This is a genomic window from Pseudomonas fragariae (ex Marin et al. 2024), from assembly GCF_059621105.1.
Genome location: NZ_CM184369.1, coordinates 3,328,259 through 3,384,887 on the forward strand (window position 1 = coordinate 3,328,259; position 56,629 = coordinate 3,384,887).

Genomic DNA, 56,629 nt, shown 5'->3' on the forward strand with positions numbered 1-56,629 from the left:
CCACGACTGTTTATTGGGCTATTGCGCCTGCTCTCTAATGGCTAGGACTGGTGAAGCCTCAAAAGGGTTCTCAGGTATCTGACAAAAATCGAATTATATTCATTTGAGGGGTCACGCACTCCCGAAACGCTTACTCAAACGGCAGGTTTTCCATTCTTTTCTCGAATGAGAGCCGCCAATTCAAGCGTGTTGTCGCGCAACGCCACCTGCAAAGGGTCAAAGATCGCCCGCGTACCCTGCCCGTCTGCATAACCCAGCAGCCCCGCCGGACAGTGTCGGCCGTCATCCCAGCCCGGATAATCGAGAACGGGATACCAGCAGATACCTTGCACAGGTACGCCGGCCCTCAACGCCTTGCCGACCTCGGCACAAACGTAATTGAACCAGGGCAGACGCTGAACGCCTTCCGCACCGGTTTCAGAAATCAATATCGGTCTGCCGTATCGCCCGTGCAACTCGCTCAACATGCCCTGAAAAGGCCTGTACTGCGGATCGTCGTGCTTAAGTTTATGGCCATTGAGCTGCCATTGATTATGCGGATAAAAGTTGACGCCCAGGATATCCAGATACTCGGGGCGGCCGCCCAGCCCAGGCCATTGCCGTCCGGATAAAAGATCCCAGGCTTCGAACTGCGCCAGCCGATAGCGCTCTGCTGCCGCAGCATCTCCGCTGCCACGTGTCGCCGGTACTACATGAATCAATGGCTCGGCCTGAATAAAACGCGCGTTGGGCTCTATCATGCGTATCGCGTCTATTGCCGCAATACTGGCCCGGACCAGTTGATGCTTGAGTTCCATGCCGCGCTGCTCACTACCGGGGTTGAAATAAGCCATGTCGCCCCCGGCCCAACTCCAGAACGAAATCTCATTGATCGGCGAATAGAAAGGTGCGGTCTCCCCTTCGTCCTTGACACGCTGAGCCACCGCAGCGGCAAAACGCGCAAAGTGCTCGACAAACTGCGGCCGCCAGACATCCAGATGATCAGGGTAACCGTAATGGCACAAGTCCCAGATGACCTGGGTGCCCTGATGCCGCGCGGCTCGCAACATGGGCAGAAAACTGCTCCAGTCGTAACAACCTGGGCGGGCTTCAATCAGATGCCAGCGCAGACCGTCACGTACAGTACGCATTCCGCACTCGGCCACTGCGGCAAAATCTTCCTGCGTCCAGCGGTCGTGCCCGGTGGTGTGAAGCAGGTCGAGTCGCACACCGTCACCTCGTCGATGGCTGGCGCACTCGAATCCGCCGATGAAAAAACTGTCGAACAGACCGCCCATGCTCAACCTCGCGCAGGCTGTTCAATCGGTTCGGGAGGTTGCTCAGGGAAGTCATGGGCGAGCCGCTGGTACAACGCCAACGCCTGGCCCACGACCTGGTCCATGTTGTAATACTTGTAGGTGCCCAGCCGCCCAAGGAAAGTGACTTCATCCGACTGATCGGCCAATGCTTTGTAACGCTTGTACAACTCGGCATTTTCGGGTCGGGGAATGGGGTAATAAGGGTCGCCCTCGGCACTTGGAAACTCATAACTGAGACTGGTTCTGGCGTGCAGTTGACCGGTAAGGTGCTTGTATTCGGTGATGCGCGTATGACGGACTGCCTCATCCGGGTAGTTGATCACCGCCACCGATTGAAACTGCGCCTGATCAACGGTCTTGTGCTCGAAACGCAACGATCGATACGGAAGACGGCCGTAGCAATAACCGAAGTATTCATCGATCGGCCCGCAATAGATCAAATGCGAATACTTCACCGCCTTGCGCACATCGGCAAAATCGACCCCCAGTACGGTATCGATAAGCGGGTGGTTGAGTATCTGTTCAAACATGTGCGTGTAGCCATGCAGCGGCATTTTCTGAAAAGTGTCCGTGAAGTAACGACTGTCCGAGTTGGTACGGGTAGGTACTCGGGCGGTGACCGACCGGTCCAGTTGCGAGGGGTCCAGCCCCCATTGTTTGCGGGTATAGCCACGGAAAAACTTCTTGTACAGCTCCCGACCAATCTGACTGATCACAACATCTTCGGAGGTTCTTATCGTCTCGACAGGCTCGGCGCGGCTGGCAAGAAACGCTTCGGCTTCTTGTTCATTCATCTGCAAGCCGTACAGGCTGTTGAGCGTATCGAGGTTGATCGGAACAGGCAGCAGTTGGTTGTCTACGCTGGCGAGCACACGGTGTTCGTAATCGCGCCATTCGGTAAATCGTGAAAGGTATTCCACAATCCGCTCAGCGTTGGTGTGGAATATATGTGGCCCGTATTGATGAACCAACACCCCGGCACTGTCCAGGTGATCGTAAGCGTTACCCGCGATATGTGGACGTCGGTCGATCAACAAAACGCGCTTGCTCGATCCCGCCGCCAGCCTTTCCGCCAACACACTGCCTGCAAAACCTGCACCGACGATCAGAAAGTCATAGGGCGTCTTTTCACGCGCGGCTGATTCAAGATTTATCCGAGGCATTCGATGTGCTCCCCGATGGCCACCAGGGCGATTTGCGCCTTCATGGCCGCGCACGTGTTGTCCCAGGACTCGCCAACCAGCAATGCGTCAACTTTGCGAAGAAAATCGATAGTACCTTTGTGCGCCAAGGCCTCTTGAGTCGCGCGCACAAACCCGTCGGCGTCATCGGCAATGGCCACAACACCCGACTCACCATACGCTCTGACAACATCGGCAATCCGGGTTGATACCACCGGGCAGCCGCCAGCCAGGTATTCCGGCGTCTTGGTCGGGCTGATAAAGCGTGTGGAGTCGTTCAGCGCAAATGGCATCAACGCAACGTCCCAGCCCGACAGATAGGCTGGCAAGTCGTCATAGGACTTGCTGCCTAGATAATGGACGTTGGCCAAATGCGGCAGGCTTGCCGGGTCGATTTTCACCACGGGGCCGATCAAGACGATTTGCCAGTGCGGCTGCAACTCGGCCAGTTGCTGAATCAGCCCGATATCAAAACGTTCGTCAATGACGCCGAAAAAGCCAAGCCTTGGATAGGGGATATACTGTTGATCCTCAGGGTCAGACTGCCCGCTACGAGCGGCTGCAAAATGCCCGACATCGACGCTGCTGGGCATGGCGTGCACATTTGCATGCTGCAGACGCTTGGTCTCCCATAGGCTGAAGCCGCCAGTAAACACAACATCTGCGCGCTTCATCAAAGCTTTTTCCTGTTCGACAAGCTCTGGCGGCGCACCTTTGAACGCAGACAATTCGTCCATGCAATCGAAGATCGTCACGTGCGCGCTGAGGTGGTCGGTAAACGCCAGGCTCATCGGGGTGAAATACCACAACAGCAACTCACCGAAGTGTTGTGCATCGATAAAACGATTCAGTAATGCGCGCTGTGCAGTGATCACCTCATCAGGCTGCATTTTCCGGGGCAGGTGCGGCACCAGTACCGTGACACCGCACGCTTGCGGCAGTTGTTCAAGCCGGATATCAGGGGAGTCCGACAGAACAGGCTCCTCAAGAAACACCACCTGATAATCCTGCGCCATTCGCGACATGATGTGCTGAGGACGCTGATAGACAAACCCCCATCGCAGATGGGACAGGCACAGCAGTAAAGGCCTGATGGCAGCCTCGACTCTGGTTAAGGCCGACGTCTCGGATTGAATCGTTTGAACACCGTTCATAGCGTTTTCCCTTCTGTTAAAAAGTCCTGGATGAAACTGAAGGGCTCTGAAAAGGGCTGAACTTCGACGGCATTCATGATGAGGATAGGCAGTGGCGGCTGTTGCGTACATGGAACAATCACATGCATGGAGCAACCATAGACCGGCTCATGGGTTTCGAACACGCGCCCAGGCCGCTGTTCGTTGATTCCGATAAAGGGTAGGCGCCGTTGAGAATGAACCGTTGAACTCGGCGGAACAAATACGCCCCTAGTCTTGAGCGAATGTTTTTCTGGCACCTGCAGTACGTTTTCCCCACGCGGTGGTCTGGTCCTGATTTTCGCAAGCGAGGCTCCTCTGTCGTCCTGTTGAGAAAGGTCACGACGACGGGCCGTCAGCTCGCTTCTTGCCGAGGCGGCGAAAATCCAGGGAGGACAATCATGATTCTGGTTACCGGTGGTGCGGGATACATTGGCGCTCACATCGCGCTCGAGTTGCTTGAAGATGGCCGCGATGTCGTCGTGCTTGATAACTTGTGCAACAGTTCGCGAGAGCCGTTAAGACGGATAGAGGAACTCTGCGGGCGACAGGTTGCGTTCATCCACGGCGACGTGCGCAGCAAAGCGACGTTGCACCGGCTGTTCGCTCAGTACCCTGTCAAGGCAGTGGTGCATTGCGCCGGACTCAAGGCGGTGGGCGAAAGCGTTCGAGAGCCGCTGCGCTATTTCGAGACCAACGTGAGCGGCAGCGTCAACTTGTGTCAGGCAATGGCAGAAGCAGGCGTGTTCGACCTGTTATTCAGCTCATCCGCGACGGTTTACGGCGGGTGTGAGCAAATGCCGCTGGATGAGAACTGCCCACTGGGTTTACCGACCAATCCTTACGGGCACTCCAAACTGATGGCCGAGCATGTGATGCAAAGCGTCGCCCGCTCGGATCCACGCTGGTCCATCGGTCTGCTGCGCTACTTCAACCCCATTGGTGCGCATCCGTCCGGCCTGCTGGGCGAGTCACCCTGCAACACGCCGAACAACCTGTTGCCCTTCCTGCTGCAGGTTGCCAATCGACTACGCCCTGCCCTGCACATATTCGGCAGTGACTACCCCACGCTGGACGGAACAGGTGTGCGTGATTACCTTCATGTGATGGATCTGGCCGAGGGACACCTGAAGGCGCTGGACAAAATTCATGACGAACGTGGCGTATCCGTCTGGAATCTGGGCACAGGACAGGGTTATTCGGTGCTTGAGGTGGTGCACGCCTTCGAACGTATCTCCGGCAAAGCTGTGCCGTTGATCTTTGAACCACGCCGGCCCGGAGACATTGCAGCATGCTGGTCCGATCCGGGAAAAGCAGCGCGCGAGCTGGATTGGCGAGCCAGGTTCAACCTTGATTCGATGCTCACCGACGCCTGGCGCTGGCAGTGCATGAACCCGCAGGGTTACAGGCCGACAGCGCTGGTCAGTTGAATTTTATCCAGACGTATTGCCAGACGTGCTGAACGATCATCACGTTATCGTGACGCCTGCCAGCAAGCGCATGCTAGAAGTTGGCCGGTGTGTTGGCGCTGATGATCTCGGCTTCGTCCTGGCCAATATTGCGGAAGCGATGCGGCAAGGTGGTCGGGAAGTAATAGCCGTCCCCCGGACCGAGAATGTTGACTTGCCCATCGATGGTCAGCTCCACGGTGCCGCGCGTCACCAGACCGCACTCCTCGCCTTCGCTGTGAACGATCGGCTCATCGCCCGAGTCGGCACCCGGCGCGTATTGCTCACGCAGAAAACGCATCTGCCGGCTTGGCAGGGTCGCGCCCACCAGCAGCAAACGGGCACCGTTGCGCCCCAGATCGGGTTGATCACCGGCTCGAAACACGTACTGATCCTGTCCCGGAGGCTGATCGAATGTGAAAAAATCCGCCAGCGTCATGGGAATCCCCTCAAGCAGCTTTTTCAGCGAGCTGATGGAAGGACTGACACGATTTTGTTCGATAAGGGAAATCGTGGCATTGGTCACACCACTGCGTCGGGCGAGCTCACGCTGTGACAGCTTGTAGCTTTCACGCACCAGTTTGAGTCGTGCTCCCGTATCCATAGTGGCCTTATGTGAAAGATATCCGGTGAATGAGGCAGCGCCCCGGCGCAATGGATCGTCCATTACCCGAAGCCGTCAAGCCGGATATTAAATCACGTTTGCCCGCAACACTCAGCAGCTCATCGCTCTAGCGGTGGTTGCGCGCATAGCTCTGGCAGGCCTCGCGGAAGGCCTTGAACAGGTTGAGCGACACGGGGTTGTCCATGAACTCCCATTCCGGATGCCACTGCACACCCAGCACAAAGCCTGGCGCGCCGGGCATGGACACCGCTTCGACCAGACCGTCGGGGGCCAATGCTTCTGCGCGCAGGTCCGACGCCAGACGATCGACACCCTGACTGTGCAGGCTGTTGACCTCGAAGCCCGGGCCCAGCCCGAGCGAGTCGAGCAAACCGCCAGGCTGCACCTGCACGGCATGCTTTGGCGTGTACTGCACCGCCAGCACCTCGCTTTGCGGCTCACGATGATCCAGATAGCCGGGCAACTCCTGAACCCGCTGATGCAGGCTGCCGCCCAAAGCGACATTCAGCTCCTGAAAACCGCGGCAAATGCACAACACCGGCACGCCCTGAGCGATGGCAGCCCTGAGCAGCGGCAGTGTGGTGCGGTCCCGGAATACATCATGAGCGGTGCCCTCCACGCTCGCCGGTCCATTGTAGTGACGCGGCTCGACGTTGGACGGCGAGCCGGTAAACAGCAGGCCATCCAGCGACGCGAGCAGTTGCGCAGGCTCGGTGGGCACCTCGAGTGCAGGCAGAATCACCGGCATGCCGGCGAAGGCTGCAGCCTCGACGTACTTGTCGCCTGCGGTGTGAGAAGAATACTTGCCCAACTGCTGACGGCAGGCGGTGACACCGATCAAGGGAGGTCGCGACATAGCTTGAATCCTGTGTGAAATCTGAATGGTCAGCGCCATTTGGACGCTATCCAGCGGGAATGAAACCAGTCTAGGATAGTCATCTGCGCAACAAACATAGGCATTCCGGCAAAGGAACAATGCACCGATGCAATATGAAATCACCCACGCCGACCTTTCATTGGTGCTCGCCCTGGTTCGCGGCCGCACGCTGGCACGCGCCGCCGATCTGTTGCAGGTTGATGTATCGACCGTATTCCGCTCGATCCGTCGCCTGGAAGCAGCCCTCGGTGCAGCGCTGTTTGAAAAGAATCGGCGCGGGTACATACCGACCGATACCGCGCAGGCCATGGCCGAGCAGGCCGAGCGCGCCGAACAGGCGCTTGCTGCTGCGCGCATCGCCCTGCAACAGGGCGAACAGGTCGTCAGCGGCACGGTACGCCTGACCTGTACCGATGCAGTACTGCATAGCCTTCTATTACCGGCGCTGGCGGACTTCATGTCGCAGTACCCTGCCCTTACGCTGGAGCTGGCCACCTCCAATGCCTTTGCCAACCTCAGCCGTCGCGATGCCGACATCGCCCTGCGCCTGACCAATACGCCACCCGAGCACCTGATCGGACGCTGCCTGGGCAGTGCCGACTACTTTGTCTGTGGCCGCGCCGAATACCGCGAGGCCTTGACGCAGAACCCTGCCTCGATCCCGTGGATCAGCCCGGACGACTCGATGCCCGACCACACCTCGGTAATCTGGCGTAAACAGGCCTTTCCGGGGGTATTACCGAGCTACCGCTGCAGCAACATGTCGGCTGTCTCGCAGTTGGTCGCTGCCGGCCTGGGCGTCGCGGCGCTGACCGGTTTCACGGTCGAGGGCCTTGGAGCGGTCGAACGCCTGAGTGGCCCGCTGGAAGGATGCCGCACCGACCTGTGGCTGCTGACCCGCCCCGACTGTCGCGCATTGCGTTCCGTGCAGACCCTGCTGGAAGCCCTCGCGCCGCGCCTGCGCGCAGCGTTGCAGGTATCCAGCCCCGGCTGATCGGCCTCTGTGGATCCATTAAATAATAGTTAACTAAATTAATCATTGGATTAATCGCGATCCTGTGGCATTAATAATCGCGAGGAAACAACTTGATTCATTCTGTGGATCCATAAGACCAATAATCGAACCGTGGAGAACCATCATGCACCCGAAAAATGCGTGGTACGTCGCTTGCACAGCGGATGAAGTCGCCGACAAGCCTCTGGGCCGGCAGATCTGCAACGAAAAGATGGTGTTCTATCGCGACCAGAACCAGCAGGTCGTGGCCGTCGAAGACTTCTGCCCGCATCGCGGCGCCCCGCTCTCGCTGGGCTATGTCGAGAACGGCCAGCTGGTGTGTGGTTACCACGGGCTGGTCATGGGCGGCGACGGCAAGACTGTTTCAATGCCCGGCCAGCGTGTTCGCGGCTTCCCTTGTAACAAGACCTTCGCCGCGGTCGAGCGCTACGGCTTCATCTGGGTCTGGCCCGGTGACCGGGAAAAAGCCGACCCGGCGCTCATTCATCATCTGGAGTGGGCAGTCAGCGACGAATGGGCCTACGGCGGCGGGCTGTTTCATATCCAGTGCGACTACCGCCTGATGATCGACAACCTGATGGACCTCACTCACGAAACCTACGTGCATGCGTCAAGCATCGGCCAGAAGGAAATCGACGAGGCAGCGCCCGTCACAACGGTCGAAGGCGAGGAAGTGGTCACCGCCCGGCACATGGAAAACATCATGCCGCCGCCGTTCTGGCAGATGGCATTGCGTGGCAACAATCTGGCCGATGACGTGCCGGTCGATCGCTGGCAGATCTGCCGCTTCACGCCGCCCAGTCATGTGCTGATCGAAGTCGGCGTCGCCCATGCGGGCAAAGGCGGCTATGACGCGCCTAAGGAGTTCAAGGCGTCGAGCATCGTCGTCGACTTCATCACCCCCGAGACCGACACGTCCATCTGGTACTTCTGGGGCATGGCGCGCAACTTCAATCCGGCCGACGAAGCGCTGACTGCCAGCATCCGTGAAGGCCAGGGCAAGATCTTCACCGAAGACCTGGAAATGCTTGAGCGCCAGCAACAGAACCTGCTTCAGCATCCGCATCGCAACCTGCTCAAGCTCAATATCGACGCCGGTGGCGTGCAGTCACGCAAGATCCTGGAGCGATTGATCGCTGCCGAGCAGGCCGGTCCCGGCGAGCAGATTCCCGTGATGGCGACGAAATGACCGGCCATTGCCCGTCGAAATACGAAGAAAACAATCAGAAGTGACCCTTGCCGCGGTCACCCGAGGACCTGACATGATCGACGTGACAGTGTTATCACGTAACGATGAAGCGCTGGATATCTGCAGCTTTGAACTGGTGCGGGCAGACGGAGCGCTGTTGCCGCCGTTCAGCGCAGGCGCGCACATTGACGTGCACCTGCCTGACGGGCTGATCCGCCAGTACTCGCTGTGCAATGCCCCGAGCGAGCGTCACCGCTATCTGATCGGCGTCCTCAACGACCCGGCCTCGCGTGGTGGCTCACGCAGCCTGCATCAGCAGATTCAGCCTGGCGCGCAGTTGCGTATCAGCGAACCGCGCAACCTGTTCCCGCTGGCTGAAAACAGCCGACGCACGCTGCTGTTCGCCGGCGGTATCGGCATCACCCCGATCCTGTGCATGGCCGAACAGCTTGCGCTGGAGGCTGCCGATTTCGAGCTGCACTATTGCGTGCGTTCCGCCGAGCGCGGCGCCTTTATCGAGCGCCTGAAGCATTCGGCATTTGCCGAGCGCATCACGCTGCACTTCGATGAACAGCCGGACACCGCACTGGAGGCTGGTAAAGTGCTCGCCAACCCCCAGCCCGATACCCATCTGTACGTGTGCGGGCCAGGCGGTTTCATGCAATACATCCTCGACAGCGCGCGTGCCGCTGGCTGGTCCGAGGACACTCTGCACCGCGAGTACTTCTCCGCAGAGCCGGTAGACACCAGCAACGACGGCAGTTTTTCGATAGAGATCGCCAGTACTGGCCAGGTCATTGCCATTCCGGCCAACAAGACGGTCGCTCAGGTGCTCGAAAGCCACGGCATCGATATTCCACTGTCGTGTGAGCAAGGTGTCTGTGGCACCTGCCTGACGCGGGTGTTGAAAGGCATTCCGGATCATCGCGATCTGTTTCTGACCGAAGATGAGCAGGCGCTCAACGATCAGTTCACGCCGTGCTGTTCACGTTCGAAGACGCCCGTGCTGGTGCTCGACCTCTGATCAGTCCGGGCGCTGAATGACCTTCATGCGCTCGTTCTGCCCGGCGCCGAAGATTTCCGCGTAACGCAAGGTGGCATTGGCATGCTCGCGCATGATGGCCTCGGCGCGAGCGCCCTGCCCGTTGACCAGCGCATCCACCACGGCGTGATGCTGCATGTGGGCGAAATTGAACCGCCGGTATTCGCGAATCAGGTTGTCGCGATCCACGGCCAGCGCGGTCACCGAGGCAAAAGGCAGATGGTCGTTGCGCGACAGTGCATCGGCAATGGCGCGATTACCGCTGCCCTCGACGATCACGCGATGCAGACGCATGTTCATGTCGTGATAGACCTCAAGGTCATCTTCAGTGACATGGCCTTTCTCGAACAGCGCGTCACCCTGCACCAGACAGGCCTCCAGTTCGTCGCGCGCCTCCTGGGTCACGCCGCGCTCGGCCATTTGCCGCGCAGCAAGCCCCTCCAGGACACCGCGGACATCCACCGCACCGGCGATTTCCATCGGGCTGATCGAACGCACCTGAAATCCACGCCCGCCAAAGGGCACCAGCAGCCCTTCCTGCTCCAGCGTGCGGAACGCCATGCGCACCGGCATGCGCGACACGCCGAACAGCTCGGCGGTCGGCACCTCCATCAGGCGCTCGCCGGCAGCCAGCTCGCCTGATGCGATCATCTTGCGCAGCGCAACAAGGACGGTCTGCCTGGGTTTGCTCATCAAAGGCTTCCGTGGGGATCAAAAAAGGCATCTTACCCCACGCGCGCCCGAGTGAATCGCCCACATGCAATCGATCAGAGGGGGCACGAAGCGGCGTAACCGAAGGTGCGCTCTTCATCGGGTATTTCAATCCATGCCAGCGTCTCTGCAAAACTGATCGGCGGGCTGTAGAAGTAACCCTGCACCATCGTACAACCCAGGGTGGTCAATGCATTCAACTCATCCTGTGTTTCGACGCCTTCGATCACGCAACCCAGCGACATGTCCAGACTCAAGGCAACCAGCGATTTGACGATCTTGTAACTGGCCGGGTTGTTATGCACCCCGGTGACAAAGCTGCGGTCGATCTTCAGCTTGGTCAGCGCCAGCGCGTGCAGTTGACTGAGGCTGGAGAAGCCGGTGCCGAAGTCGTCCAGCGAGATGCCGCAACCCAGCTTGCGGAACTGGGTAATGGCCTGCTGCACCTGGGCGATATCCTGCATGACCGCCGTTTCGGTGATTTCCAGATCGAGCCGCGACGCATCGAAGCCGCTGTGTTCGATGATCTCGACAATTCTGTTGACACTTTCCCAGGTCGCACAGTCGTGCGCGGACAGATTGAACGACAGCCTGACAGGCGCAGGCCACGATAGGGCCATGCTTAGCGCCTGGGTCAACAAGGGCACAGTGAGCTTGTTGATCATGCCGATGCGCTCGGCGATCGGAATGAAATGCGCCGGCGAAACAGCCCCCAGTTCCGGGCTGTTCCAGCGCGCCAGCGCCTCGAACGCCACCGTTTCGCGCGTGCAGCTTTCAATGATCGGCTGAAACAATACGTGGAACTCGGTTTCCAGATTGGCGCGCCGCAAGGCCTGTTCGGTAACGCCGTCGGCATGCAACTGCTCACGGTGGCTAGCGGAGAACAGGCAGGTGGTTCCGGGGTTATGGTTTTTGCCCTGATACAGCGCGTAATCGGCAAATTCGAACAGCTGGGTCGCGTTATCTGCGGTAGCCGGGTACGTCGCCAGGCCCAGTGTCGCGCCAATCTGGATCGGCATGTCCGACAGTTCGAAGCTTTCGTGCATGAGGTCACACAGGTGTTTGCCAAACGCCTGCAATGCCTCGCTGTCGATGTCTCCCTTGATCACCAGCGCGAACTCGTCACCGCCCAGTCGCGATACATGCACCTTGTCGCTTGAGGCGCTGGTCAGGCGTTCAGCCACCAGCATCAGCAGACGGTCGCCGATTCGATGACCATAAAGGTCATTGACCGGCTTGAACCCGTCCAGGTCCAACACGCCCACTGCCAGCCCGCTGCGCTGCGCCATTGCCTCGGTCATCGCGGTATCCAAAGTCTGAAAGAACTGCCGACGATTGGGCAGGCCCGTCAGGCTGTCCTGATTGGCCAGCAGCAGGTTCTCGTTGCTCAGTTGCTCGGTCTTTACCTGCACATTCACCAGACTGGTGAAATCGCGGTACTGGTAATGAAGAATGATCAGCATGCCGATCGACACCAGCACGATATTCACCGCCGTGGCGATAAAGGTAATGTTGTAAGTCGAGGCGAAGAAAATCACGAAGGCGGTGTTGACGACCAGCGCGGTGGTCAGCGCTGCGGGCCGCAAGTGCATCATGCAGAAGATGCAGACAATCACCGTAATGCCCATAAAAAACGCGACATGCGCCTGGGAATAGGCATCGCCATAGGGGTAAAGCGACAGGGACCAGGCGGCAAACCCGGCCGCTATCACGCCCGCCAGACCATGCGTACCGCGCAGCGTGGCCAGAATGATCGCCGGAGCGGGTGGCGGCCGGTTTACAGTGCGCAACCATTTGCTTGCACGGACGCCACAGATAACCGTGAGCAGCGCAGGGACCAGCAGCGTCAGCCACACCGGAGCGGTTCGCCAATGAGTGAACGCCAACGCCCAGGTATTGACCAGCAGCACGAAGTACATCAACGGCAGTTGTCGGGACAACGCAACGTACTGGGCCTGCAACAACCTGGGGTTATCAGCAGGCACAGACATCAGGGCACGCAAGGCACCCGGTAGTTTTTTCAGCATCGCAAGGCTTCTCTGTTACCACAGTCAAAGCACACGTGGCTTGCTGCTCATCATGCGAACCGGACAGCTAATTGTCGGCTCGCTTGTCAGGCTCTCGGCAGAAGTGATTAATTCTTTACGGTAAAACCGAGCCGTGCATCGGTTTAATTGAAATAACCCGCCGGTCACTTTCCCCTGCGCGCGCCTGGATTAATGACGCTTGTACACCTTTCAAGCGTCCCCTACGGGGCAAGGAGCATTAACGTGCCGATCTTCGATTTGCAGGCGACCATGCTGATGGCAGGCGGTATTGAAGCAGCGAAAGTCGATGAGCAGTTTCTATCGGTCAACAGCCTCACAGGCCTGACGCAGTCACTACAATCAGTTCGCCGCCACTTGCGCCCGGTCGGCCTGCATGACCAGGGCTTTGAGCGAGGCGTCGAACTGCTTCAAGGCATTCACTTGCAGATCACGCTGCTGATCGATCTGTGCGGCGATCTCCGGAGCGGCCTTGCCTTGCACCCAGACCGAGGTCATTTCCCGAACCACCTCACCTTCAGCCTTGCCGATGTATTGCAGGTCGTTGTCATAGAAGCGTGCCATGAACCGCGCTTCGACCTGACTGTTGCGCTTGCTCACCAGACGATTGTAAGTGTCGAGCATGACCACCACATCCGGCCGCGCCTGCATCAGCGCATCGAGCGTGTCGTAGACGGTCACCGAGGCGAACTCTTTCTTTAATGAGCCCACCAGCCAGTCGGTCGCCAGTGCCGGGTCCGAACTGTTGACGAATGCATTGCGGATACGCGAATCGAGCGCGCCACTGCGGCCACTCCTCAGCGCCACCGAGTGATAGTTGTTCAAATACTGAAGGTTGCTGAGGGTGTTTTCGCTGTACAGCACGCCCACCGACTGAGTGTGTTGCAGGCCCGCAGCGCTGTCGACCACGGGCATGAAATGGCAGGACTGTTCGGAGACCGGGGAGACGGCAGCATTGACGGGGGCAGTGAACACAATGCTGGTGCTGAACACGGCAGCAAACGTCAACAGATTGAACATTCTCATCGCGTCGTCTCCCTTTGGAGCAGGTGGCTATGGCGCCATCCTCCTCCTTTGCCGGAAAAACAGAACTTGCCTTGCTTGATGATGACTATCGACTGAATGAATGATAGTTGATGCCACTACGTTGCAAGGTTTTTCGCTTCAATTTTCATCTGCCCTGACGGCCGCCCGAATGGCTTGCAGCAGCATCCGGCACGCCGGATTGTCATTGTCGGTACGCCAGACCAGGTGCAACTCGCTCTGCACGCCTTCGCCCAGGTCAATGTCACGAAACACGACATCCTTGAACACCACATTGGTTGCACAACGCGGCACCAAAGCCAGGCCCATTCCGGCGTTGACCAACGCCAGAATAGTCAGTGACGATCCAAGCCATTGGACATACTCCGGTGCAACTCGTGCGGAGCGAAACATACCGGTCAGCAGTTCGTTGAACGGTGGATACGCCGAATGCGAATACATCAGGAACGGTGCGCCATCCAGATCGGCCACCGCCACCGAATCGGCATGCGCCAGGCGATGATTGCTCGGCACGGCCAGCACGAACGGCTCGCGTACCAGGCATTCGCTCTCGTAACCCGGCTGAAACAACGGTGCCCGCACGATGCCCAGGTCAATGCGCCGCGCCCTGAGTGCTTCGTGCTGCTGATAGGTATTCATTTCCGTCAGGGAAATCTTCACCTGCGGCTGTTTGAGGCGCGCCTCGGCGATCACCCTGGGCAGAAACTCGTACACCGCGCTGCCGACAAAACTGATAGTCACCGAGCCGATGTCACCTTCGGCAAAGCGCCGCGCGGAAATGGCCGCCTGCTGCGCGCGCTCCAGCAAGGTCTGCGCCTCAATGAAAAAGGCCCTGCCCGCGGCAGTCAGTGCCACACTGCGAGTGCTGCGGGTGAACAGTTCTACGCCTAGGTTGTGCTCCAGTATCTGAATCTGCCGACTCAACGGCGGCTGCGTCATGTTAAGCCGTTCGGCGGCACGGCGAAAATTCAGCTCTGTGGCCACCGTGGTGAAGCAACGCAGTTGGGAAAGCTCGAACATTGATCCACTCCCGGTATCAATCAAGTCACTGACACAGAGTACAGTAACTGCTCGAGCAACCCAGTGCGCCGTTTGACAAAGCAAAGGGAAAGACGCCCATAGCTGACACGTCTTTGAACCTTTGATTATTCAAACGTATTATTCAAACGTACAGAGTGTTGGGTCAGCGGCTTTACATTCTTTGTCTTTCCAACTGCTCCCGACAGTCTTGGGCTCCGACGGAGTTTTAAGTATTAATCTAAACCCCGCATCCTTCGATCCTTTATCACTCGCTCCCTCATAATCACACGCGACAAAAAAACCCTTATCGTTATTGCGGATACCGGCCAGTGTAAAGTGAACACTTTCAAGGTCTGCTTCCGTAGCCAAAGGGTTTTCGCCACTCCAGTGCTGCCCAGAAGGGTCAGCAGCTTTGTAGGAGTAGCCCCAATCCTCGGAGGTTTGAGTTATGTTTTTGACTGCCGGGCATGCGCTGGTCGCTGCGTAGGTATTGCCCATCAAAGCAGTCATCATCACAAGGCATGCTGACGCGTTCTTGAATTTCATATTCATGTCTAACGCTCCGTTTTCAACGAAATAAGCTGGATAACTAATTATCAGCAAAGCGCACGACGCCGACAGAGATGACCGGAGGCCATTATTGCAAGACTAGCTTATGTACATACCTGGGCAAGACGGCCGCTTACAGGGGTCGTTATATCCGACAGGTGGAGTGACTAACGGAAGATACAGGGACTTGGCAATGAAACTTACACTCGGCTAGAAACTGTAAGCGCCGATTGACAGGCAGCGATTCAATCAAGCACTCCGGCACTGGATTCTGTGCTCTGAAAATGCACCCACTCTGCACGGGTTCCATAAATCATACCGAAGGTGCCCAGCACCGCACAGAAGCACAGCGATCAATACAATATGGGTATCAATCAAGTCAAAAGCTGGATTGGACAGGAATAATACACGCCTCCATGATCGACTCATCCCCAAAAAAACAATGAATGGGAGTCGCCTCTTGAATACCGTCCCTGGTACTACGGACGCCACGGTGCTTGCCCGTGCGGCCGCCAAGGTGAAACGCCACGTGCTGCCGCTGTTCGTGGTGATGTTCATCGTCAATTACATCGACCGGGTCAATATCGGTTTTGTACGCAGCCATCTGGAAACCGATCTGGGTATCGGCGCAGCAGCTTACGGGCTGGGTGCCGGATTGTTCTTCGTCGGTTACGCACTGTTCGAAGTCCCCTCCAACATGCTGTTGCAGCGCTACGGCGCCCGCGCCTGGCTGACCCGCATCATGTTTACCTGGGGCGCGGCCGCGATGGCCATGGCGTTCGTCCAGGGGGAAACCAGTTTCTACGTGCTGCGCTTCATTCTGGGCGCTGCCGAAGCCGGTTTCTTCCCCGGCATCATCTATTACTTCACCCAGTGGCTACCCTCCAGTGATCGCGGCAAGGCCATGGCGCTGTTTCTCAGCGGCTCGGCGATAGCCTCGGTTATTTCCGGACCGGTGTCCGGCGCCCTGCTCGGCATCGAGGGCCTGAACCTGCATGGCTGGCAATGGATGTTCCTGATCGAAGGCTTCGCGTCGATCGTGCTCTGCGGTTTCGTCTGGTTCTGGCTGCAATCACATCCTCATGAAGCCCGCTGGCTCAGTGACGAAGAAAAAACCGCGCTCAGCACCGCCATCGCCGAAGAGCAAAGGCTGCGCGAAGCAGCACAAACCGTCAGACCCTCGGTATTCCGACTGTTGGCGGACCGGCAGATCCTGCTGTTCTGCTTCATCTATTTTTCCGTGGCCCTGACCATCTACGGCGCCACCTTCTGGCTGCCGAGCATGATCCGCAAGATGGGCAGTTTCAGCGATTTCGAGGTCGGGCTGTTCAATTCGATCCCGTGGATCATCTCTATCGTGGCCATGTACGGCTTCGCAGCTCTGGCCGCACGCTTCAAGCACCAGCAGGCCTGGGTAGCGGTGACCCTGGTCATCGCCGCCGCCGGCATGTTCATGTCCACCGTGGGCGGTCCGGTGTTCGCCTTTGTCGCCATCTGCTTCGCGGCAATCGGTTTCAAGGCCGCGTCTGCGCTGTTCTGGCCAATCCCTCAAGGCTATCTGGATGCACGCATTGCTGCTGCGGTCATTGCGCTGATCAACTCCATCGGCAACCTGGGCGGTTTCGTCGCACCGACCACGTTCGGCTTTCTGGAACAGACCACCGGTTCGATTCAGGGCGGTCTGTATGGCCTGGCAGCGACATCGCTGCTCGCTGCCGTGGTGATCTTCTTCGCCCGCACTACGCCACGAGGTGACCGCGGCCGCCCGTCCAGGGCTGAGCGGCCCGCAGCGCTCAGCCCTGCCGTCAATGGCACCCCTTCCAGCCTCAAACCCTGACCTCCGGGAGACCGCCCTTTGAAAATCATACGTGTGACCGTAACCCCTATCGCCTTTCGCGACCCGCCGTTGCTCAACGCCAGTGGTATTCACGAACCCTTTGCCCTGCGCTCGATCATCGAGGTGGAAAGCGACAACGGCTACATCGGCCTCGGTGAAAGCTATGGTGATGCCCCGGCACTGGCGATTCAGCAACAGGTGCAGACCCAGCTGATCGGGCTCGACCCGTTCAACCTCAATCAGCTGCGCAGCATCGTTCAGGCGACCGTGGCGGCGCATAAGCCAGCCAGCCTGGCCGGTGCCGAACTGGCGCCGGGCTCACACGCCAGCAAGGCGGTAAGCAATGCTTATTCTGCGTTCGAAGTGGCATTTCTGGACCTGCAGGCGCGTTCCATGAACCTGCCACTGGTGGACCTGCTCGGCGGCGCCATTCGTGACCAGATACCCTTCAGCGCCTACCTGTTCTTCAAATATGCGCAGCATGCCGATGCACCCTACGCGCCCGACAGCTGGGGAGAAGCGCTCAGCGAAGAGCAGATCGTCGCTCAGGCCCGGCGCATGATCGACGCCTATGGCTTCAAAAGCATCAAGCTCAAGGCCGGTGCGCTGCAGCCGGAACACGAGGTGTCGTGCATCAAGGCGCTGAAAAAAGCGTTTCCCGGTTACCCGCTGCGCATCGACCCCAACGGCAACTGGTCACTGGAGACCTCGATTCGGATGGCCGAACTGCTGGGCGATGATCTGCAATATTACGAAGACCCGACGCCCGGCCTCGACGGCATGTCCGAATTGCACAAACGCACCGGACTGCCGCTGGCGACCAACATGGTGGTGACCGATTTCGACGAGTTCCGCCGCAGCGTGGCACTGGACAGCGTGCAGATCGTGCTCGCCGACCACCATTACTGGGGCGGCCTGCGCGACACTCAGGCGCTGGCGAAGATGTGCGACACCTTTGGCCTGGGCGTGTCGATGCACTCCAACTCGCATCTGGGCATCAGCCTCATGGCCATGGCCCACGTCGCAGCGTCGGTGCCCAATCTGGACTACGCCTGCGACACGCACTACCCGTGGCAGGAACCGGACGAGGAAGTCATCAAGGGCGGCAAACTGCCGATTGTCGACGGCTGTGTCAGCATCACCCGCGCACCCGGTCTGGGGCTGGAACTGGACTACGACCAGCTCGGCAAACTCAATGATCAGTACCACAGCTGTGGCATCCGGCAGCGCGATGATGTGAAGCAGATGCAGAAGTACAATCCGGACTGGAAGGCGGTCAAACCGAGGTATTGAAGCCGCCCGGCTCGGCTTAATCGGCCTGCTGAACAGGCGCGGGCCTCTGGTAGACACCCGGTGGATCCTGCCGGGTGCGGCCACGGATCAAGGCTTCGGGGTTGCGGCTCAGGTAATCGGTGAGGACCCGTACCGAGCGGGCCATGCGCTGAACCTCATCCATTGTCCGGTCGATCTGTTGACGCACAGGCGAGTCCTCGTCGAGCGCTGCGCCGGCGACGTCCATCGTGCTTCGGGATTGCTCCAGAACGCCGTGCAGCTCAGGCATCACCTGCGCGTTGAAAAGCCTGAACGTTTTCTGCACCTCGTCAAGGCTGCCATTCAGGTTGCCGGCGATCTCCTGCACCGGCACTTTGCCGACCTTGTCGATGATCTGCTGTACCTGCTCCTGCATCTTTTCAAGCTCCCCCGGCACGGTCGGGATTATCAGCGGCTGCGCACTGACATCGAACGGTACCGGCGCAGCGTCAGCGATAAAACCCAGGGAAATATACAGCTGTCCGGTCAGCAGACTCTCGCTGCGAGGCTGCGCACGCAGGCCTCGCTTGACGAAGTCGGCTATCAACTGTGCCGTACGTGCATCGTCGGTAACGCCCAATGTCTTTACGATTTTTTCATTGGCCATACCCAGGCGATCCGGGTAAATCACCGCCCCGACAATACTGGTGAACGACTGGCTGGCCGCGTCGTAGTCCAGGTCTACCGAGACGACTCGCCCCAGTGTTATACCCATGAACTCGACCGGTGAATTGACCTCAAGACCACGCAGCGACTGACTGAAGATCATGCGGATGTAACCCGGCTCGCCGTCGGGCGGCGACAGCGCCTTCTGCTGATCGTCGAACAGCGTAAAGCGTGCATGCTCTGCAGCCCTGGGTGCCTTCGTGCTGTAATCCGGCTCGACGAAGGCCACCCCTCCCGCCAGTATCGTCGAAACTGATTCAGTCTTTATCTTCAGACCATCGGCGTCCACCGTCATGTCGATGCCGCTGGCATTCCAGAAGCGTGTATCAGTAGTCACAAACCTGTCGTTGGGCGCATTGATGAAAATTTCCGCATCCACCCCCTTGCCGTCATCGGATAAATGAAAGGCCGCTATCTGTCCGACTTGAATACGTCGGTAGTACACAGGAGACCCCACCTCCAGTGAGCCCAGGTCCCCGGCGTGCAGGGTAAAACGTGTGCCTTTTATGCCGTAGGTAATGGGTGGCGGAGTTTCCTGACCGACAAAGTGTTTTTTCGTACGCCCGGACGTGCCGCTGTCCGCCGCGATAAATGGCCCGGAAAGCAAGGTATCCACGCCCGACACACCGGTGGCGCCTATACGCGGGCGCACCACCCAGAACAGGGAATCCTCGGCAGTGAACGCACGGGCGTCGGCATCGAGATCCACCGTCGCCACCACGCCTGTGCGGTCTTTGTTCAAGACCACAGCCGATACCTCGCCGATCACGACATTCCTGACCTTGACCCTCGTCTTTTGAGCTTCAAGCCCCTCGGCGCTCTGGAAGGTGATGAAGATTCTCGGGCCTTTGGAGAGTGTGCTGCCGATCAGCAGCGACAGGCCTATCAAGGCAGCAAGCAGCGGAACCAGCCAAACCGGGGATACGCCGAAACGTCTGTTTCTGGAGAGTGAAGCGCCGACTGCCGATGCAGAAACCGAACCTGAGCGATCAGACATTTTGTCCTCTGAGACGCCCACAAGGGGTCATGCCGACGATTGATACTGTCGGTAGAACTCTGAACCTCGGCTGTTAATAAACCATCAAGGAAATATCAAGATCTGATCAAGACGCGATGATGCCGTTGCGGCGGGAATCCATCGTGTGGTCTTGCATGAAGCCGACCTTTTGGTCGGCTTCATGCCGTTGATCAGGGCAACGGGTCGAACTTCAATTCGCTGAGGCTTTGTACCTTGTCTTCGCGAACCATCTTGTATTCGGTGTTCGGGCCGATCCAGTGCGCCCAGATTGCGTCGATTTCGCCTGCGGCTTCCATTTCGCGCAGTGATTCGTTGACCTTCGCCAGAAAGGCCGGTTCGCCCTGGCGCATGCCGGCACCAATGGGCTCAAGCGCCATCGGTTCCTTGGCAATTGCCAATTCCACGCCGCCGGCCTTGGCCTGCCCGACCAGCTTGATCGCGGTCATGGTGTTGGTCACCAGGCCCACCACCTTGTTCTGTTGCAGCGCCATATAGGCAGAGCCGGTGTCCTGAAAGGTCACTGGCGTTGCGTCAGCCATGCGGATCGACTGCTCGGACGTAGAACCTTTGGTCGAGCTGATGCGTTTGCCCTTGAAGAACGATTTCGGCTGATCGGCATTCGCCGCACGGACTACCAGCGTCTCCTTGGCGATGTAGTAAGGGTCGCTGAACTGGATCTGCTCGGCACGGCTCTTGGTGTAGGCCAGGTTGGCGAAAATCACGTCCACACGGCCCATCTTGACTTCCGGGATACGTGCTTCGACCGACAGCGGCTTGAGTTCCAGCTCCACGCCCATGTGTTTGGCCAGGGCTTTGCACAGGTCGACGTCCATGCCCACCAGTTCGCGGGTTTCAGGGTCCGGTGCCGAGAACGGCGGAACGTCGGCATACACGCCACAGCTCAGGCTTTTCTTGCTCATCACATCGCTGAGCTGATCGGCATGGACCACCGAAACAGCCAACGGCGACAACGCCAGTGCAGCCAGTACAGACTTGATACGCATGGTGAGACTCCTGGAAATGAATTGGGTGATTCGCTGAAATCAGTGCCTGCGCTCAATGGCTGCGCAGGTCGGCAATGAAGCGCTGGGCACGCGGATGGCTCGGTTGCTGAAAGAACACCTCAGGGCTGGATTTTTCGAGGATCTGCCCCGCGTCCATGAACCAGATGGTGTCGGCCACTTCCCGGGCAAAATTCATCTCGTGGGTGACGCACATCATGGTCATGCCCTCCTTGGCCAGACCTTTCATGACACTGAGCACCTCGCCGACCATTTCCGGGTCGAGTGCGCTGGTGGGCTCGTCAAACAGCATGACGGGCGGCTCCATGGCCAGCGCGCGGGCAATCGCCACACGCTGCTGCTGGCCACCGGACAACTGTGCAGGGTAGGCACCGGCCTTGTGTGCCAGCCCTACCCGATCCAGCAACTCCATGGCGCGGGCGCGCGCTTCGCTGCTCTTCATGCCGCGGACCTTGGTCGGGGTCAGGATGATGTTGTCGAGCACCGACAGATGCGGAAACAGATTGAAGCTCTGGAACACAAACCCCACGCGGCTGCGCAGCCGGTTGACGTTGGCGTCGGTGCCATTGACGTCACGGCCATCAAACAGGATCTGGCCTTGCTGCACGTCCTCAAGACGATTGACGGTGCGGATCAGCGTCGACTTGCCCGAGCCTGAAGGCCCGCACAGCACCACCACTTCGCCGCGCTGCACTTCGGCGGTGATATCGGTCAGGGCCTGGTACTCGCCATACCATTTGTTGATCCTGGAAAACATGATCATCGGATGCATTGGGCAACCCTCAGTTATCGGTAGTCAAAGGCCGGGCAACGGGCACAGGCGATATATCGCCTTCGCGTTTGCGGGCAATACGCTGCTCCACCACGGCGGCGAGACGGGTCAGGCCGTAGCACAGCACGTAGTAAGTGATCGCCAGGATGAAGAACACCTGAAACGGCTTGGTCAGCAGCTGGTTATTGATCTGATTGGCGGCGAAGGTTACTTCCTGGACGTTGATCACGTAGCCCAGCGACGTTTCCTTGATGATCGAAATGAACTGGCTGATCAGGCTCGGCAACGCGTTGTACAGCGCCTGCGGCAGGATCACCCAGACCGTGGTGCGCAGGTAGCCCATGCCCAGTGCGCGGGAAGCTTCGTACTGACCGGTGGGCAGCGCCTGGATGGCGCCGCGGATGATTTCGCACAGATAGGCGCTCTGATAGACCACCAGCGTGCAGAGCATGGTGGTGAAGCCGGTGATGTTATGGCCGATCAGCAAGGGGACCAGAAAGTAGGTCCAGAAAATCACCATCAGCAGCGGAATTCCGCGCATCACATAGACCCAGACCGTCGCCGGGTAGCGCAGCCAGCGCCACGGCGACACGCGCGCCAGCGACAGCAGCAGGCCCAGCGGAAAGGCCAGCAAGAGGGCCAGCGCGGCCAGCATCAGCGTCGAAATCAGGCCGCCCATCGGGCCATGGGGGTATTGACCGACCAGCAGCAAGGTCCAGTTATCGCGAACAATCGTGAATACATCGAACATCGCCGCCTACCTCGCCATGGCTTTGCTGAACTGCCGGGCCAGCAACGCGCCCAGGCCCATCAGCATCAAGGAAATGGCCAGGTAGACCACGGTTGCGACCAGATACGCTTCGAAGGTGCGGAAGGTGTAGTTCTCGACCTCGCGGGTGGCATAAGTCAGTTCCACCACGCCGATGGCCATCACCAGACTGGTGTTCTTGAACAGCAGGACCGTGTGATTGATCAACGACGGCAGGCAGTTGCGAACCCCTTGCGGCAGGATCACGTAGCGCATCGAACGCACATAGCCCAGGCCCAGGGCGCGCGACGCTTCGACTTGCCCGGCTGGAATCGCGCGTAACCCGCTGCGGATGTCTTCACTGAAATAAGCCGCCTGGCAAAGCCCCAGCGCGATGACCGAGAACAGGTACTCGGTGCTGTAGTTGGCCAGCCAGATCTGCGTGCTTTCGGACAGCAAGGTGGGGATACCGAAATACCAGAGCATCAGTTGCACCAGCGTCGGCACATTGCGGTGGTAGGACACATAGGCCGCCACCAGGCGTTCGGCGTACTTGTTGCCAGTCAGGCGAATCGACACCAGCAGCAGGGCAATCGCCATGGCCAGGCACCAGGCAACCAAGGCCAGTTGCAGGGTCGTTTCTATGCCCTTGACGATCAGCTCGGCGTACTCGCCCTGCAGGATCGCTGAAAGATCGAATTTACTCGTCATGGTTGTTCCCATAGACATTCAGCCAGGGCAGAAGCAAGGCGCCAGTGGGTCTGGCGCGGGTATCGCATGGCGGCTGGTGCCGCTCTCGTGATGGGTACAGCGCTTGAAGACGCGGTCTCAGCCTTCGTAGTCCTGCGGGCGTGCGGTCGACAGTCCGCCGGGCACCTGCAACGTCGGGGTGATCTCCATGTGGCCGATGTTGACTGCGATGGGCGCGGCAATCACATAGGCGATCGCATCAGCAATGTCCTTGGCCACCGGCAGCTCATAGCCCTCGATGAAACGCTTGCGCACTTCCTCGGAGTCGCCATGCACGTGGGCGAAGATATCCGTCGCCACGCGCCCCGGGCAGATTTCGGTAACCCGCACGCGCTTGCCGAAGGCATCGATACGCAACTGCCGGGACAGCATGCTCACCGCAGCCTTGGTCGCGTGGTACGTCGAGTTGCCACCGAAGTTGTAGGCCGCAGCGATCGAGCTGATGTTGATTATGTGCCCGCGATCACGCTCGACCATCCCCGGCAACGAAAGCCTGGCGATCTGCAACACAGCGCGCAGGTTCACATCGACCAGCAGATCAATCCCTTCGGCGTCCGCCTTGAGCAGCGAGCCAGGACGGTCGACGCCGGCATTGTTGACCACGACATCGAAATGATGGGCCTGGAACAGGGCCGTCAGGCCGGCCAGATCCGTCACGTCGATAGCGTGCGCGATACATCCGGTGCGCTGCGCCAGTGCTGCCAGCTTGTCGGCACTGCGCGCCAGCGCATGGACCTGCAGACCTTCGGCACACAGCCGCTCGACGACGGCTTCTCCAATGCCTGAAGAAGCGCCGGTGACCAGCGCGGTTTTGTAATCGGAAAATGGCATGTCGGGGTTTCCTTGAATAAGCGTCGATCAGCCGCTTGGTTATTAATGCTGATCGCCTTGTACTGGACTTTAACCAGCGTCATGGGCAGCGACCAAGACACAATGGTTGTGTGGCGATAAGCTGCGCTTATGACCCGAGCAGCTGTGAAACCGGGGTGATGACACCGCCCTGCTCTTCGATGCTCTGGCGAATGCTGCGCGCCAGCTGCACCGCTCCCGGCGTGTCGCCATGCAACAGAATCGACTGGGCGTTGACCGCCACACGCTTGCCACCCAGGGTCGTGACCGTGCCGTCCTGCAGCAGTTGCGCAACCCTGGCCCGGACCTGCTCCGGGTCCTTGATCACCGCACCGGCAATGCCACGCGGCACCAGCAGACAATTTTCGTCATAAGCGCGGTCAGCCAGAAAGGTCGTCGCCACCCTCAGGTTGCACGCCTCGGCGGCCTGCTCGATGGCGGCGCTGCTGGATGAGCTGATGATCAACTGCGGATCAAAAGCTGCGACCGCCCTGACCAAAGGCCCGGCCAGTTCGGCATCGGCTGCGGCCATATTGCCCAGCGCACCGTGAAAACTCATGTGCGTGACGCGGTATCCGGCAGCGGCTGCAAGGCCCGCCAGCGCGCCGAGTTGATACACCACAATGGCGCACAACTCCTTGAGTTCGATGTTCATCCTGCGGCGGCCGAACCCCTGCAGATCAGGAAAACCGACATGCGCACCGAGATCGATGCCCAGCGCCTTGGCGCGGCGCACCGTGCTGTCCATGATCAGCGGATCCCCGGCATGAAAGCCGCAGGCGACGTTGGCCGAGGAGATCAATGGCATCAACGCCTCGTCCTCGCCCATGGTCCAGGAGCCGAAGCCCTCGCCAAGATCAGCATTCAGATCAATGCGCATGGTCATGTTCCTCCAGTTCGATCAGCGGCTGGCCGTAACCGACGCGTTCGTTCTCGGCGGCCAGGAAGCGCAGTACGCGCCCTGCCTGGTTACTGCGCACCGGCAGATACAGCAGACCGATACGCAACAGCCCAAGCAACTGCCCTGCAGCCACTGCATCGCCGGGTTTCACGTAGCTGTCGCGTTCATCGGGATGACTCGAGACAAATACGCCGGGGTTATCGGCACTCACCACATGCGCAGTCAGCGCCGACTGTTCAGCGGCAACCTGTGGCGCAGAAGGCGCAGCACAGGCCTGCACAGGCTCGCCACGGCGGATCAACAGCTCGAACCCCGGGCGTTTCAGTTCCAGTACAGTAAGCCCGGCGTCCCGAATCCATGCTGCCAGCTGGCGAATCTCTTTGATGTTCATCAGCGATGTCCTTGCAGGCTGCGCAGCGCGAGCATGCGCCGGGCGTCTTCGATGAAAGCGTGATTGGTGTCCAGCGCCTCGACCGCCTCGTCGTAACTGCACTGCACAAAACGCACCTTGCTGCCGATCGGTGCCTGACCAAGGCGCCACAGATCGGCTTCAATGACCGTGGCAAACTTGGGATAACCGCCACTGGGCTGGGCATCACGCATCTGCACGATCGGCTGCCCGCCGTGGGGCACCTGAATCACACCGGGCACGATGCCGTGAGAGCGGATTTCCAGCGCCTCGCGCGCAAGCAAGGGCGTGCCCTCCATGCGGTAACCATAACGGTTGCTCTGCGTGGTGATTTTCCATTCGCCGGCAAAAAACGTGTCTTGCGTCTCGGCACTGAAACAGTCGAACTCGGCAGCCGGCAGCACCCGGATGGCGGGCAACCCGTCGAGCAGCAACGGCAAGGCCGCCACGGACGATTGCACACCGAAATCACTGGCGCGCGGTTCGTTGGCAGCACCTGCAGGAATCACATCGCCCTGCTGTAACGCACGGCCTTGCCAGCCACCAAAAGCACCGCGCAATTGCGTGCTGCGCGAGCCCAGTACCAACGGCACATCGACGCCACCGGCCAGGCACAGGTACACGCGGCTGCCCATTGTCGGGTAATTGAGCCGCAACACCTGATTCTTGCGTGCCTGAGCGACCCAGTTACCCGGCAGCCGCTGACCATCGAGCGACGCACCGCAGGCAGCCCCGGTGATCGCGAAGGTGCAGTCATCGACAAACCGCACTTCAAACGGGAACAGCGGAATTTCAATACCTGCCGCGTCTTCATCGTTGCCCAGCAACAGGTTGCCGAGCCGCAGTGACAGCGTGTCCATTGCGCCGGACGTGCCGACGCCGTAACCCAGGCTGCCGTGTCGCCCAAGATCCTGAACGGTCGCCAGTGCGGTAGCGCTGATAACTTCGATCATCGGATGATCCTCTCGATGCGCAAGCGCAGTTGATCGCCGGGTTGCAGCAGCGCCGGAGGCTGCTGACCCGCATCGAAAAACACCATCTCCGTGCGTCCTATGGTGTTCCAGCCACTGGGGCCGGCCGAGGCGGAAATACCTGTCTGAACGCCACCGATAGAGACCGACCCGGCACCGATATCGAGTACCGGCACCTTGCGCCGCGGCGTCGCCAGGCGCTGGTCCATGCCGCCCAGGTAGCAATAACCCGGATGGCTGCCCAAGGCGTACACCGGATACAGCGGCTCGCAGTGCAGATTGGCGATGGTTTCGATATCCAGCCCGGTATGGGCGACGACATCAGCCATGTGCGGGCCGCCATCGCCGCCGTACACCACCGGCAATTCAATGATCCGGCCCTGCAACGGCAGCGGCTGGCACTGTTCCCAGGTCTCCAGCAAGCGGGTTTTCAGACCGGCCAGATCCCGCGGTGGCGCAGCGAAGGTCAGCATCAGATTGTTCATCCCCGGCACTGCTTCGCGTACCTGGGGCCAGTCCTTGCTCAGACGGGCCAGCGCCCATATCCGTTGCTGCGTTGCCAGGTCGAGCTCGCCGGGTGCTTCGAACAGCAACGCGGTGGTGCCCAGCAAGGTAATTCTTGGCGCATTCGGCGTCTGCAGGATGGTCATGGGTGGCTCCTTGTCTGCAACCAGCGCTCCAGGTGATGAATGTCCATGCCCCCCTTGCAGAACACCGGGTCCTGCAGAATGTCGCGATGCAGCGGGATGTTGGTGGAGATCCCCTCGACGTGCATTTCGCTCAGTGCCAGGCGCATGCGTGCCAACGCCTCGTCGCGACTGGCGCCGTGGGTGATGACCTTGGCCACCATCGAATCGTAATAAGGCGGGACGCGGTAGCCGTGGCTGACATGCGAATCGACCCGCACACCGAAACCACCGGGGATCTGCCAGCGGGTGACCAGACCCGGCGTCGGCATGAAGCTGCGCGGATCCTCGGCGTTGATCCGGCACTCCAGCGAATGGCCCGAAACGCTTACGTCGGCCTGACTGAAACTCAGGCGCTCGCCCATCGCCATGCGAATCTGCTGCTGGACAATGTCGATACCGGAAGTCATTTCCGTTACCGGATGCTCGACCTGCAGGCGGGTGTTCATCTCGATGAAATAGAACTCATCCTTTTCGAACAGGAATTCGAACGTGCCGACACCCTGATAGCCGATCTGGCGGCAAGCCTGTGCGCAACGCTCGCCCACTCTGGCCATCAATGCCGCGTCGATGCCGGGCGCAGGCGCCTCCTCAAGGACCTTCTGGTGGCGGCGCTGCATCGAGCAGTCCCGCGAGCCGAGCCAGACAGCATTGCCGTAGGCGTCGCATAACACCTGAATCTCGACATGGCGCGGCTGGCCCAGAAACTTCTCGATATACAACTCGGGATTGCCGAAGGCGTGTCGGGCTTCTTCGCGGGTCAGCGCAATTGCATCGAGCAACTGAGACTCTTCCTGAACCACACGCATGCCCCGCCCTCCGCCGCCGCCTGCGGCCTTGACGATGACCGGGTAACCGATGTCGCGAGCGATTTGCACAATGCTTTGCGGATCGTCGGGCATGCTGGTGTCCGGACCGGGTACGCACGGCACGCCAGCCTCGCGCATCGCCCGCTTGGCTGCGACCTTGTCGCCCATGACCCGAATGCACGCAGCGCTGGGGCCGATGAAGGTCAGGCCAGCCTGTTCGATGCGTTCGGCGAACGCGGCATTTTCAGACAGAAATCCATAACCGGGATGGATCGCCTGAGCACCGGTCAGTTGCGCGGCATAGAGCACGGCCGCCTGATTCAGATAACTCTGCCCTGCGGCAGCAGGGCCAATGCACAGTGCTTCGTCGGCCTGCTGTACGTAATCGGCATCGCGATCCGCTTCGGAATACACCGCGACCGTGCGCAGGCCCAGGCCCTTGCAGGCGCGCTGGATGCGCAGGGCGATTTCGCCGCGATTGGCGATCAACACTTTATCGAACATCAAAAACCCCTGATCGGTGAACCCGCAAGACGGTCGGCAAGGCAACTCAAGACCATCACGCAATGCTGAACAGCGCCTGACCGGCCTGAACTTCTTCGCCATTGGCAACCAGAATGGCAGTCACCACCCCTGCCGCTTCAGCCTGCACCGGATGAAACATCTTCATGGCCTCGACCACGGCCAGGGTCTGCCCCACCTCGACGGACGTGCCGATCTCGACGAAAGGTGGCTGGCCGGGTGCCGGTGTCAGGTGCAACACCCCGTACAGCGAAGCGCAGGCCTGTGTCTGTTGCACGGCGGCAGTCGTACTTGCCTGAGCCTCAGACACCGGGCGCGCTGCGGGCGTCGTCTGCGCTGTCGCAACAGCCGGGTTGACGCGGTTGGCGACCTGAACGGGCTCGCGCAGCAAACGCAGCTGCGCGTCGCCTTCACACAGGCTCAGTTCGCTCAGGTCCGATTCGGCCATCAGGTCGATGAGTGCTTTGATACGTTCCGGTTTCATGCAAGAGCCCTTGCCTGGCAAATGAAATGTGGCTGAGGGCAATGTAACGAGGCAGGTTTTTGACCGCCAAGACGGTTTGACTGTGGGGTGATAAGCGCCCCTTATGACGTCGGGATCATTGCGCGCGGCGGCTGCCACGCATTTCTGCGACCAGTTCCAGAAGGATCGCCTTGACCGCCTGAGCCGGAACCGACAGCGGCAAGTGCCCGGAAAGGCACAGCGCGAGAGGTGCTTCGATCTCGGGTTCGACAATGCGGCTCAGGTTGACCGCATGCGTGTCTGCCAGCACCCGTGCAGCAGACTCGGGAAGAATGGTCGAGCCGAATCGATCGGCCACTGCTGCGGCCAGCGTCGTCGAAGATTCGACTTCTGCCACAACACGGGCACTGCGCTCGATACGCACAAATGCCTCGTCCACCAGACGCCGGACAGTGTTGTAGGTGCGCGGCAACAGCAGGTCGATATCGGCCAGCTCGCTGAGCGGAATTTCCTCGCGCCCCTGGAGCGACTCTTCGGCACTCACCAGGTACAGCTGCTCACGTATCAACGGCACGAAACTCAGGCCATGCACCTCGCGCCCGCCATAGAGAACGGCCATGTCCATGCGCCCGTTCATGATCAACTCGCTGAGGGTGGTGCCAAAGTTCTCATTGAGGTACAGCAGAATGCCCGGATGACGCTCGCGTACGCGTTTGAGCAACGGCAGCGACAGCGTCGAAGCGGCAGTGCCGGGTGCCAGCCCTACCGACACAGGCCCCGATAACGCCAGACCGCTGGCGTTGACGTCACTCTGCGCCTGCTCGCACTGGCGCAGGATCACCTGAGCATGCCCGTACAGCACCTTGCCCGCCTCGGTCGGGGTGACGCCACGCTTGGTGCGGATCAACAACTGTTGCTGCAACTCGGCCTCCAGCGTCACCAACTGCTGGCTCAGCGCAGGTTGTGCGATGTGCAGCACATCGGCGGCCTGGGTCAGGCTGCCAATGTCGACAATTTTCACGAAATACTTCAAACGGCGAAGGTTCAAGGTGCTGCACTCCAGAGTCACGACACACAGACTTCAGCAAGACCCAGGCCAGCTTCGAAAAAACCAGGCATAAGCAATCGCTATGTCAGCCCCCACTGATCGGGTTTGCCAGGCGCTGATCCCCCTGCAACCATTGCCCGCCCACTTTTGGTGCGACGCTGGTTCATCTGCGGTCATAAGCGCTGCCTATCAACCCAGAACGAACTCGTCTTATGGCGCGCGCCTCGCTGGCTCGTAACGTATTCCCCGTCAAGGCCATCAACGAGGAATGCCAACGTGACCGCATCTCGCATCGCTGCCCGCGTGCTCCGCATCAAACCGTCGCCAAGCAGCGCCGCTGCCGATCGGGCCAATGAACTGCGGCGCGCAGGCAAATCGATCATCAATCTGGTGGTTGGCGAGCCGGACTTCGACACGCCGGCGCACATTCGTCAGGCCGCCTGTGCCGCCATCGAGAACGGTGAAACGCGCTACACGCTGAACGCTGGCACCACAGCGCTGCGCGAGGCGATCGCCGCAAAACTGCAGCGTGAAAACGGCCTTGCTTATGCGCCAGGCCAGATCGTGGTCACCAGTGGGGCCAAGGCGGCCATCTTCAATGCATTCGCGGCGACATTGGGTGTCGACGATGAGGTGCTGATTCCCGCGCCTTACTGGGTGTCATACCCGGACATGGTCCTGGCCTGCGATGGTCGACCTGTGCCCCTGGCATGCCCGGAAGAAAACCGGTTCAAGCTGACTGCCGCGCAACTGCGCAATGCGATCACGCCGCGCACCCGCTGGCTGCTGCTCAACTCGCCGAGCAACCCGACCGGTGCCACCTACAGCGCATCCGAATGGCGAGCGCTGGCCGACGTACTGCTTGATTACCCGCACGTGCTGGTCATGACCGATGACATCTACGAGCACATACGCTACGACGACGCCCCACTCAGCCACCTGCTCACTGTCGAGCCGGCGCTGCGTGAACGCGTGCTGATCATCAACGGCGTGTCGAAAACCTACGCCATGACCGGCTGGCGCATCGGCTACGCCGCAGGCCCCGACGATATCATCAAGGCGATGGCGACCCTGCAATCGCAGTCCACCAGCAACGCCTGCTCGGTGAGCCAGGCCGCCGCAGTAGCCGCGCTGAACGGCGACCAGTCTTTTGTCAGCGACAGCGTCAAGGTCTACAGACAGCGCCGTGATCTTTGCCTTGAGCTGATCAACGCGATTGACGGCCTGAGCTGCATCAAGCCCGAAGGCGCGTTCTATCTCTACGTCAATTGCGGGGCACTGATCGGCAAAACCACGCCGTCAGGTTCGCTTCTGGAAGCCGATACCGACGTGGTGCTCTATCTGCTGGAAAGTCAGGGCGTGGCCGTCGTCGCAGGCACCGCCTATGGCCTGGCACCGTTTTTCCGGATGTCTACGGCTACAGCACTGGAAACCCTTGAAGACGGCTGCGCGCGCATGGCGACTGCTGTCGCTGCGTTGCGCTGAGCACCTCGACATGACAACGCCGAGCCATCCAGCCCTGACCTTCAAACAGGCGTTGTTGGCGATGCTTGGCATATCACTGGTGCTGGGCCTTTCCGCGCTGGATCAGACCGTCATCGGCAACGCATTGCCCAGCATTGTCGCCGAGCTCAACGGTTTCGAGCTGTACGCCTGGGTCGCCACCGGCTACCTGCTGGCCTCTATCGTGACCATCCCGATCTTTGGCCGGCTGGGCGATTTTTACGGGCGCAAACCGTTCGTACTGGCCGCCACAGTCATCTTCACCCTGGCTTCGCTGCTCTGCGCACTGGCAGACAGCATGTTGGTGCTGGTGATCGGGCGAGCCTTGCAAGGTGTGGGCGGCGGCATGTTGATCGGTACCGCCTTTGCCTGTGTGCCCGAGCTGTTTCCCGACACCCGCCAGCGGTTGCGCTGGCAGGTGTTGCTGAGCGCCATGTTCAGCGTGGTCAATGCCATCGGTCCGGGACTGGGGGGTTATCTTTCCGGCGAGTTTGGCTGGCGTTCGGTGTTTTGGTTGAACCTGCCACTGGGCGTGATTGCCTTGTTTTTCGCCTGGCGCTTTCTGCCGTGGTATCGCCCGCAAGGGTATCGAGCCCATTCTGCCGGTGCGATCAGGCTCGACTGGCTCGGGGCTTTATTGATCGTACTGACGCTGGGCAGCCTGCAACTGTTCGTCGAATGGCTGGGCCAGCGCTCCCTGTCGATCAGTCTGACCTGTGGCGCTGTAACCCTCGTCGCCATGACCGGGCTCTGGTTTCAGGAGCGCCGTTGTGCCTTTGCCTTGCTCCCCGCCGGACTATTCTCCAACCGCAGCATCCGCCTGCTGTTCATCATGTCGCTGCTGGCCGGCGCCATCATGTTCACCCTTCTTTTTTACCTGCCGCTGCTCTTGCAGGGCAGCTACGGCTACTCGCCAAAAGACGCCGGGTTACTGCTTACCCCGCTGGCGCTGAGCATCACCCTGGGCGCCATCGTCAACAGCCGGATCGTCACACGCATGGCCAACCCCAACCGGCTGCCGGTCGCCGGGTTCGTGGCCTTGTCAGTCGCCTGCATTGCCCTGGCGCTGGTCGGGCTGCATGCCGGGTTCGGGACCTTGTTGGGGCTCATTCTGCTGGCAGGGCTGGGGCTGGGTTTCATTCTGCTCAACCTGACCGTGTTCACCCAGACGCTCGCCGAACGGCAATTTCTCGGCATTGCCACGGCGCTGACCCAATCCTTGCGACTGGTCGGCGGTTTGCTGGGCACGGCGGCCATGGGCGTGCTGGTCAAGGTGCTGTATGTCGCCAACCTGAAAAGTGCGCTGAACGCAGCAGGTCAGGCGTCGGCCCTACCGCGCCTGGCCGACCCTCAGGTTCTGCTGCAGCACATGCCCGCCGATGTCGATGCGGCGCTATTGATAGCCCGCACCGCCCTCGCCCAGGCGGTGGGCACGGGGCTGCTGACATGCGCCGGGCTGGGCGTGCTCGCGCTGCTGGTGCTGCATCGTCTGCCTCGCGTCACCCTTCATAGGGTACCCGGTGCAACAACGCCTGCAACGAACTCATCTGCAACACCTGCTCCTGAAAAACAACAAGAAACCTGACTGCCGCCTGATTCTGCCTCTCAAAAAACACTTAATTACAGCATGAGGATGAACCCGATGGAGCGTATCAATCGCGCCACCCCTTTCGTTGCGGGCTTTTGTGGTCTGCTGATCGCTCAGCAGAGCTACGCCGAAGGTTTTCTCGAGGACAGCAAGGCCAGCATTCTCGCGCGCAACTTTTTCAGTAACGCAGACAATCGCAGCGGCGCTGCCGACCCGAACTACACGCAGGAGTGGGGCCAGGGCTTCATGCTCAACTACCAGTCAGGCTACACGCAGGGTACAGTGGGCTTCGGTGTCGACGCACTCGGCCAGTTGGGCATTCGTCTGGACTCGGGCAAAGGCCGTCACTACAACCCGCAAAGCACGGCGTTCAACGGCAATATCTTCCCCACGGACAGCGACGGTCGTGCGGTCGACGAGTTCAGCAGCCTGGGGGCGACGCTCAAGGCACGCGTCTCCAAGACCGAACTGAAATACGGCACGCTGGTGCCGATGCTGCCGGTGGTAATGTCCACCGACCGCATGTTGCAACAGACTTTTCGTGGCGGGCAGATTCAGTCTGGCGACCTGAAGGACTTCACGTTCACGGCAGGCCAGCTGGAACATGTCATGGGCCGTGGTTCGACCAATCAGATGGGCATGTCCATTCCGGGTGCAAACAACCCGCTGACCGGCGAGTTCGTCAACAAGTTCTACTATGCAGGCGTCGATTACAAACCGACCAAAGACCTGACCTTGCAGTACTACTACGGCAACCTGGAAAACTTCTACAAACAGAACTTTCTGGGCCTGAAATACGACATGCAACTGGGTCCAGGCACCCTGCGCACCGACCTGCGCCATTTCGACAACCGCTCGGACGGTGCCAACGGTCACGACCCAGCGTTCTACACAGTAGGTTATTACGGCAACGGCGTCACCAAGGGTGAAGTCGACAGCCGCCTGTCCAGCGCCCAGTTCACTTACCTGATCAATGGCCATACGTTCGCTGCGGGTTACCAGGCCGTGACCGGCGACAGTGACGCGGTCTGGCTGAATCAGGGTGACGGCTCGACTGCCTATTTCATGACCGAGTCAATGATCGGTAAATTCCAGCGTGCCGGAGAGCGTACCTGGCAGGTTCGCTATGGCTACGACTTCGCCAGACTGGGCGTCCCCGGCCTGAACTTCCTGGCGATGTATGAAAGCGGCTCGAACATCCAGACGTCCGACGGCGACAAGAAGGAATGGGAACGCAACGTGACCCTGAGTTATGTGGTGCAGTCCGGCCCGGCAAAAAACCTCAGCATCGCGCTACGCCACGCGCAACTGCGCACCGAATTCGCCAGCCAGCGTGATTCCGATGAGCACCGGGTGATCGTGAGTTACCCGATCAATATTTTCTAAGGCAACGGGACAGCAGATGCAGGACGTGTCTGCTGTTCGAACCGACATGGTTACCCTGGCTCGTATTCGCCAATCATTCGTTATAACCTCTGCAGCATGCAAAGGAAGCGAACACCATGAACAGTACACATCCGGATGACGCATCTGATCAAGCCCGTCCGCCACCTTCAGTAAAGCCTGAAACCCGTCTTCTTGAGTCGGAACCGTCCGCGCCTCACGCAGGCGTCCAGGCGACACCTCACAAAGCCATTCACCCTGCCTTTATGGATATGCCTGCAGCACCCTACCCTGGATTGGAAAACCAGACGGGCATGCCCTTCAGCTCGTTCTACCTGAGCAGGTACATTGCCTTTGCCTCAATTGCTTTTATGGCTATTGGCGTTTGTATCGCTATCTTTTTTCTGAATCTGGACGGCGACTGGCCTCAAATAAATCGAGTGCTTGCAGCTGCCGCACTGTGGTTCGCCAATCTGATATCGGCGGTGCTCAATACGGTGTACTGGTTCATTCGGCGGGCGCCGAAGGGATTGGTGATCTTGCTGGCTGTGCAATGGGTGGCTGCGCTGTCCGGTGCGTTATCATCCCTTTCGCAGAACTGATCAACTCACTGCGAATGGGCCCGGACTGACCGGGCCCTTTCGGACACTCAGCTCGATACCTGATCCAGGAATATCAGCTGCGGCGGCTCTGCCAGCAACTCGCCGCTGACTGCCGCGAACTGTTGGTAGTGCGGCGTGGCGACATGGCCGTCCAGTGCTGCCTGATCCTTGAAGCATTCACGCATGTAGAACGTGCCGCGCTCATCGCGCGCTTCGAACAGTGTGTACTCGATATTGCCTGGCTCCGCCCGGGTCGGCTCCACAAGTGCCGATAATGCGGTTTTCAGGGCCGACTCTTTGCCGGCACTGGCTTTCAGGACTGCCATCAAGGCCAATGGCTTTGCAGGTGCGTTCATTATCGATGCTCCGGTATTCGATTCGATCAATGGGTGGGTGCGGGCGCCGCGTCTATTTTCAAACGCAGCAGGCTGTAGGGTTTTTCCCGCTTGTCGTGGCCGGCGTTGAAGTTAGCCTGGCGGTGCAACTGGTTGACGATGAAGTACAGGTAGCCATCCGGGCCGATCGACAAGGTGTCAGGCCACAGCATGCGCGGATCGTGTGCCACCGTTTGCCAGGTGCCATCCGGCAGGCGTTTGCGAATCGAATTATGCTCGTAGTCGCCGGCGTATACCGCGCCTTTGGCATCAGCCTCCAGGCCATCCGAAGCGCCTTTTTCCCCGAGGTCCTGCACCGCCGCTGCCAACTGCTGCTCGCTGACCTTGCTGTCGTTCAACAACTCGGTGGCCACGGCATACAGATGACGGCTGGACAACGGCGAGAAATACAGTGTCTTGCCGTCTGCCGACAACGCAATGCCGTCCGAGGCGACGCCGACCGGTTTGCGCGTTCCGTTCGGGCCATCGCCCAGCACAGCAACCCCTTCGACGACGGGAACGAAAGCCGGATCGACAGACGTAGCCTGTGCCCCGTTCAAGCGCCGCACGGCGTGGCCGCTGGCAATGTCCATGACAATGATCGCGCCCGGCCCGCTCAAGGATGAGTCCGTTACATAGACCGTCCCCTCCGCTCCCTTGCGCAAGTCAAAGCGCATGTCGTTGACATAGGTGCCGGGCAAGATGACGTTATCCGGAAACACCAGGCGCTTGACGATCCGGTTGGTGGCCAGGTCCACCGCAACCAGTTTGGCGCCGCCTCGACGCGGAGACGCAAAGCCCGGTGCGGCCGTGTCCAGAAGCCAGACACGACCCTTGCCATCGGCGACCACACTCTGCACGCTGATCAGCCCGTCGCCAGGGTCTTTGGGGTTCTCCTTGTTGACCGCCAGATCGGGGTAGGCAACCACTTTGCCGTCACGAATCTCGCCCACAGTAAACGGCACCTTGTCACCCCAACGCGGGAAATTGACGAAGATCCGTCCGGTTTCAGTCACCGTCACGCCGGTAGGCATCGCGTCATAAAAGGCATGCACCTGTTCGAGCTTGCCGATCGGTTTGTCGGCAGGCGCACTGGCAGGCAATGGAATGGCGGTCGCGCCGTAGGCCAGCGAAGTAGCGAGTGTGGCGGCGGAAATCATGGCCAGTGCTGCGGAAATTTTCGTTCGATGCATAGTGCTCTCTCCTGAGGGGCCAACTGCCCATCAGCATTGGGGGCTTTGTGTGCCATAAACAGGTTGACGACTAGTCTGAGCTTTCTTGTTACAAAGAAAAACGCGGGGAATACGCTAACACTTTCAACGCGAGGGCGAAGATCCGTGTTGCTTGCCAGCCATCTCCTGCAGCCAGCATCCTGACGATCAGCGGTTTTGATGACGGTCAGCATCAATGCTATATTCACGCTCTTCCAGGCCCAGACAGCCACCACCAGACAGGCAAAGAGGCAACCTGCATGAGAGTTACCAAGGCGCAGGCCCAGGCCAACCGGGCACACATCGTCGAGACGGCGTCCGTCCAGTTTCGCGAGCATGGCTATGACGGTGTCGGGGTGGCCGATCTGATGGCTGCGGCAGGCTTTACCCACGGCGGGTTCTACAAGCATTTCGCTTCCAAATCCGACCTGATGGCCGAGTCGGCAGCCTGCGCCATCGCGCAGACCGTGGCGAAATCGACCGGCATCGATCCAGCGCAGTTCATTGATCACTACCTGTCCCGGGAGCATCGTGACAACCTTGGCACGGGGTGCCCCATGGCCGCGCTGAGCGGCGATGCAGCGCGCCAGTCGGACGAGGTCAAAGCAACCTTCGCCGAAGGCATCGAAAGCCTGCTGGCAGCGCTTGCTCCCGCGCAGGCAGCGCCCGACGACGAAGAATGGAAGCAGGCACGGGCAAATACCATCGACCGCTTTGCCCATGCGCTGGGGGCACTGCTGCTGTCACGCAGCTGCCCGAATGACTCACCGCTGGCGGACGAAATACTCGAGGTGTGCCGCGCGAAGATGCGGGCACAACTGGAGTCCGGGCAGGCCGACTGACAGCCTCAGGAAGGAAACAGTTTGCTCAGGCACGCCAGCTTCTTCTTGTATGACTTGCGCGCCTCCAGCGCCTCCTCCAGCGTTACGGCCACGAATCGGGCGGTCTGATTGGGTTGCATCTGACCGATCAGATCCAGGTCCGCGCTGATCACCGTGCCGATCATCGCGTAGCCCCCGCCCGACACCGCATCACGGTGCAACACAATCGGTTCCAGCCCGGCAGGCACCTGAATCGAACCGATCGGGTAGCAGCTGTCGACGATATTGGATGGATCGGAACCGGCGCCGAAGGGCTGCTCCCTGGGCTGGAAGGTCAGCGCCCTGCCCCCCTTGAAGCGATAACCGATGCGGTCGGCTTCCGACCCTACGCTCCAGGGCTCGGAGAAAAAACTGGTGGCAGCAAATTCGGTCAGGCGCTCGTAATACAGGCCCGGCACGACCCGCAGATACACCTCACCACCCAGAGACTGGCGCAAGGCCATTGGCAGACTGGCGCCGGCACGTCCCTTGCCGCTGGGTGTGCCTATCGGCAGCTGGTCATCAGCGGCCAGTCTACGACCCTGAACACCGCCAAGCGCACCCAACGTGTAAGTCGAACGGCTGCCCAGCACCAGCGGCACATCAATGCCGCCGGCGACGGCCAGATAGGTGCGCGCACCGTCCTTGGGAAAGTCGAAACGCAGCACTTGCCCGGCCTTCACCGCAAAGGCGGTGTCGTGGTGCATTTCCACACCGTCGAGGCGCGCCGCCATGTGTGCGCCGCAGACCGCAGCCAGCGTATCGCACTGAAACTCCAGTTCCGGTCCCAGCAGCGTGCATTCAAGCCCGGCCGCGCCGGGTGGATTGCCGACCAGCTGATTGGCGGCGCTGAGGGCGTACTGGTCGAGCGCACCGGAGGGCGGAATGCCCAGGTGATAATAGCCCTCGCGGCCGAGGTCCTGAACCGAGGTGGCCAGACCGGGTTTGAGCACCTTGATCATGCCAGCACCTCCTGCAACGACTTGGGATAGCCCACTGGATCGGCCAGAAAGGCATCCAGTGAAAACTCGACCGGGCGGATGAGCAGGTCGAAGCGCCCGGCTTCCACCTCTGCGACAGCCTCGTCGTAGGCTTGCCGGTCAAGCGGTTTGAACTGGACGATATCGCCCGGCCGGAAGAACACCATGTGCTCTTTCAGGTAGGCCAGCTTCTGCTGCGGGTCATAGATCGGCGCAGGAGTGACGCCAAACATCTGATAACCGCCCGCTCCGCGTACCGAATAGATGCAGCCGAAGCAGCCGCCGTGGCCGAGTGTGTGCTTGGGAGTATCGGTGCGCGGACGCAGGTATTTGGGCACCTGCAGCTGACGCTCGCGTTCAACCATCTGGAACATGAACGGCAGACCGGCGACAAAACCGACCATCGAAACGAACCACGGTGCGCCGCTGTGCGCGGCGATGAAAGCATCGACATCCGCCAGGTTATTGATGCGCGCAGCGTATTCCAGGTCGGTGGAACCGGGGTCCTGATGGCGGTCACGAAAACGCATCAGGGTCTCGTGGGTCCATGGATCGTTGTACAGCACCGGGATCTCGATGATCCGGGTCTGCAGGGTGCGTTCGGCGACCGCACCGGCCTCGGCCGCCCTCACCGCTTCAAGCAAGACGTGTGGTGCGATGCGGTCCGGGTCAAAACGAATCTGGAATGACGCGTTGGCCAGACACACGTCCAGCACACCGTCCAGCGCCAGACGCTCGACCGCACGGGTCACCGCCAGCCCCTTGAAAAATGCTTCCAGCGACATACTGTCACTGACCTCGGCGAACAGATGTTCATCAGCGCCAAAGCTGTAGCGAATCGGATCAGCCATGTCTGTTCCTTTCTTGAAATCGTTGTAGAACGGCAGGCAAAAATCAGTAACACGGCTCGTGCGTCTGTGCACACGATGCCTTTGACTCAACGCGGTGCACGCACCTCAATGCCTGCAGCGTCTAGCGCCAGGCGTGTCGCTTCTGCAAGGTCCAGCGCGCCCGGCGTGTCGCTGTGCAGGCAGATCGAATCGAATTCGATGCTCAGGTCCTCACCCTCGACAGTACGCACCAGACCTTGCAGGCACGCGCGCACCACGCGGGCTGCGACTTCGGTCGGGTCCAGGGCGCGTACGTGACGGGTGAAGACGATGGAGCCGCTGAGGTCGTAAGCGCGATCAGCGTAGAACTCGCGGATCACCGGCTGGCCCAGCTCTTCGGCGATCTTGCAGATAACCGAACCGGGCATGCAGTAGAGCAGCAAATCAGGCTCCAGGCGCTGCAGGTTTTCCACCAGCAGGCGGGCTGCGGCGTCATCCCTGGCCAGGTGCATGTACAAGGCGCCATGGGGTTTGAAATGCTGTAAGGCCACGCCTTGCACCCGCGCAAGCTCGCGCAGGGCACCCAGTTGGTAGAGCATGTCGTCGACCAGTTCCTGGGGCGTCGAGTTGATATGCCGGCGACCAAAGCCGACCAGATCGCGGAACCCCGGGTGTGCGCCGATAGCAACGCCCAGGCGTTTCGCCTGCTCGATCGTGCGGCGCATCGTGCCAGGGTCACCCGCGTGAAAACCGGTCGCAACATTGGCGGAGCTGATATAGGTCATCAATTCAGTATCGACGCCGTCACCAATGGTCCACGCGCCAAAGCTTTCACCCATGTCCGAGTTGAAATCCACCTGCATGGCTGTTGCTCCTGTGGCTGGCCGGACAAGGGGCTATCCGGCTTCATGCAAACCACGTTAAATTCAGTTGCACCCCTTGGGTAGATCTATTAACAGATACGCCATCTTCTGAAAAACAGATACCCCGCCCATTGGAACCTCTGTCTGGAGTGCTTATGTCCCTGACCTTGCGCCAGGTCCGTTATTTCGTGGCAACTGCCGAGATCGGGCAGATCTCGCAGGCGGCCATTCACCTGAACATTTCCCAATCGGCGGTCACCACGGCGATCAAGGAACTGGAGGGCATGCTCGGCACCCTGCTGTTTCAGCGCTCGGCGCAAGGCATGAGCCTGACTGAAGCAGGCCGCCACTTTCTCAACAGGGCTTACGTCATCCTGCGCAGCGTCGATGATGCGCTGAACAGCCCGCTGCCCGATATCCGCGCCAGCGGCGTATTGCGCCTGGCCGCCAGCTACACGGTCATCGGCTACTTCCTGCCGCATCATTTGCAGCGCCTGGAACACTGGCACCCGGACGTGGCCATCGAAGTGCATGAGCAGGAACGACACGCCATCGAACAAGGCCTGCTGCAAGGTCGCTTCGACATGGCGGTGGTGCTGACAGCAAATATCACTCACCCGGATATTATCTCGGAAACGTTGTTCAACTCCGAGCGCCGCCTATGGCTGTCCAGCCATCACCCACTGTGCCAACGCGCTTCTGTCAGCCTCGCCGATGTCGCGCAGGAGCCCTATATCCTGTTGACCGTCGACGAAGCCGAACAAAGCGCCATGCGCTATTGGGAGCTGGCCGGACAGCAGCCCAACGTCAGAATCCGCACCAGCTCGGTGGAAGCCGTGCGCAGCATGGTCGCCAACGGCAGCGGCGTGGCGATCCTTTCCGATCTGGTGCATCGCCCCTGGTCGCTGGAAGGCAAGCGTATCGAAACGATCACCGTCACCGACACGGTAACGCCCATGAGCGTCGGCCTGGCCTGGCACCGCGAACGAGAACTGAGCCCGGCGATGCAGGCATTCCGCAACTATTTCCATGATGCATTTCTGGCCCCGCAGCAACTGTCGGCACGGCGTTGAACCCGCGACACGCTATTGCGGATGGCGTGCCGGTGGCCGAGTGACCTGGCTGTATGGCTTTGATTTCGAGATCAAGGTCATCGCCAGGTTGCCGGAAGCCGTCGAGCAATAACCGGGCGGCCTGCGTTCACTCAGCGGCGAATCGGCACCACGCGGTCGCTGGCATCCGCCGCCAGGGGCTCTTCGAACTGCTGGAAAAACTGCCCGGACACCACATGATCGAGAAACTGCGCCTGCTCTTCGGTGGCCAGGCGTATCGGCGAGTAGCCGTCGGCATCGGGCACAGCGAAAAGGCGCGCCTTGCGTTCATGAGCCACCGCGATGAACGCCCTTTTCTCTTCGTCGGACATCGACGAAAAACAATCGCAAAGATTTTCCAGCGAGCGCACCGCCAGATCCTGGTCGAGCTGCTTGTCATCCGTGAACATCAAATGCCAGACGAAATCGAAAGAAAGCTCAGCGAGGGCACGCATAGACGGGGTTCCGTGGGATCGAGAGATGCGAGATTCACCGTTCGCTACGATTCGGTCAAGCGCTAAAGGATGACCTGCGTGGGGCGTAGCGTTTAACGCAGGAAAATGTCGCATTTGCGGGCATTTTCCTGGTTAGACAGCGCTGCAGGCATAGCGGGGATTCTCGATCAGCAGCGCCATGCCCTGCCCGCCGCCGACGCAGGCTACAGCGATACCGTAGCGCAAGCCTGCGTCGCGCAGTTGCCGGGCCAGGGTCATGACCAGACGCAGCCCGGTGGCTGCCAACGGGTGGCCCAGGCCCAGTGATCCACCCAGGCAGTTGAGCCGCTCGTGGTCAAGCTCCAGCGTTTGTGCCACTGCCAGAACCTGAGCGGCCTGCGCTTCATTGATTTCCAGTCGACCGATATCCCTCAGTGCCAGCCCGCTGCGCTGTAACAGCAAGCGGATCGCAGGTGCGGGGCCAATGCCCATGAACTCTGGCGCCACACCCGTCACCGCGCTGGCCAGCAGATGCGCCAACACCGGTCGCGTCGATTGTGAAGCACGCCCCACCAGGGCCGCCGCCGCGCCATCGACCACCGCACAGCTATTGCCTGCGGTCTGCACCCCGTTCGCGTGAATGGCGCGCAGACGCGATAACGCTGCCAGATGGGTCGCACGCGGATGGCTGTCCTGCGCGACCACTTCAACCCCTCGCGGCAACTCGATGCCGCGCGGCTGATAGCCTTCCAGCGCAAAGCGCTCGCTGCTGACCGGGACAATTTCCTCGGTCCATTTGCCGGAAACCTGCGACTGCAGCGCCCGCTCATGGCTGAGCAAGGCATAGCGGTCCACCGCCTCACGGCTCAACCCATGACGCCTTGCGAGGTTGTCTGCCGTGGCGATCATGTCCATCGCCGGTGCCGGGTCATACAGCGCTTCCCAGAGAAAATCCTTGAACTGCACAGCGGCACCGAGCGAGAAGCCATTGCGGTGGGTATAGGCCGCGATCGGGTTGCGCGACATGGACTCGGCGGCGACGCACAGCGCCATCTGCCCGCCTTCGCCCACGTGCAAGGCGGCCTGGCGCAACAATTCGAAACCGGTGGCACAGATACGCTGCACACCCAATGCCGGAACGCTGTGCGCGACGCCGCTGTACAGGCCGATGTGCCGGGGCAGCAGGTAGGCATCGAAACTGGCCTGCGCCATCGAACCGGCCAGTACGCTGTCGACCTGATCCGCCTGAATGGAGGCACGCGCCAGAACCTCGCGGCCGACCTTGATACCCAGATCGATGGGCGAGACAGGTGCCAGAGCACCGCCCAGATCCACCCAGGGCGTGCGCACCGCATCGACGATGGCCACGTCACTGAATGCCGAATACTGCCCGCTGCCACTCATGCCTTGGGCTCGGCACGGAGCTTGTCCGGATCCTGATCACGGTACAGCGCTTCGACCTTGTCTGCGCGCCACTGCAGAACAGCGCGCTGGTTGATCGACCCCTTGTCGGTAATTTCGCCGCGATCAATGGACGCGGGCTGATCAAGCAGCACGATCCACTCCAGCCTGCTGGCGTTGCCGTTCGCGCCCTGATTCAGGCGCGCCAGCCAGCCGGCGAACCACTCACGTACCGGCGCACTGGCCAGTACCTGTGCATCCGTGGCCTGTGCATCCAGCCCGGCCAGTTGCCGACACTCGTGCACTCTGGGAAACACCAGCGCCCCGAGGCATTCGCGGTCAGGCGCGGTGATGACCACATCCTGCACGTACGGCGAGCCTTCCAGCACCGCCCGATTGCGCATCGGCCCGACACTGACGAACACGCCCGACGACAGCTTGAAATCCTCGGCCAGACGCCCGTCGAACATCAGGCCCAGCTCGGGTGCCGCAGGATCGGCAAGCTTGATCGCATCGCCGGAGCAATAGAAGCCGTTCTCGTCGAACACTTCGGCAGTCTGCTGTGGCGAGCGCCAATAGCCCGGCATGATGTGCGGACCACGAAAACGTCCTTCGAGCTTGCCATCCACAGGCACCAGACACACTTCGCATCCCGGTGCGGGCAGGCCGATGTAACCGGCCATCGACAAGGGCCCGGTGGTGAAGGTGCAGGACGGCGCAGCCTCGGTCATGCCCAGTCCGGCCATCATGCGGATCCGCTCGCCGCAATGCTGCTCGGCCACCCGGTCAAGGCGATCCCAGATGCTTTGCGACAGGCCGGCAGCGGCGAAGAAGAACAGCTTGATACGCGAGAAGAATCGCTCGCGCAGCTCGGCGTCCTGCTCCAGTGCGTTGACCAGCTCCTCCCAGCCCTTGGGCACAGTCAGGTAAGCGGTAGGCGAAATTTCCTTGAGATTGCGCAGGGTCTCGGCGAAGCCTTGAGCGGTTGGCTTGCCGTTGTCCAGATAGAAAGTGCCGCCGTTGTACAGCACGATGCCGAGGTTATGACTGCCGCCGAAGGTGTGGTTCCAGGGCAGCCAGTCGACCAGCACGGGCGGCTCTTCGCCGAACACCGGAAATGTCTGCAACAGCATCTGTTGATTGGCACACAGCATGCGCTGGGTGGTCACCACCGCCTTGGGCAGTTTGGTCGAGCCCGAGGTGAACAGAAACTTGGCGATGGTGTTGGGGCCGCTGGCCAGGAAAGCCGCATCCGCCTCGCTGCCACCCGGTTCTTCGAGCAGGCTGGCGAAGGTCAGCGCAGGCCTGCCATTGAGCTGTCCGCGCACAGTGATGACCGGCGTGTCGGCCGCAATGACCGCATCGATGGCTCGCTGAAACGGCGCGGCATCACTGACAAATACCAGTCCTGGCCGCAACACGTCGCAGACGTGTCGTAACTTGGCGAAATCCTGAGACATGACCGAATACGCCGGTGAGACCGGGCAGTAGGGAATGCCGGCGTACATGGCACCCAGAGCGAGCTGCAAGTGCTCGATGTCATTACCTGACAGCAACGCCAGCGGCCGATCGGCGGAAAGTCCGTACGCCAGCAGGCTCTGTGCGATAGCGCGCACGTCAGTCAGCATCTCGGCATAACTGACCTTGCGCCAGCCGCCACGGCTGTCGCGGGCGGCAATGAAGGTCTGTTGCGGACGCAACTGCGCCCAATGCACCAGTCGGTCGAGCAGCCGGTCGGGTAACCGGGCCAGGGGTTCCAGGGCCCGCATGTGCAGAACGCCCTGCTCTTCCCGCACCTCGATGGGCGGGTGGCCGATGGAGACCTGACGATAGCGCGGTGGATTATCTTCACTCTGCAGCGTTGACGATCTGATATCGGAACTCACGTGCGTTCTCTCCATCAAGGTACGCAGGCGCCAAACGCCATGCAGCAGTTCGGGCCGAGCGTTGCAGCACCAGGGCTGCAGCCTTGTTATTGTTGTGCCTGACTCACCGGAGGCTCAGTCTTGTGCAAAGACCGTTGCCGCCGGCCTGGAAGGGTTCAGATCGGAGGCCTCATATCGGATGCCTCATATCGGATAGTGCCGTGGCCCGTTCTGCAACGTCACCCAGCGCAACTGGGTAAATTGCTCGATCGAAGCCTTGCCGCCGAAACTGCCATAGCCACTGGATTTCACCCCGCCGAACGGCATTTGCGCCTCGTCGTGCACGGTGGGTCCGTTGATATGGCAGATCCCGGACTCGACCCGTTGCGCAAGCGCCAGGGCCCGGCTGGTGTCACGACTGAAAATCGCCGCCGAGAGACCGAAATCCGAATCGTTGGCCAGCCGCAACAGCGCCTCGTCACCGTCGCCGCGCAGCACCACGGCCACCGGGCCGAAGGACTCTTCGCGGTACAGGCGCATGGCGTCTGTCACGCCGTCGAGCAGCGTCGGTTGCAGAATGCTGCCCTGCAACTGCCCGCCAATCACCAGCGTTGCGCCACGCGCCACGGCGTCATCGATCAAGCCTTTGATGCGCGTCCCGGCACCCACGTCCACCAGCGACCCGAGGACCGATTCACTGTCATCCGGATTGCCAGCGCGCAACGTTTTGATCTTGGCCGTCAGCCTGGCAACGAAGGTATCGGCGACCTTGTGGTCGACGATCAGCCGTTCGGTGGACAGGCAGATCTGGCCCTGATTGAAGTAGGCGCCAAAGGCGGCAGCCTCTACTGCCGCGTCGAGATCGGCGTCGTCGAGCACCAGAAACGGTGCCTTGCCACCCAGTTCCAGGAGTGCCGGTTTCAGATACCGCGCCGACAGCTCACCGACGATGCGGCCTACATGAGTGGAACCGGTGAAATTGACCCGTCGCACTGCGGGGTTGGCAATCAGACGCTCGACAATCGCCGGCGCATCGGCAGGCGCATTGCTGATCACGTTCACCACCCCGTCACCCAACCCGGCATCCTGCAGCACCTGGCCGATCAGCCGATGCACGGCGGGGCTGAGCTCCGAAGCCTTGAGCACCACGGTATTGCCGCAGGCGAGTGGCATGGCAATGGCTCGCGTGGCAAGAATCACCGGCGCATTCCACGGCGCGATACCCAGGACCACACCACAGGGCTGGCGCAGCGCCATGGCAAAATTGCCGGGAACATTGGAGGGAATCACATCGCCGGTAATCTGCGTTGTCATGGATGCCGCTTCGCGCAGCATGTCGGCGGCCAGCCGTACGTTGAAGCCGTACCAGTTAGCCATTGCGCCGGTTTCGCCGGCAGCAGCGATGAACTCGCCGCTGCGGGCCTGCAACTGCGCAGCAGCTTCAAGCAGACGCGCCCGACGCTCGCCGGGCAGCATCGCTGCCCAGCCGGGGAACGCAGCCTGAGCGGCTGCGACCGCCGCATCGGCATCTTCCAGAGTCGCTGCGGCCACCCGTGAAACCACCTCGCCGGTCACCGGGTTGCAGCGTTCAAATGTACGTCCGTCACGCGCGGGGCACGACTGGCCGCCGATCAGCAGGGGCACGTCCAGCATGGTGATTCCTCTTTATTATCTTTATCAGGAACGACAGACTCGGCTTTAAAACTTCTGGTTACCCGACTAGCGTTTGTAAGCTTCCAGGCCAGGCTTGATGCTCTTGTCATCGAGGAACTGCTTCATGCCCTGCTCGCGCCCGCCTTCCTTGTCCAGCAGACGTGACTGGTCGAGCTTGGCGTACAGGTAGTCTTCGTTCTGCTCCCAGGTCAGTTCGCGGCAGCGTTTGAAGCCGTGCTTGGCGGCGCGCAGCACCACCGGATTTTTTTCCAGCAGATTATTGGCCAGATCGATGGTCACCTGACGCAGTTGCGCCAGCGGTACGCTTTCATTGACGAGGCCCATTTCAGCGGCCTTCTGACCATTGAAGGTTTTGCCGGTCATGATGTAGTACAGCGACTGGCGGTGGCCCACGGTGTCGGCCATGGCCTTGCTCACCAGGTTGCCGGGCGGAATGCCCCAGTTGATTTCCGACAGGCCGAAGGTCGCTTCATCGGCGCAGATCGCCAGATCACAGGCCACCAGCGGGCTGAAGCCACCACCAAAGCACCAGCCGTTGACCATTGCGATGGTTGGCTTGGCGTACATGCGTAACATCTTCCACTGCCACTGGGAGGCTTCGCGCCGGATTTTTTCCTGAAGAATTTCCGGTCCGGCATCCACCTCGCGGAAGTACTCCTTGAGGTCCATGCCAGCGGTCCACGCCTCACCCGCACCGGTCAGCACCAGAACCCCCGCATCGGGATCCTGCTCAAGGGTTTCCAGCACATCGATCATTTCGCGGTTCAGAGTCGGGCTCATGGCGTTGCGCTTTTCCGGCCGATTGAGGATGACCCACGCAATACCTTGCTCGATCTCGACCTTGATGGTTGACCAGCGACCTTCATATTTGCTCATGGCGATGCTCTCTTGTTCTTGGCTTGAAGATGACTCAAAGCTAAACCGCAAATATAGTTATGTCAATTAACTGTTATTCACATTAATCAAAATCTCGGCACTCCGCCCGAACAGGCTGGTCACAGTCACGTATGCCCCATAGCTATCGTTCGCCAACCTCGGCAAACTGATCGGCTGATTGACCCATCAAACCATAAGGACCGCATTTTCAATGGCCAAGCCATCTGACATCGCCGACGCCTGCCAGGCTCCCGTACAGGCTGCCGAGGCACGTTTGCCAACGGATTCTGCGCTGGATGATCTGATCGGTTATGCCATGCGCCGCGCACAGCTCAAGCTGTTCCAGAACCTGATCGGACGTCTTTCCGCACACGACCTGCGCCCGGCGCAGTTCTCGGCACTGGCGATCATCGAGCAGAACCCGGGTCTCATGCAGGCAGACCTGGCCAAGGCGCTGGCGATCGAACCGCCTCAGGTCGTCCCGTTACTGAACAAGCTCGAAGAGCGCGCGCTGGCCGTCCGGGTGCGTTGCAAGCCGGACAAGCGCTCGTACGGCATCTTTCTCAGCAAAAGCGGCGAAACACTGCTGCGCGAGCTGAAACAGATCGCCGTGGACAGCGACCTGGAATCCACTGCCGCGCTGGATCAGAAGGAACGTCAAGACCTGCTCAGGTTGCTGAAAAAGGTGTATCAATCGTAAACGGCTTCCCTGCCGTCAAGGCGGGGTGGTTACCAGAGCGGCAAGCTGTATTGCACGATGAAGCGTGTCTGGTTCTCGTCACGAAAGGCTGCACCTGCCGGGAAATCGTTGCGATAGATCGACTTGCGCGCCAGCAGCCCGACGTTCTTCAGTGGACCGCTTTGCACAACGTAGCCCAGCTCCATCTGAAACTCACGCTCCTTGCGATCATCGGCATTGAAAGCGGCCAGCTCGATGTTGTCGCCGCGCACATAACGCAGGCGACTGCGCAGCCCGACCAGCCCGACCGCCGTGAAGTCATAGTCGTAGATAGCTTGCCAGGTGCGCTCCTTGGCGTTGAGGAAGTCAGAGCTCATGGTCATCTCGCTCAGCCCCATCAGCTCGGTGCCCGAGACATAAGGCGTCGCCGTGTCGCCACTGGAATGCATGTAGCCAAGGCTGACGCTGTGCCCTCCCCACCTGTAGCCGAACAACGCGGACAGGTTCTGGTTGTCGACTTCGCCGGCTTTCGCGCTGCCGGTATCGCGGCTGAAAAAGCTGCGCAGATCGGTGGTCAGTTCGCCGTCGCCAATCGCCAGCTTGTGCAACAGGGCCAGAGTGTTCTGGGTATAGAGATCGTCTACTTCGGCGTGATACGCACGCAGGCTCAGGTCCTTGTTGACCTGATAATCGCCTCCGGCATAAGCCATGTGCGACGACGTTGCCGCCCCGTTGAAACGGCGGTTCGGTGAAGCGATGCTGATGGGCTGGTAGTTGCTGGAGTCACGCTTGTTGACGCGGTCGATGTAGCCCGCATGGAGGGTCAGGTCATCTATATCCTTCGAGGTCAGCGTGGTGCCACGGAAGGTCTGCGGCAACAGTCGCGAGGGGCTGGCGAAGGCGAATGGCAGGAAAATCGACACGTCACCGGTCTTGAGCGTGGTTTCGTGGAATTTCAGCTTGCCGGTCAGGGCCAGCCGCGAATACTCGTCAGCCGCCCGGCCATCACTGGCGGATACCGGCAACAGCTCGGTGCCGCTGCGGTCTGGCGAGGAATCCAGCTTCACGCCGACCAGCGCTCGCGCATCGAGGCCGAACCCCACCGGCCCTTGGGTAAAGCCGGACTCCGCATTCATGATGAAGCCCTGCGCCCACTCCCGAGTCGCAGTCCTGGTGCCATCATCCTTGTAATCGCGGTCCATATAATAGTTGCGCAGCGTCAGTGTGCCATGGCTGTCATCCAGAAAACCCTGCGCCTGTGACGGGTCGGGAATGGCACTGATACCCAGCAGGCCCAGCGCAAGGCCACAACGTTTTCCACGAAAAAAGGGAGCTGACACAGTGCTTGCTGCATCATGAGCGAGCTTCGACATGTTCGGTGTCCACTTATTGTTGTTGTTTTTGGAGTCGGTCCGGCGCTTGATTGCAGGTCCGTGAGCAGAGAATTGAAATATTCAGCGGCGACGTCAATCCAAACTGACCGATAATCGAACATTAATATGATTAACTAATTTATCGGTCGCTCAACATTACTCCTCTAACTCAATGTTTTTAAAAGACTAAGCCTGGTTTTTTACGAGTCTTTCGGCCAGATTCACTTTTTAGTTATTTTTGTTACCTTGATGAATACCTGTGACAACGCCTCGATTGGCGCTGGGGAACAGGCTTTTCTCCACAACAAAAACAACAATGAGGCTTGCCATGAACAGTCCGTTACGTCGATCGACGCTGACCATTGTCTTGTGTTTTATCGTTGCGCTCATCGAGGGCTTCGACCTGCAGGCTGCGGGAACGGCCGCCGCCGGATTGCGCCAGACCTTCGGCCTCGATCCGAAAATGATGGGCTGGGTATTCAGCGCCGGGATCATCGGGCTGCTGCCTGGCGCGTTCTTTGGCGGATGGATCGCCGATCGCATCGGCCGCAAGAGGATTCTGGTCAGCGCAGTGCTGCTGTTCGGGGTCTTTTCACTGAGCACTGCTTATGTCGAGAGCTTTTCCGGACTGTTGCTGGTGCGCTTCATGACCGGCCTGGGTCTGGGGGCCGCGCTGCCCAATCTGATCGCCTTGTGCGCAGAAGCCGTCAGCGAACGTCACCGCGGGCTGGCCATCAGCGTCATGTACGCCGGTGTTCCATTGGGTGGTGCCCTCGCGGCGGTTGTGGCCATGTTCACCAGCGAGCACTGGCAAACCACGTTCATCATCGGCGGTCTGGTGCCGCTGCTGGTAGCTCCGCTGATGATCCTGTTACTGCCCGAGTCCAGCGCTTTCAAACAGCAGACCACTGCTGACAGCGTTCGGTATTCAAGCGCCACTGCGTTGTTCGGCGAAGGCCGGGCGCGCACGACACTGGCTTTATGGCTTGGCTACTTCTTTACCCTGACCGTGATGTACATGCTGCTCAACTGGCTGCCTTCACTGCTGATCGGTCAGGGTTTCAGCAAACCGCAGGCAGGCATGGTGCAGATGCTGTTCAATATCGGCGGCGCGCTGGGCTCGTTGCTGGGCGGGTTGTTGCTCGATCGCTGCAATGGCATCAAGGTCGTGCTGTTCGTCTACGCCGGTTTGCTCGCGGCGCTGGCAGGCGTGGGTCTGTCGGTCGGTATCGTACCGATGGCCGTTGCCGGGTTTGCAGCCGGGGTGTTTGTCATCGCCGCGCAGTTGGTGCTGTATGCACTGGCCCCGCCCGCCTACCCGACCTCGGTACGTGCCACCGGTGTGGGTGCAGCAGTGGCCATCGGCCGTCTCGGTTCGGTCGCCGGTCCCCTGGCGGCCGGACAACTGCTGGGCGCTGGTGCAGGAACCGCCGGCGTACTGCTGGCTACCTCGCCAGGCCTGGTGATTGCCGCACTGGCAGCGATCACAGTGCTGTCCAGGTCAGTCGCCGTCGAGCAGCGTGAGCTCAAGGCTGCAGAGTCGAGCTGATCAAGACCCTCTTCGCCAACAAGCGAAGCGTCGCCCGGTCCACTCCCACGGCCTCCGGCCAGAATCAAAAGCGGATTTATGTATAACAATGAGCAATCCGTGTCACATCGTTCTGGGGGTTAAGTGAGATTTGTTTTAGATCTCAGGCTGCTTTTTTGATCGCGATGGCACTGTCGACGCAGAGTGCGACGTTAGTGACGGCTGAGTCCTGGCGCTGATCCGGGGGTAGCCTGGCAGGACGCCAGGCTAGCCGCACCGGGCCCAGACTGTGTAAAAACCCAAGGTAAACCTTTGCTATGATTCCCCAGGATTTCATTGCAAGGGTTGCCCATGAAACGCTTCATTCAAGGTGAACACAGAGGTCAAAGTACCTTGCTTCCCGAGAGTCTCGACGATTACGTCAGCGACACCAATCCGGTGCGCGTTGTCGATGTCTTTGTGGATGAGCTCGACCTGATCACCTTGGGTTTTGAAAGCGCTGTCCCCGCTGAAACGGGCCGACCGGCCTACCATCCTGCAGTCATGCTGAAGATCTACATCTACGGCTATCTCAACCGTATCCAGTCAAGCCGACGCCTTGAGCGCGAGGCGCAGCGCAACGTCGAGCTGATGTGGTTGACCGGTCGCCTGATGCCGGATTTCAAGACCATCGCCAACTTTCGCAAAGACAACGCAAAGGGCATTCGAGGAGTCTGTCGGCAGTTTGTCGTGCTGTGTCAACAATTGGGGCTTTTCTCGGAGCATTTCGTTGCCATCGATGGCAGTAAATTCAAGGCGGTCAATCACCGCGATCGCAATTTCACCAGTGCCAAACTGAAGCGTCGGATGGAAGAGATTGAATCAAGCATTGCCCTTTATCTAAAGGGGCTGGATGCGGCTGATCGGGAAGAGCCCAAGACTGCAGGCCCCAAAGGCGGCCTAGAGGAGAAGATCGCCAAATTGAAGGAGCAAATGAAGGCGTTGCAGACCATCGAGGTACAGCTTGAAGAATCCCCGGACAAACAAATTTCGCTGACCGATCCGGACGCGCGCTCAATGATGAGCAGTGGGGGAAAAGGTATCGTGGGTTACAACGTACAGACCGCGGTGGATACCAAGCACCATTTGATCGTCGCGCACGAGGTGATCAATGTGGGTCACGACCTTGATCAACTTAGTTCGATGGCCCAGCAGGCCCGTGAGGTGATGCAAGTCGAATCGTTGTCGGTGGTGGCGGACCGCGGGTATTACAAAAGCGGAGAAATCCTGGCCTGTCACGAGGCAGGGATCACAGCTTATGTGCCAAAAACGCTGAGCTCGCGGGCCAAATTTGATGGCCGTTTCGGCAATGACGAGTTTGTTTACGACGCGGACAACGATGTGTACGTCTGCCCCGCCAATCAAGTGCTGATCTGGCGCAACTCTTACATCGACAAGGGCAAGAAGCTGGACGTTTACTGGCGCTCCAACTGCCAGGCCTGCTCGATAAAGGCGCAATGCACACCGGCCAGAGAGCGAAAAATTCGGCGCTGGGAACATGAGGCAGTACTGGAAGAAATGCAGGCCCGCCTGGCTAACGCGCCGCAGGTAATGACCATCCGCAAGCAGACCGTCGAGCACCCCTTCGGGACTCTCAAGCAGTGGATGGGTGCAACGCATTTTCTGACGCGACGGCTTGGCGGAGTGAGCACCGAAATGAGTTTGAACGTGCTTGCTTATAACTTGAAGCGGGTAATGAACATCCTCGGCACGCAGAATCTTGTAAAAGCGCTGGCGGCTTGAAAAGCCTCCATTGCGCCCGATAAAAGGGGCTGTAAAGCGCTATTAACGGCCTTAAGGGCGGATTAGAGCGATGGCAGGACTTTCAAGGCGTTCCGGCTAGCCAAGTATCGTCTGCGCTACGCGCAGCCGATACTTGGGCTGGTTTTTACACACTCTGGGCCATGGATGGCCCGTTGCGGCGACCCCCGGATCAGTGTCAGGGCGAAGGAACCCGACGAAGTCGGGCCGGAAACAGGAGCGAGGGGCTTTGGTTACTTTGGCCCCATCAAAGTAACTCGCCGAGGGGCGAAAAGGTGACCTGAGCCGAACCTCAATCCACCTGACATCGCAGAACCCTTGTGTGACGCAGAGCGTCACGAACGGCATTCCAACGCGGAGCGTTGGAACGATAGTCAAAACATTCCAATGCCTTACAGCTTGTGCAGAAAATTCAGCACCAGCTTATTACCTTCGGTGCGGTTTTCCGCGCCCTGTTCGAAGTAACTATTGACCGTCAGCACGTTCTCCTTGTTAAAGGCATACAGGAAGCCAGGGCCAATGGCCCAAACCTTTTCCTTGCGACCGCTGACATCATGTCCATCCACCTGGGTGTCCGTGAACTGCTTGAGCCAGTAACCGTTGAGCCCCAGCGAAAGTTGCTCGTTAACCGCATATTGCAAGGTCAGGTTGGCGTGCAGCGCCTGCCCTGCCTGCGTATCGGAAACATTGCCGAACCCGGCTTGCGGGTCATCATTCTTGCCGTTCCACAAATACATGAAACGTCCGCTGGCCGACCATTTCGGCGAAAACCAGTAAGTCGCGGCGTAGTACGGGTTGAATGACCAGAAATTGCTCCCGGGGTTGATCGAGCGATTGCGATCGTAGGCACCGATCGGAATCGCAATGTCCGCCTCGATACGCTGGGTCAGCAGCGGACTGCCATCGGCACGGGTGATCGTCGGCAGTTGCAGAAACGGGCCGATGACCAGATCGCCGAAACCGGCGCGCGAACTCAGGGCGGTGTTGCCCAGACCGTCATCCACGTCGACATGCGCCAACGACGTGTTGATTGCGGTAATACCCGGCATGGCCCCATTGGCCATTGGCTGACCGACGTAGATGATCTGCGTAGTCACCGCCAATACATCCACGTCCTGTTTGGGAAGTTGCAGTTTGTCGCCATTCACGTCATTGAAGCGATTGGCCTTGGCATAGTTCAGATACTCCTCCAGATACCAGCCCGGCCCCGCAGGCGCCGGGGATCCGTCGTAGAAACTGGTGTTGCCCAGGTTGAGGCCGGGCAAGTCATAGGCGTATGCAGTCGATGACAGGGCGATGAATGATACGGTCGCAACGGTACGCAAGACAGACTTGGGCATCTTGTGATTCCTGTACTTATTGTTGTTGTTTTCAATAGCCCCGACGCCACGAGCGCGTCGCCGGGGTTGCAACACGTGCAGCCATTACACGTAAGAAGCGGCCAACCCTCCATCCACCGGCAAGTTGATACCGTTGACCCAGCGCGAGGCGTCGGAACACAGAAACGCAATCACCTCGGCCACCTCATCGGCCAGCGCAGGACGCTTCATGTGCAGGCCATCGCGGGTGACCCGCTCCTGGCCAACCATGCTGACAAAGTCTCCCAGAATCGGTGTGAACACCGGCCCCGGTGCCACGCAGTTGACGCGCACCGAATGATCGCGAAACCATTCCTGCGACTGCCTGAAGCTCCAGACGATCAGCGCTTCCTTGAAATACTGGTAGCAGGTTTCATGGGCGACCGGATTGGCCGCCAGCCACTCCTGCCCTTCGCTATAGCTTTCGGTGGCGGCCAGCGCCTTGTGCAACTCCAGCCTTTCCGGCCACTGTGAACCGAGTATCGACGCCACATTGACAATACTGCCGCCCGGCGCGATGCGTGGCAGCAAACGCTGGGTCAGGTGACGCAGCCCGAGATAATTGACCTGGGCGACCGCCTGAACGGGCGCTGTGCCGGGTACGCCGGCAATGTTGCACAGGCCGTCGATCTGCTTGGGCAAACGCTCGATCAATGCATCGATATTGTCTGGATCGGCGAGGTCCGCCTGGAAGAAACTGTCCACGGTCAACTGCGGTTCATGACGATCGATGCCGATTACCCGGGCACCCTGGAAGCGTGCCACACGTGCCAGCTCAGCGCCGATACCGGATGACACACCAGTGACGATCAGTGTTTTGTTATTCAGGTTCATAATCACGCGCTCTTATTGTTGTTGGATCACGTTTTGCCGTTGAATCACATCACTCGCTGCAATGAAGCATGGAATATCAGTCAGACTCAGAATGGATAGGCCGGTGCCTGGTTCTTCACCGTCACCCACTGCCATTGGCTGTATTCATCCCAGTCCGAGGGGCTGCCAGCACTGCTGCCGTTGCCCGACGCACCGCGCCCGCCGAACGAGTTGACACACTCATCGGCCACTGTCTGATCGTTGATGTGCAACATGCCGCACCTGAGTCGGTCGCCAATTGCCGTCGCGCGGCCGACGTCCGGGGAAATCACCGCAGCCGCCAGGCCATACTCGGAACGATTGGCCAGTTCGATGGCTTCCTCGTCTGTGGAAAAACTGACCACAACGGCCACCGGGCCAAAAATCTCTTCGTCGAATGCGCGCATGCCGGGTTTCACGCCGCTGAGCACGGTCGGTCGATAGAACAGGCCTTCATACTCGCCACCGGTTTCCAGTCGCGCACCGGCCTGCAGGCTGTCACTGACCACCTGATGCACGTGCTGCAACTGCCGTTTGTTGATCAGCGGCCCCAGAGCAGCCTCACCGCGTGCCGCGTTACCCACCGTCAGCGCCCGCGCCTTGTCCGCCAGCTTGCGGGTCAGGTCGGCGACAATGGATTCGTGCACCAGGATCAGCCCGGTGGCCATGCAGATCTGCCCCTGGTGCAGCCAGGCACCAAACGCCGCATTGCTGGCGGCCAGATCAAGGTCGGCGTCTTCGAGAATGACCAGCGGATTCTTGCCGCCCAGCTCCAGCGACACTTTCTTCAGGTTGCGGCCCGCAGCCTCGGCAACCTTGCGTCCGGCCCCGGTCGAACCGGTAAAGGTGATCATCTGCACGTTGGTGTCGCGGCACAGCGCTTCGCCAGCATCAGCCGAACCCGGCAGCACGTGCAGCAGCCCCTTGGGCAGGCCGGCTTCCTCGAACAGCCGGGCGATCAGGAAACCGCCGCTGATCGGCGTCTGCGGATCGGGTTTGAGCACCACGGCATTACCGGCAGCAAGGGCCGGAGCGACCGAGCGCAGGGACAGTACCAGAGGAAAATTGAACGGCGATATCACCCCCACCACACCATGCGCAACACGCCGCGCATAGGACAGACGACCGGCCTGACTCGGCAGCATCAGACCATGGCCATGGGCCTGTGACAGCATGCCCGCTGCCTGACGCAACAACACGATGGTCTCGTTCACTTCGTGCTGGCCCTTGTGCAGGCTGCCGCCGGTCTCGCGGGCGACATACAGGGCCAGTTCATCGAACGCACAGACCGCATGATCGGCGGCCAGAAGAAATATGTCGGCCTTTTCACGCGGCCCCAGCGCCGCCCAGGCAGGTTGGGCCAGCGCGGCTTCTCGGCAGGCGACGGCAATGTCTGCGGCACCGGCCATGGCTGTGTTCATCAACAGCTCGCCGGTCGCAGGCTCGATGACGGGCAAGGAAGGAGACGAGGAAGGAATCCAATCGCCATTGAAAACGCATTCGGCT

Annotated in this window: 52 protein-coding genes and 2 pseudogenes (1 of these 54 only partly in view); 17 read left to right on the plus strand and 37 right to left on the minus strand. The window is 59.9% G+C overall.

The window, feature by feature from the left end; translation table 11 throughout:
* Nucleotides 1–134: 134 nt before the first annotated feature.
* The 3 genes from AC54XV_RS14180 to AC54XV_RS14190 are packed head-to-tail and all read right to left on the minus strand — an operon-like array spanning nucleotide 135 to nucleotide 3,633.
* Nucleotides 135–1,277, minus strand: coding sequence for a glycoside hydrolase family 1 protein (locus tag AC54XV_RS14180; protein WP_058399031.1), 1,143 nt, complete (start codon nucleotides 1,275–1,277; stop codon nucleotides 135–137).
* Nucleotides 1,278–1,279: 2 nt separating this feature from the next.
* Nucleotides 1,280–2,461, minus strand: a complete 1,182-nt coding sequence (glf, locus tag AC54XV_RS14185; protein ID WP_058399030.1) for a UDP-galactopyranose mutase — start codon at nucleotides 2,459–2,461, stop codon at nucleotides 1,280–1,282.
* A complete protein-coding gene (locus tag AC54XV_RS14190; protein WP_058399029.1) occupies nucleotides 2,449–3,633 on the minus strand; it encodes a glycosyltransferase family 1 protein in 1,185 nt (394 codons plus the stop codon). Before AC54XV_RS14190 ends, glf begins: the two co-directional genes overlap by 13 nt.
* 419 nt (nucleotides 3,634–4,052) lie before the next feature.
* On the opposite strand from AC54XV_RS14190, the gene galE reads away from it, so the two are divergent.
* A complete protein-coding gene (gene galE / locus AC54XV_RS14195; RefSeq protein ID WP_011267903.1) occupies nucleotides 4,053–5,081 on the plus strand; it encodes a UDP-glucose 4-epimerase GalE in 1,029 nt (342 codons plus the stop codon).
* Nucleotides 5,082–5,154: 73 nt separating this feature from the next.
* Here galE and AC54XV_RS14200 read toward each other — a convergent pair whose 3' ends face one another.
* Together AC54XV_RS14200 and AC54XV_RS14205 are read right to left on the minus strand one after the other, a co-directional pair.
* On the minus strand, nucleotides 5,155–5,703 hold the full coding sequence (locus AC54XV_RS14200; protein WP_003344936.1) for a cupin domain-containing protein: 549 nt from the start codon (nucleotides 5,701–5,703) through the stop codon (nucleotides 5,155–5,157).
* A gap of 127 nt (nucleotides 5,704–5,830) precedes the next feature.
* Complete coding sequence (locus AC54XV_RS14205) at nucleotides 5,831–6,580, minus strand: gamma-glutamyl-gamma-aminobutyrate hydrolase family protein (protein WP_024638139.1); 750 nt, start codon at nucleotides 6,578–6,580, stop codon at nucleotides 5,831–5,833.
* Between the two features lie 127 nt (nucleotides 6,581–6,707).
* Here AC54XV_RS14205 and AC54XV_RS14210 point away from each other — a divergent pair, with 127 nt between their 5' ends.
* From AC54XV_RS14210 to AC54XV_RS14220, 3 genes are all read left to right on the plus strand, one after another.
* Nucleotides 6,708–7,595 (plus strand): LysR family transcriptional regulator, encoded by an 888-nt coding sequence (locus tag AC54XV_RS14210; RefSeq protein WP_058399028.1) that lies wholly within the window; start codon nucleotides 6,708–6,710, stop codon nucleotides 7,593–7,595.
* A gap of 145 nt (nucleotides 7,596–7,740) precedes the next feature.
* Nucleotides 7,741–8,805: a Rieske 2Fe-2S domain-containing protein gene (locus tag AC54XV_RS14215; protein ID WP_003401095.1), complete on the plus strand. Its 1,065-nt coding sequence runs from the start codon at nucleotides 7,741–7,743 to the stop codon at nucleotides 8,803–8,805.
* Between the two features lie 73 nt (nucleotides 8,806–8,878).
* The gene (locus tag AC54XV_RS14220; protein ID WP_024643290.1) at nucleotides 8,879–9,829 is read left to right on the plus strand and encodes a PDR/VanB family oxidoreductase; all 951 of its coding nucleotides are present in this window, start codon (nucleotides 8,879–8,881) and stop codon (nucleotides 9,827–9,829) included.
* On the opposite strand, the gene AC54XV_RS14225 is transcribed toward AC54XV_RS14220, so the two are convergent.
* Both AC54XV_RS14225 and AC54XV_RS14230 read right to left on the minus strand, forming a co-directional pair.
* Nucleotides 9,830–10,540: a GntR family transcriptional regulator gene (locus tag AC54XV_RS14225; RefSeq protein ID WP_058399026.1), complete on the minus strand. Its 711-nt coding sequence runs from the start codon at nucleotides 10,538–10,540 to the stop codon at nucleotides 9,830–9,832.
* A 74-nt stretch (nucleotides 10,541–10,614) separates the two neighbouring features.
* Complete coding sequence (locus AC54XV_RS14230) at nucleotides 10,615–12,585, minus strand: putative bifunctional diguanylate cyclase/phosphodiesterase (RefSeq protein WP_011267909.1); 1,971 nt, start codon at nucleotides 12,583–12,585, stop codon at nucleotides 10,615–10,617.
* A 228-nt stretch (nucleotides 12,586–12,813) separates the two neighbouring features.
* Between AC54XV_RS14230 and AC54XV_RS14235 the strand changes: the two are divergent.
* Nucleotides 12,814–12,918, plus strand: a pseudogene (locus AC54XV_RS14235) (nucleoside hydrolase); the annotation flags it as partial.
* Between the two features lie 27 nt (nucleotides 12,919–12,945).
* Here the strand turns inward: AC54XV_RS14235 and AC54XV_RS14240 are convergent.
* From AC54XV_RS14240 to AC54XV_RS14250, 3 genes are all read right to left on the minus strand, one after another.
* Nucleotides 12,946–13,629 (minus strand): hypothetical protein, encoded by a 684-nt coding sequence (locus tag AC54XV_RS14240; protein WP_003401089.1) that lies wholly within the window; start codon nucleotides 13,627–13,629, stop codon nucleotides 12,946–12,948.
* 138 nt (nucleotides 13,630–13,767) lie between these two features.
* On the minus strand, nucleotides 13,768–14,667 hold the full coding sequence (locus AC54XV_RS14245) for a LysR family transcriptional regulator (RefSeq protein WP_011267910.1): 900 nt from the start codon (nucleotides 14,665–14,667) through the stop codon (nucleotides 13,768–13,770).
* Nucleotides 14,668–14,805: 138 nt separating this feature from the next.
* Complete coding sequence (locus AC54XV_RS14250; RefSeq protein ID WP_054091205.1) at nucleotides 14,806–15,219, minus strand: DUF3757 domain-containing protein; 414 nt, start codon at nucleotides 15,217–15,219, stop codon at nucleotides 14,806–14,808.
* A 490-nt stretch (nucleotides 15,220–15,709) separates the two neighbouring features.
* Between AC54XV_RS14250 and AC54XV_RS14255 the strand changes: the two genes are divergently transcribed.
* Nucleotides 15,710–17,053 (plus strand): MFS transporter, encoded by a 1,344-nt coding sequence (locus AC54XV_RS14255; protein ID WP_024651941.1) that lies wholly within the window; start codon nucleotides 15,710–15,712, stop codon nucleotides 17,051–17,053.
* A gap of 18 nt (nucleotides 17,054–17,071) precedes the next feature.
* Complete coding sequence (locus AC54XV_RS14260) at nucleotides 17,072–18,346, plus strand: glucarate dehydratase family protein (protein WP_032655752.1); 1,275 nt, start codon at nucleotides 17,072–17,074, stop codon at nucleotides 18,344–18,346.
* A 16-nt stretch (nucleotides 18,347–18,362) separates the two neighbouring features.
* Here AC54XV_RS14260 and AC54XV_RS14265 read toward each other — a convergent pair whose 3' ends face one another.
* The 13 genes from AC54XV_RS14265 to nac all read right to left on the minus strand — a co-directional run bounded on the left by AC54XV_RS14265 (nucleotide 18,363) and on the right by nac (nucleotide 29,998).
* Complete coding sequence (locus AC54XV_RS14265) at nucleotides 18,363–20,027, minus strand: PqiB family protein (RefSeq protein ID WP_058399035.1); 1,665 nt, start codon at nucleotides 20,025–20,027, stop codon at nucleotides 18,363–18,365.
* A 191-nt stretch (nucleotides 20,028–20,218) separates the two neighbouring features.
* Nucleotides 20,219–21,052, minus strand: coding sequence for an ABC transporter substrate-binding protein (locus tag AC54XV_RS14270; RefSeq protein WP_058399025.1), 834 nt, complete (start codon nucleotides 21,050–21,052; stop codon nucleotides 20,219–20,221).
* Nucleotides 21,053–21,104: 52 nt separating this feature from the next.
* Nucleotides 21,105–21,833: an amino acid ABC transporter ATP-binding protein gene (locus AC54XV_RS14275; RefSeq protein ID WP_024643285.1), complete on the minus strand. Its 729-nt coding sequence runs from the start codon at nucleotides 21,831–21,833 to the stop codon at nucleotides 21,105–21,107.
* A 19-nt stretch (nucleotides 21,834–21,852) separates the two neighbouring features.
* A complete protein-coding gene (locus AC54XV_RS14280; protein WP_058399024.1) occupies nucleotides 21,853–22,593 on the minus strand; it encodes an amino acid ABC transporter permease in 741 nt (246 codons plus the stop codon).
* Nucleotides 22,594–22,599: 6 nt separating this feature from the next.
* On the minus strand, nucleotides 22,600–23,301 hold the full coding sequence (locus AC54XV_RS14285; protein ID WP_024643283.1) for an amino acid ABC transporter permease: 702 nt from the start codon (nucleotides 23,299–23,301) through the stop codon (nucleotides 22,600–22,602).
* Between the two features lie 117 nt (nucleotides 23,302–23,418).
* Nucleotides 23,419–24,171: an SDR family oxidoreductase gene (locus AC54XV_RS14290; protein ID WP_024643282.1), complete on the minus strand. Its 753-nt coding sequence runs from the start codon at nucleotides 24,169–24,171 to the stop codon at nucleotides 23,419–23,421.
* 127 nt (nucleotides 24,172–24,298) lie between these two features.
* On the minus strand, nucleotides 24,299–25,069 hold the full coding sequence (locus tag AC54XV_RS14295) for a LamB/YcsF family protein (RefSeq protein ID WP_058399034.1): 771 nt from the start codon (nucleotides 25,067–25,069) through the stop codon (nucleotides 24,299–24,301).
* The gene (locus tag AC54XV_RS14300; RefSeq protein ID WP_024661185.1) at nucleotides 25,059–25,481 is read right to left on the minus strand and encodes an acetyl-CoA carboxylase biotin carboxyl carrier protein; all 423 of its coding nucleotides are present in this window, start codon (nucleotides 25,479–25,481) and stop codon (nucleotides 25,059–25,061) included. The genes AC54XV_RS14295 and AC54XV_RS14300 overlap by 11 nt, the downstream gene beginning before the upstream one ends.
* Nucleotides 25,481–26,452, minus strand: a complete 972-nt coding sequence (locus tag AC54XV_RS14305) for a 5-oxoprolinase subunit C family protein (protein ID WP_003401070.1) — start codon at nucleotides 26,450–26,452, stop codon at nucleotides 25,481–25,483. Before AC54XV_RS14305 ends, AC54XV_RS14300 begins: the two co-directional genes overlap by 1 nt.
* A complete protein-coding gene (gene pxpB / locus AC54XV_RS14310) occupies nucleotides 26,449–27,120 on the minus strand; it encodes a 5-oxoprolinase subunit PxpB (RefSeq protein ID WP_003401069.1) in 672 nt (223 codons plus the stop codon). Before pxpB ends, AC54XV_RS14305 begins: the two co-directional genes overlap by 4 nt.
* On the minus strand, nucleotides 27,117–28,469 hold the full coding sequence (gene accC / locus AC54XV_RS14315; protein WP_058399023.1) for an acetyl-CoA carboxylase biotin carboxylase subunit: 1,353 nt from the start codon (nucleotides 28,467–28,469) through the stop codon (nucleotides 27,117–27,119). The genes pxpB and accC overlap by 4 nt, the downstream gene beginning before the upstream one ends.
* Before the next feature lie 55 nt (nucleotides 28,470–28,524).
* The gene (locus AC54XV_RS14320) at nucleotides 28,525–28,971 is read right to left on the minus strand and encodes an acetyl-CoA carboxylase biotin carboxyl carrier protein (protein ID WP_024643277.1); all 447 of its coding nucleotides are present in this window, start codon (nucleotides 28,969–28,971) and stop codon (nucleotides 28,525–28,527) included.
* A gap of 115 nt (nucleotides 28,972–29,086) precedes the next feature.
* Nucleotides 29,087–29,998, minus strand: coding sequence for a nitrogen assimilation transcriptional regulator NAC (nac, locus tag AC54XV_RS14325; protein WP_024643276.1), 912 nt, complete (start codon nucleotides 29,996–29,998; stop codon nucleotides 29,087–29,089).
* 276 nt (nucleotides 29,999–30,274) lie between these two features.
* Here nac and AC54XV_RS14330 point away from each other — a divergent pair, with 276 nt between their 5' ends.
* The 4 genes from AC54XV_RS14330 (at nucleotide 30,275) to AC54XV_RS14345 (ending at nucleotide 35,074) form a co-directional block, all read left to right on the plus strand.
* Nucleotides 30,275–31,483, plus strand: coding sequence for an aspartate transaminase (locus AC54XV_RS14330; protein ID WP_003401064.1), 1,209 nt, complete (start codon nucleotides 30,275–30,277; stop codon nucleotides 31,481–31,483).
* 10 nt (nucleotides 31,484–31,493) lie between these two features.
* Nucleotides 31,494–33,086, plus strand: a complete 1,593-nt coding sequence (locus AC54XV_RS14335) for an MFS transporter (protein WP_058399033.1) — start codon at nucleotides 31,494–31,496, stop codon at nucleotides 33,084–33,086.
* A gap of 57 nt (nucleotides 33,087–33,143) precedes the next feature.
* Entirely contained in the window at nucleotides 33,144–34,475 is a 1,332-nt protein-coding gene (locus tag AC54XV_RS14340) for an OprD family porin (RefSeq protein ID WP_058399022.1), read from the plus strand.
* A 116-nt stretch (nucleotides 34,476–34,591) separates the two neighbouring features.
* Nucleotides 34,592–35,074 (plus strand): hypothetical protein, encoded by a 483-nt coding sequence (locus tag AC54XV_RS14345; protein ID WP_058399021.1) that lies wholly within the window; start codon nucleotides 34,592–34,594, stop codon nucleotides 35,072–35,074.
* 47 nt (nucleotides 35,075–35,121) lie between these two features.
* Here the strand turns inward: AC54XV_RS14345 and AC54XV_RS14350 are convergent, their stop codons facing one another.
* Together AC54XV_RS14350 and AC54XV_RS14355 are read right to left on the minus strand one after the other, a co-directional pair.
* Nucleotides 35,122–35,430, minus strand: a complete 309-nt coding sequence (locus AC54XV_RS14350; RefSeq protein ID WP_058399020.1) for a putative quinol monooxygenase — start codon at nucleotides 35,428–35,430, stop codon at nucleotides 35,122–35,124.
* Between the two features lie 26 nt (nucleotides 35,431–35,456).
* A complete protein-coding gene (locus tag AC54XV_RS14355; protein ID WP_011267915.1) occupies nucleotides 35,457–36,641 on the minus strand; it encodes an L-dopachrome tautomerase-related protein in 1,185 nt (394 codons plus the stop codon).
* A 278-nt stretch (nucleotides 36,642–36,919) separates the two neighbouring features.
* Between AC54XV_RS14355 and AC54XV_RS14360 the strand changes: the two genes are divergently transcribed.
* Complete coding sequence (locus AC54XV_RS14360) at nucleotides 36,920–37,501, plus strand: TetR/AcrR family transcriptional regulator (RefSeq protein ID WP_024643273.1); 582 nt, start codon at nucleotides 36,920–36,922, stop codon at nucleotides 37,499–37,501.
* 5 nt (nucleotides 37,502–37,506) lie between these two features.
* Here the strand turns inward: AC54XV_RS14360 and AC54XV_RS14365 are convergent, their stop codons facing one another.
* From AC54XV_RS14365 to AC54XV_RS14375, 3 genes are all read right to left on the minus strand, one after another.
* Entirely contained in the window at nucleotides 37,507–38,481 is a 975-nt protein-coding gene (locus AC54XV_RS14365) for a 5-oxoprolinase subunit C family protein (protein WP_496716960.1), read from the minus strand.
* A complete protein-coding gene (locus AC54XV_RS14370; RefSeq protein WP_003344902.1) occupies nucleotides 38,478–39,350 on the minus strand; it encodes a 5-oxoprolinase subunit B family protein in 873 nt (290 codons plus the stop codon). The genes AC54XV_RS14365 and AC54XV_RS14370 overlap by 4 nt, the downstream gene beginning before the upstream one ends.
* 86 nt (nucleotides 39,351–39,436) lie before the next feature.
* Nucleotides 39,437–40,192: a 5-oxoprolinase subunit PxpA gene (locus tag AC54XV_RS14375; protein ID WP_024643271.1), complete on the minus strand. Its 756-nt coding sequence runs from the start codon at nucleotides 40,190–40,192 to the stop codon at nucleotides 39,437–39,439.
* A gap of 155 nt (nucleotides 40,193–40,347) precedes the next feature.
* Here AC54XV_RS14375 and AC54XV_RS14380 point away from each other — a divergent pair, with 155 nt between their 5' ends.
* Nucleotides 40,348–41,265, plus strand: a complete 918-nt coding sequence (locus tag AC54XV_RS14380; RefSeq protein ID WP_003401040.1) for a LysR family transcriptional regulator — start codon at nucleotides 40,348–40,350, stop codon at nucleotides 41,263–41,265.
* Between the two features lie 31 nt (nucleotides 41,266–41,296).
* Nucleotides 41,297–41,377 (plus strand): annotated as a pseudogene (locus AC54XV_RS14385) (RidA family protein); the annotation flags it as partial.
* 19 nt (nucleotides 41,378–41,396) lie between these two features.
* Here the strand turns inward: AC54XV_RS14385 and AC54XV_RS14390 are convergent.
* The 5 genes from AC54XV_RS14390 to AC54XV_RS14410 all read right to left on the minus strand — a co-directional run bounded on the left by AC54XV_RS14390 (nucleotide 41,397) and on the right by AC54XV_RS14410 (nucleotide 47,533).
* The gene (locus AC54XV_RS14390; RefSeq protein ID WP_003401038.1) at nucleotides 41,397–41,738 is read right to left on the minus strand and encodes a hypothetical protein; all 342 of its coding nucleotides are present in this window, start codon (nucleotides 41,736–41,738) and stop codon (nucleotides 41,397–41,399) included.
* A gap of 132 nt (nucleotides 41,739–41,870) precedes the next feature.
* On the minus strand, nucleotides 41,871–43,121 hold the full coding sequence (locus tag AC54XV_RS14395) for a thiolase family protein (RefSeq protein ID WP_496716963.1): 1,251 nt from the start codon (nucleotides 43,119–43,121) through the stop codon (nucleotides 41,871–41,873).
* Nucleotides 43,118–45,004, minus strand: coding sequence for a feruloyl-CoA synthase (locus tag AC54XV_RS14400; protein WP_024643270.1), 1,887 nt, complete (start codon nucleotides 45,002–45,004; stop codon nucleotides 43,118–43,120). The genes AC54XV_RS14395 and AC54XV_RS14400 overlap by 4 nt, the downstream gene beginning before the upstream one ends.
* Nucleotides 45,005–45,187: 183 nt before the next feature.
* Nucleotides 45,188–46,636 carry an aldehyde dehydrogenase gene (locus AC54XV_RS14405; RefSeq protein WP_024660133.1) on the minus strand — a complete coding sequence of 483 codons (1,449 nt, stop codon included), beginning with the start codon at nucleotides 46,634–46,636 and terminating at the stop codon, nucleotides 45,188–45,190.
* A gap of 66 nt (nucleotides 46,637–46,702) precedes the next feature.
* Nucleotides 46,703–47,533: a p-hydroxycinnamoyl CoA hydratase/lyase gene (locus AC54XV_RS14410; protein WP_003401024.1), complete on the minus strand. Its 831-nt coding sequence runs from the start codon at nucleotides 47,531–47,533 to the stop codon at nucleotides 46,703–46,705.
* 211 nt (nucleotides 47,534–47,744) lie between these two features.
* Here AC54XV_RS14410 and AC54XV_RS14415 point away from each other — a divergent pair, with 211 nt between their 5' ends.
* Nucleotides 47,745–48,233, plus strand: a complete 489-nt coding sequence (locus AC54XV_RS14415; protein WP_003401022.1) for a MarR family winged helix-turn-helix transcriptional regulator — start codon at nucleotides 47,745–47,747, stop codon at nucleotides 48,231–48,233.
* Nucleotides 48,234–48,262: 29 nt separating this feature from the next.
* Here AC54XV_RS14415 and AC54XV_RS14420 read toward each other — a convergent pair whose 3' ends face one another.
* Nucleotides 48,263–49,585, minus strand: coding sequence for an OprD family porin (locus tag AC54XV_RS14420; RefSeq protein ID WP_054091210.1), 1,323 nt, complete (start codon nucleotides 49,583–49,585; stop codon nucleotides 48,263–48,265).
* 328 nt (nucleotides 49,586–49,913) lie between these two features.
* Here AC54XV_RS14420 and mhpT point away from each other — a divergent pair, with 328 nt between their 5' ends.
* A complete protein-coding gene (gene mhpT / locus AC54XV_RS14425; protein ID WP_032655723.1) occupies nucleotides 49,914–51,134 on the plus strand; it encodes a 3-(3-hydroxy-phenyl)propionate transporter MhpT in 1,221 nt (406 codons plus the stop codon).
* Nucleotides 51,135–51,464: 330 nt separating this feature from the next.
* Nucleotides 51,465–52,895 (plus strand): IS1182 family transposase, encoded by a 1,431-nt coding sequence (locus tag AC54XV_RS14430; protein WP_060409751.1) that lies wholly within the window; start codon nucleotides 51,465–51,467, stop codon nucleotides 52,893–52,895.
* A gap of 410 nt (nucleotides 52,896–53,305) precedes the next feature.
* Here AC54XV_RS14430 and AC54XV_RS14435 read toward each other — a convergent pair whose 3' ends face one another.
* The 3 genes from AC54XV_RS14435 to AC54XV_RS14445 all read right to left on the minus strand — a co-directional run.
* On the minus strand, nucleotides 53,306–54,253 hold the full coding sequence (locus tag AC54XV_RS14435; RefSeq protein ID WP_011267926.1) for a SphA family protein: 948 nt from the start codon (nucleotides 54,251–54,253) through the stop codon (nucleotides 53,306–53,308).
* Nucleotides 54,254–54,337: 84 nt separating this feature from the next.
* Entirely contained in the window at nucleotides 54,338–55,105 is a 768-nt protein-coding gene (locus AC54XV_RS14440) for a coniferyl-alcohol dehydrogenase (RefSeq protein WP_003401012.1), read from the minus strand.
* Nucleotides 55,106–55,191: 86 nt separating this feature from the next.
* Nucleotides 55,192–56,629 carry the 3' portion of a benzaldehyde dehydrogenase gene (locus AC54XV_RS14445; protein WP_058398308.1) on the minus strand. Its footprint extends 44 nt past the window's final position, so only the last 1,438 of its 1,482 coding nucleotides appear in the window; the start codon falls outside the window, past its right edge; the stop codon is at nucleotides 55,192–55,194.

Excerpts from the sequence above, each read along its gene's own strand:
- AC54XV_RS14190 (WP_058399029.1), bottom strand. The coding sequence starts at position 3,633 with ATGAACGGTGTTCAAACGATTCAATCCGAGACGTCGGCCTTAACCAGA.
- AC54XV_RS14375 (WP_024643271.1), bottom strand. The coding sequence starts at position 40,192 with ATGCAGGTGGATTTCAACTCGGACATGGGTGAAAGCTTTGGCGCGTGG.
- AC54XV_RS14335 (WP_058399033.1), top strand. The coding sequence starts at position 31,494 with ATGACAACGCCGAGCCATCCAGCCCTGACCTTCAAACAGGCGTTGTTG.
- AC54XV_RS14225 (WP_058399026.1), bottom strand. The coding sequence starts at position 10,540 with ATGAGCAAACCCAGGCAGACCGTCCTTGTTGCGCTGCGCAAGATGATC.
- glf (WP_058399030.1), bottom strand. The coding sequence starts at position 2,461 with ATGCCTCGGATAAATCTTGAATCAGCCGCGCGTGAAAAGACGCCCTAT.
- AC54XV_RS14205 (WP_024638139.1), bottom strand. The coding sequence starts at position 6,580 with ATGTCGCGACCTCCCTTGATCGGTGTCACCGCCTGCCGTCAGCAGTTG.
- AC54XV_RS14360 (WP_024643273.1), top strand. The coding sequence starts at position 36,920 with ATGAGAGTTACCAAGGCGCAGGCCCAGGCCAACCGGGCACACATCGTC.
- AC54XV_RS14350 (WP_058399020.1), bottom strand. The coding sequence starts at position 35,430 with ATGAACGCACCTGCAAAGCCATTGGCCTTGATGGCAGTCCTGAAAGCC.
- AC54XV_RS14440 (WP_003401012.1), bottom strand. The coding sequence starts at position 55,105 with ATGAACCTGAATAACAAAACACTGATCGTCACTGGTGTGTCATCCGGT.
- AC54XV_RS14430 (WP_060409751.1), top strand. The coding sequence starts at position 51,465 with ATGAAACGCTTCATTCAAGGTGAACACAGAGGTCAAAGTACCTTGCTT.
- AC54XV_RS14210 (WP_058399028.1), top strand. The coding sequence starts at position 6,708 with ATGCAATATGAAATCACCCACGCCGACCTTTCATTGGTGCTCGCCCTG.
- AC54XV_RS14250 (WP_054091205.1), bottom strand. The coding sequence starts at position 15,219 with ATGAATATGAAATTCAAGAACGCGTCAGCATGCCTTGTGATGATGACT.
- AC54XV_RS14180 (WP_058399031.1), bottom strand. The coding sequence starts at position 1,277 with ATGGGCGGTCTGTTCGACAGTTTTTTCATCGGCGGATTCGAGTGCGCC.
- AC54XV_RS14295 (WP_058399034.1), bottom strand. The coding sequence starts at position 25,069 with ATGCGCATTGATCTGAATGCTGATCTTGGCGAGGGCTTCGGCTCCTGG.
- AC54XV_RS14240 (WP_003401089.1), bottom strand. The coding sequence starts at position 13,629 with ATGAGAATGTTCAATCTGTTGACGTTTGCTGCCGTGTTCAGCACCAGC.
- AC54XV_RS14345 (WP_058399021.1), top strand. The coding sequence starts at position 34,592 with ATGAACAGTACACATCCGGATGACGCATCTGATCAAGCCCGTCCGCCA.
- AC54XV_RS14395 (WP_496716963.1), bottom strand. The coding sequence starts at position 43,121 with ATGAGTGGCAGCGGGCAGTATTCGGCATTCAGTGACGTGGCCATCGTC.
- AC54XV_RS14265 (WP_058399035.1), bottom strand. The coding sequence starts at position 20,027 with ATGTCTGATCGCTCAGGTTCGGTTTCTGCATCGGCAGTCGGCGCTTCA.
- AC54XV_RS14405 (WP_024660133.1), bottom strand. The coding sequence starts at position 46,636 with ATGCTGGACGTGCCCCTGCTGATCGGCGGCCAGTCGTGCCCCGCGCGT.
- AC54XV_RS14380 (WP_003401040.1), top strand. The coding sequence starts at position 40,348 with ATGTCCCTGACCTTGCGCCAGGTCCGTTATTTCGTGGCAACTGCCGAG.
- AC54XV_RS14420 (WP_054091210.1), bottom strand. The coding sequence starts at position 49,585 with ATGTCGAAGCTCGCTCATGATGCAGCAAGCACTGTGTCAGCTCCCTTT.
- mhpT (WP_032655723.1), top strand. The coding sequence starts at position 49,914 with ATGAACAGTCCGTTACGTCGATCGACGCTGACCATTGTCTTGTGTTTT.
- AC54XV_RS14365 (WP_496716960.1), bottom strand. The coding sequence starts at position 38,481 with ATGATCAAGGTGCTCAAACCCGGTCTGGCCACCTCGGTTCAGGACCTC.
- AC54XV_RS14220 (WP_024643290.1), top strand. The coding sequence starts at position 8,879 with ATGATCGACGTGACAGTGTTATCACGTAACGATGAAGCGCTGGATATC.
- AC54XV_RS14300 (WP_024661185.1), bottom strand. The coding sequence starts at position 25,481 with ATGAACATCAAAGAGATTCGCCAGCTGGCAGCATGGATTCGGGACGCC.
- AC54XV_RS14370 (WP_003344902.1), bottom strand. The coding sequence starts at position 39,350 with ATGGCTGATCCGATTCGCTACAGCTTTGGCGCTGATGAACATCTGTTC.
- AC54XV_RS14245 (WP_011267910.1), bottom strand. The coding sequence starts at position 14,667 with ATGTTCGAGCTTTCCCAACTGCGTTGCTTCACCACGGTGGCCACAGAG.
- AC54XV_RS14230 (WP_011267909.1), bottom strand. The coding sequence starts at position 12,585 with ATGCTGAAAAAACTACCGGGTGCCTTGCGTGCCCTGATGTCTGTGCCT.
- accC (WP_058399023.1), bottom strand. The coding sequence starts at position 28,469 with ATGTTCGATAAAGTGTTGATCGCCAATCGCGGCGAAATCGCCCTGCGC.
- AC54XV_RS14290 (WP_024643282.1), bottom strand. The coding sequence starts at position 24,171 with ATGCCATTTTCCGATTACAAAACCGCGCTGGTCACCGGCGCTTCTTCA.
- AC54XV_RS14340 (WP_058399022.1), top strand. The coding sequence starts at position 33,144 with ATGGAGCGTATCAATCGCGCCACCCCTTTCGTTGCGGGCTTTTGTGGT.
- AC54XV_RS14280 (WP_058399024.1), bottom strand. The coding sequence starts at position 22,593 with ATGTTCGATGTATTCACGATTGTTCGCGATAACTGGACCTTGCTGCTG.
- AC54XV_RS14275 (WP_024643285.1), bottom strand. The coding sequence starts at position 21,833 with ATGATCATGTTTTCCAGGATCAACAAATGGTATGGCGAGTACCAGGCC.
- AC54XV_RS14285 (WP_024643283.1), bottom strand. The coding sequence starts at position 23,301 with ATGACGAGTAAATTCGATCTTTCAGCGATCCTGCAGGGCGAGTACGCC.
- AC54XV_RS14435 (WP_011267926.1), bottom strand. The coding sequence starts at position 54,253 with ATGCCCAAGTCTGTCTTGCGTACCGTTGCGACCGTATCATTCATCGCC.
- AC54XV_RS14200 (WP_003344936.1), bottom strand. The coding sequence starts at position 5,703 with ATGGATACGGGAGCACGACTCAAACTGGTGCGTGAAAGCTACAAGCTG.
- AC54XV_RS14320 (WP_024643277.1), bottom strand. The coding sequence starts at position 28,971 with ATGAAACCGGAACGTATCAAAGCACTCATCGACCTGATGGCCGAATCG.
- AC54XV_RS14305 (WP_003401070.1), bottom strand. The coding sequence starts at position 26,452 with ATGATCGAAGTTATCAGCGCTACCGCACTGGCGACCGTTCAGGATCTT.
- AC54XV_RS14410 (WP_003401024.1), bottom strand. The coding sequence starts at position 47,533 with ATGAGCAAATATGAAGGTCGCTGGTCAACCATCAAGGTCGAGATCGAG.
- pxpB (WP_003401069.1), bottom strand. The coding sequence starts at position 27,120 with ATGACCATCCTGCAGACGCCGAATGCGCCAAGAATTACCTTGCTGGGC.
- AC54XV_RS14355 (WP_011267915.1), bottom strand. The coding sequence starts at position 36,641 with ATGCATCGAACGAAAATTTCCGCAGCACTGGCCATGATTTCCGCCGCC.
- AC54XV_RS14415 (WP_003401022.1), top strand. The coding sequence starts at position 47,745 with ATGGCCAAGCCATCTGACATCGCCGACGCCTGCCAGGCTCCCGTACAG.
- AC54XV_RS14215 (WP_003401095.1), top strand. The coding sequence starts at position 7,741 with ATGCACCCGAAAAATGCGTGGTACGTCGCTTGCACAGCGGATGAAGTC.
- AC54XV_RS14270 (WP_058399025.1), bottom strand. The coding sequence starts at position 21,052 with ATGCGTATCAAGTCTGTACTGGCTGCACTGGCGTTGTCGCCGTTGGCT.
- AC54XV_RS14390 (WP_003401038.1), bottom strand. The coding sequence starts at position 41,738 with ATGCGTGCCCTCGCTGAGCTTTCTTTCGATTTCGTCTGGCATTTGATG.
- galE (WP_011267903.1), top strand. The coding sequence starts at position 4,053 with ATGATTCTGGTTACCGGTGGTGCGGGATACATTGGCGCTCACATCGCG.